General features: G+C 62.6%; 41 protein-coding genes. 13 read left to right on the forward strand and 28 right to left on the reverse strand.

The window, feature by feature from the left end; translation table 11 throughout:
• Positions 1-113: 113 nt before the first annotated feature.
• The 3 genes from H0W47_RS07160 (at position 114) to H0W47_RS07170 (ending at position 3,131) form a co-directional block, all read left to right on the forward strand.
• Positions 114-1,097, forward strand: a complete 984-nt coding sequence (locus H0W47_RS07160) for a 50S ribosomal protein L11 methyltransferase (RefSeq protein WP_296922378.1) — start codon at positions 114-116, stop codon at positions 1,095-1,097.
• A 65-nt stretch (positions 1,098-1,162) separates the two neighbouring features.
• Entirely contained in the window at positions 1,163-2,212 is a 1,050-nt protein-coding gene (locus H0W47_RS07165) for a DUF3426 domain-containing protein (RefSeq protein ID WP_296922381.1), read from the forward strand.
• Positions 2,213-2,228: 16 nt separating this feature from the next.
• Positions 2,229-3,131, forward strand: a complete 903-nt coding sequence (locus H0W47_RS07170) for a carbohydrate kinase family protein (protein WP_296922385.1) — start codon at positions 2,229-2,231, stop codon at positions 3,129-3,131.
• A 126-nt stretch (positions 3,132-3,257) separates the two neighbouring features.
• On the opposite strand, the gene H0W47_RS07175 is transcribed toward H0W47_RS07170, so the two are convergent.
• From H0W47_RS07175 to H0W47_RS07210, 8 genes are all read right to left on the reverse strand, one after another.
• The gene (locus H0W47_RS07175; protein ID WP_296922388.1) at positions 3,258-3,725 is read right to left on the reverse strand and encodes a histone H1-like DNA-binding protein; all 468 of its coding nucleotides are present in this window, start codon (positions 3,723-3,725) and stop codon (positions 3,258-3,260) included.
• A gap of 182 nt (positions 3,726-3,907) precedes the next feature.
• Positions 3,908-5,125 carry a ribonucleotide-diphosphate reductase subunit beta gene (locus tag H0W47_RS07180; RefSeq protein WP_296922391.1) on the reverse strand — a complete coding sequence of 406 codons (1,218 nt, stop codon included), beginning with the start codon at positions 5,123-5,125 and terminating at the stop codon, positions 3,908-3,910.
• Between the two features lie 133 nt (positions 5,126-5,258).
• A complete protein-coding gene (locus H0W47_RS07185) occupies positions 5,259-8,114 on the reverse strand; it encodes a ribonucleoside-diphosphate reductase subunit alpha (protein WP_296922493.1) in 2,856 nt (951 codons plus the stop codon).
• A 475-nt stretch (positions 8,115-8,589) separates the two neighbouring features.
• Positions 8,590-9,171: a 1,6-anhydro-N-acetylmuramyl-L-alanine amidase AmpD gene (gene ampD, locus H0W47_RS07190; protein ID WP_296922394.1), complete on the reverse strand. Its 582-nt coding sequence runs from the start codon at positions 9,169-9,171 to the stop codon at positions 8,590-8,592.
• Positions 9,172-9,259: 88 nt separating this feature from the next.
• Positions 9,260-10,666: a sigma-54 dependent transcriptional regulator gene (locus tag H0W47_RS07195; RefSeq protein WP_296922397.1), complete on the reverse strand. Its 1,407-nt coding sequence runs from the start codon at positions 10,664-10,666 to the stop codon at positions 9,260-9,262.
• A 31-nt stretch (positions 10,667-10,697) separates the two neighbouring features.
• The gene (locus H0W47_RS07200; protein WP_296922401.1) at positions 10,698-12,413 is read right to left on the reverse strand and encodes an ATP-binding protein; all 1,716 of its coding nucleotides are present in this window, start codon (positions 12,411-12,413) and stop codon (positions 10,698-10,700) included.
• Complete coding sequence (locus tag H0W47_RS07205; RefSeq protein ID WP_296922403.1) at positions 12,414-12,653, reverse strand: PP0621 family protein; 240 nt, start codon at positions 12,651-12,653, stop codon at positions 12,414-12,416.
• Positions 12,650-13,450: an inner membrane protein YpjD gene (locus tag H0W47_RS07210; RefSeq protein WP_296922406.1), complete on the reverse strand. Its 801-nt coding sequence runs from the start codon at positions 13,448-13,450 to the stop codon at positions 12,650-12,652. The genes H0W47_RS07205 and H0W47_RS07210 overlap by 4 nt, the downstream gene beginning before the upstream one ends.
• 84 nt (positions 13,451-13,534) lie before the next feature.
• Between H0W47_RS07210 and ffh the strand changes: the two genes are divergently transcribed.
• From ffh to ruvC, 9 genes are all read left to right on the forward strand, one after another.
• Positions 13,535-14,893 carry a signal recognition particle protein gene (ffh, locus tag H0W47_RS07215; RefSeq protein WP_296922409.1) on the forward strand — a complete coding sequence of 453 codons (1,359 nt, stop codon included), beginning with the start codon at positions 13,535-13,537 and terminating at the stop codon, positions 14,891-14,893.
• Between the two features lie 151 nt (positions 14,894-15,044).
• The gene (locus tag H0W47_RS07220) at positions 15,045-15,629 is read left to right on the forward strand and encodes a YqiA/YcfP family alpha/beta fold hydrolase (RefSeq protein WP_296922412.1); all 585 of its coding nucleotides are present in this window, start codon (positions 15,045-15,047) and stop codon (positions 15,627-15,629) included.
• 54 nt (positions 15,630-15,683) lie between these two features.
• The gene (locus H0W47_RS07225) at positions 15,684-17,756 is read left to right on the forward strand and encodes an RNB domain-containing ribonuclease (protein WP_296922415.1); all 2,073 of its coding nucleotides are present in this window, start codon (positions 15,684-15,686) and stop codon (positions 17,754-17,756) included.
• 18 nt (positions 17,757-17,774) lie between these two features.
• Positions 17,775-18,623, forward strand: a complete 849-nt coding sequence (locus H0W47_RS07230; protein ID WP_296922418.1) for an energy transducer TonB — start codon at positions 17,775-17,777, stop codon at positions 18,621-18,623.
• Positions 18,624-18,626: 3 nt separating this feature from the next.
• Positions 18,627-19,484 (forward strand): shikimate dehydrogenase, encoded by an 858-nt coding sequence (aroE, locus tag H0W47_RS07235; protein WP_296922495.1) that lies wholly within the window; start codon positions 18,627-18,629, stop codon positions 19,482-19,484.
• The gene (locus H0W47_RS07240) at positions 19,481-20,239 is read left to right on the forward strand and encodes a transglycosylase domain-containing protein (RefSeq protein WP_296922422.1); all 759 of its coding nucleotides are present in this window, start codon (positions 19,481-19,483) and stop codon (positions 20,237-20,239) included. Before aroE ends, H0W47_RS07240 begins: the two co-directional genes overlap by 4 nt.
• The gene (locus H0W47_RS07245; protein WP_296922423.1) at positions 20,236-20,853 is read left to right on the forward strand and encodes a 1-acyl-sn-glycerol-3-phosphate acyltransferase; all 618 of its coding nucleotides are present in this window, start codon (positions 20,236-20,238) and stop codon (positions 20,851-20,853) included. Before H0W47_RS07240 ends, H0W47_RS07245 begins: the two co-directional genes overlap by 4 nt.
• Complete coding sequence (locus H0W47_RS07250) at positions 20,853-21,833, forward strand: phosphatidate cytidylyltransferase (protein ID WP_296922426.1); 981 nt, start codon at positions 20,853-20,855, stop codon at positions 21,831-21,833. Before H0W47_RS07245 ends, H0W47_RS07250 begins: the two co-directional genes overlap by 1 nt.
• A gap of 42 nt (positions 21,834-21,875) precedes the next feature.
• The gene (gene ruvC / locus H0W47_RS07255) at positions 21,876-22,424 is read left to right on the forward strand and encodes a crossover junction endodeoxyribonuclease RuvC (RefSeq protein WP_296922429.1); all 549 of its coding nucleotides are present in this window, start codon (positions 21,876-21,878) and stop codon (positions 22,422-22,424) included.
• A 21-nt stretch (positions 22,425-22,445) separates the two neighbouring features.
• Here ruvC and H0W47_RS07260 read toward each other — a convergent pair whose 3' ends face one another.
• The 20 genes from H0W47_RS07260 to H0W47_RS07355 form a co-directional block, all read right to left on the reverse strand.
• Positions 22,446-22,628 (reverse strand): hypothetical protein, encoded by a 183-nt coding sequence (locus H0W47_RS07260; protein ID WP_296922432.1) that lies wholly within the window; start codon positions 22,626-22,628, stop codon positions 22,446-22,448.
• Between the two features lie 4 nt (positions 22,629-22,632).
• Positions 22,633-23,556 carry a UDP-3-O-acyl-N-acetylglucosamine deacetylase gene (lpxC, locus tag H0W47_RS07265; protein WP_296922435.1) on the reverse strand — a complete coding sequence of 308 codons (924 nt, stop codon included), beginning with the start codon at positions 23,554-23,556 and terminating at the stop codon, positions 22,633-22,635.
• 456 nt (positions 23,557-24,012) lie between these two features.
• Positions 24,013-25,242: a cell division protein FtsZ gene (gene ftsZ / locus H0W47_RS07270; protein ID WP_296922438.1), complete on the reverse strand. Its 1,230-nt coding sequence runs from the start codon at positions 25,240-25,242 to the stop codon at positions 24,013-24,015.
• Between the two features lie 144 nt (positions 25,243-25,386).
• Positions 25,387-26,616, reverse strand: coding sequence for a cell division protein FtsA (gene ftsA, locus H0W47_RS07275; protein ID WP_296922441.1), 1,230 nt, complete (start codon positions 26,614-26,616; stop codon positions 25,387-25,389).
• Between the two features lie 4 nt (positions 26,617-26,620).
• Positions 26,621-27,412, reverse strand: coding sequence for a cell division protein FtsQ/DivIB (locus H0W47_RS07280; RefSeq protein WP_296922444.1), 792 nt, complete (start codon positions 27,410-27,412; stop codon positions 26,621-26,623).
• A complete protein-coding gene (locus tag H0W47_RS07285; protein WP_296922447.1) occupies positions 27,409-28,383 on the reverse strand; it encodes a D-alanine--D-alanine ligase in 975 nt (324 codons plus the stop codon). Before H0W47_RS07285 ends, H0W47_RS07280 begins: the two co-directional genes overlap by 4 nt.
• Complete coding sequence (gene murC, locus H0W47_RS07290; RefSeq protein ID WP_296922450.1) at positions 28,380-29,813, reverse strand: UDP-N-acetylmuramate--L-alanine ligase; 1,434 nt, start codon at positions 29,811-29,813, stop codon at positions 28,380-28,382. The genes H0W47_RS07285 and murC overlap by 4 nt, the downstream gene beginning before the upstream one ends.
• Positions 29,810-30,886 carry an undecaprenyldiphospho-muramoylpentapeptide beta-N-acetylglucosaminyltransferase gene (gene murG, locus H0W47_RS07295; RefSeq protein ID WP_296922453.1) on the reverse strand — a complete coding sequence of 359 codons (1,077 nt, stop codon included), beginning with the start codon at positions 30,884-30,886 and terminating at the stop codon, positions 29,810-29,812. Before murG ends, murC begins: the two co-directional genes overlap by 4 nt.
• Positions 30,887-31,046: 160 nt before the next feature.
• Positions 31,047-32,300 carry a putative lipid II flippase FtsW gene (gene ftsW / locus H0W47_RS07300; protein WP_296922456.1) on the reverse strand — a complete coding sequence of 418 codons (1,254 nt, stop codon included), beginning with the start codon at positions 32,298-32,300 and terminating at the stop codon, positions 31,047-31,049.
• On the reverse strand, positions 32,297-34,156 hold the full coding sequence (murD, locus tag H0W47_RS07305) for a UDP-N-acetylmuramoyl-L-alanine--D-glutamate ligase (RefSeq protein WP_296922459.1): 1,860 nt from the start codon (positions 34,154-34,156) through the stop codon (positions 32,297-32,299). Before murD ends, ftsW begins: the two co-directional genes overlap by 4 nt.
• Positions 34,153-35,331: a phospho-N-acetylmuramoyl-pentapeptide-transferase gene (gene mraY, locus H0W47_RS07310; protein ID WP_296922462.1), complete on the reverse strand. Its 1,179-nt coding sequence runs from the start codon at positions 35,329-35,331 to the stop codon at positions 34,153-34,155. The genes murD and mraY overlap by 4 nt, the downstream gene beginning before the upstream one ends.
• Complete coding sequence (gene murF, locus H0W47_RS07315) at positions 35,321-36,712, reverse strand: UDP-N-acetylmuramoyl-tripeptide--D-alanyl-D-alanine ligase (protein WP_296922465.1); 1,392 nt, start codon at positions 36,710-36,712, stop codon at positions 35,321-35,323. Before murF ends, mraY begins: the two co-directional genes overlap by 11 nt.
• Complete coding sequence (locus H0W47_RS07320; RefSeq protein WP_296922467.1) at positions 36,709-38,205, reverse strand: UDP-N-acetylmuramoyl-L-alanyl-D-glutamate--2,6-diaminopimelate ligase; 1,497 nt, start codon at positions 38,203-38,205, stop codon at positions 36,709-36,711. The genes murF and H0W47_RS07320 overlap by 4 nt, the downstream gene beginning before the upstream one ends.
• Positions 38,205-39,938, reverse strand: a complete 1,734-nt coding sequence (locus H0W47_RS07325; RefSeq protein ID WP_296922470.1) for a penicillin-binding protein 2 — start codon at positions 39,936-39,938, stop codon at positions 38,205-38,207. Before H0W47_RS07325 ends, H0W47_RS07320 begins: the two co-directional genes overlap by 1 nt.
• On the reverse strand, positions 39,935-40,225 hold the full coding sequence (ftsL, locus tag H0W47_RS07330) for a cell division protein FtsL (protein ID WP_296922473.1): 291 nt from the start codon (positions 40,223-40,225) through the stop codon (positions 39,935-39,937). The genes H0W47_RS07325 and ftsL overlap by 4 nt, the downstream gene beginning before the upstream one ends.
• Before the next feature lie 37 nt (positions 40,226-40,262).
• Positions 40,263-41,186, reverse strand: a complete 924-nt coding sequence (rsmH, locus tag H0W47_RS07335) for a 16S rRNA (cytosine(1402)-N(4))-methyltransferase RsmH (RefSeq protein ID WP_296922476.1) — start codon at positions 41,184-41,186, stop codon at positions 40,263-40,265.
• 3 nt (positions 41,187-41,189) lie between these two features.
• A complete protein-coding gene (mraZ, locus tag H0W47_RS07340) occupies positions 41,190-41,618 on the reverse strand; it encodes a division/cell wall cluster transcriptional repressor MraZ (protein WP_296922479.1) in 429 nt (142 codons plus the stop codon).
• Between the two features lie 400 nt (positions 41,619-42,018).
• Entirely contained in the window at positions 42,019-43,851 is a 1,833-nt protein-coding gene (locus tag H0W47_RS07345; protein WP_296922483.1) for an STAS domain-containing protein, read from the reverse strand.
• Positions 43,852-43,885: 34 nt separating this feature from the next.
• Complete coding sequence (gene dksA / locus H0W47_RS07350; protein ID WP_296922486.1) at positions 43,886-44,947, reverse strand: RNA polymerase-binding protein DksA; 1,062 nt, start codon at positions 44,945-44,947, stop codon at positions 43,886-43,888.
• A 311-nt stretch (positions 44,948-45,258) separates the two neighbouring features.
• Positions 45,259-46,314, reverse strand: coding sequence for a GTP-binding protein (locus H0W47_RS07355; protein WP_296922488.1), 1,056 nt, complete (start codon positions 46,312-46,314; stop codon positions 45,259-45,261).
• Positions 46,315-46,532: 218 nt separating this feature from the next.
• On the opposite strand from H0W47_RS07355, the gene H0W47_RS07360 reads away from it, so the two are divergent.
• A complete protein-coding gene (locus H0W47_RS07360; RefSeq protein WP_296922490.1) occupies positions 46,533-47,399 on the forward strand; it encodes a fumarylacetoacetate hydrolase in 867 nt (288 codons plus the stop codon).
• Positions 47,400-47,565 lie beyond the last annotated feature (166 nt).

A 47,565-nucleotide genomic window follows, 5' to 3' on the forward strand; every position in this document is an offset into this window, starting at 1 on the left:
CCCCCCCCCCCGAGGGGCCGCTGCGCCTGCGGACTGGCAACGCCAGATCCGCGGCCCTGGCTTGATTGATACCCCTGATCGTCAGCGTACAGAATCTCGTGAGGCGATAAACCATGTTTGAACTGATTTTGCTGGCGCCGGTGGCGCAGGTCGAGGCGCTCAGCGATGCGCTTGACGCCCTTGACGCGCTCAGTGTGTCGGTGGAAGACGCCGACGCGCAGACGCCGGCCGAGCAGGCGCTGTTTGGCGAGCCGGGCATGCCACCGCCCCAAGCCGGCTGGGAACACTCCCGGGTGGTGGCACTGTTCGAAACCGAGGTGCTGGCGCGTGATGCGGCGAAGCTGCTGTCCGTCCAGGATTTTTTCGAGGGCTGCCAGGTGGTGGCTATCCAGCCGGTACCCGACCAGGACTGGGTACGGCTGACACAGTCACAGTTTTCACCGGTCGAGATCACGCCCGCCTTCTGGATCGTGCCGACCTGGCATGAACCGCCCGCGCAAGCCACACAGGTGATCCGGCTCGACCCGGGCCTGGCCTTTGGAACCGGTACCCATCCGACCACCCGCATGTGCCTGCGGTGGATAGCTGGTGCCCCCACGCTCGGCACCGGCGTGTCCTCGCTGCCCCCCGAGGGGGCCAATCTTCCTGGGGCCGGCCCGTCGGCAAATTCCGTCACACCGGATGTGGCTTCCCGGCGCATGCCTCTGGGCCGGGTGCTCGACTATGGTTGCGGCTCCGGCATTCTTGCGATTGGTGCAGCCAAATTCGGCGCCGTGGACATCGATGCGGTGGACATCGACGAAGCTGCCGTTCAGTCCACGCTTGCCAATGCGGAGACCAACCACGTGACACTGAACGCCGGCCTGCCGGACAAGGTCGACGGCGTGTATCAGACGGTGCTGGCCAACATCCTGGCGACGCCGCTCAAAGTGCTGGCGCCGCTGCTGTGTTCGCGTGTGGCGCCCGGTGGGTCGTTGGTGCTGGCCGGCATCCTGGATCGGCAGGCCGAAGAGCTCAAGGCGGCTTACGCGCCGCATGCGCAGTTGCACGTGACCGACCAGGAAGACGGCTGGATATTGATGACGGCCCGGCTCTGAGCCTGCGGCGGTTCTCGCGCAGGGCGTGAGGTTCGGGCATATCGGCCCCTTACAATACGGCCCACATGAGTCTGATTACGCGCTGTCCCGCTTGCGGCACGATGTTCAAAGTCGTGGCCGACCAACTGAAAATTTCCCAGGGATGGGTACGTTGTGGTCAGTGTTCAGAGGTATTTGACGCTGCAGCGTATCTGCAGCCGCGCGCCGAGCTCGCCCTTGCCCCGGCGGCTGCGTCAACCCCGGAGGCTGGCGACCGCGCTGTGGTGACCGGATGGGATGGTCCCGAAGCGCCGGTCGCACCCCTGGCAACCATGCTGGTGGCGCCCGAAGCTGCCGAAATCTCACCCCCTGTGCAGCCCGAAACACCGGTGGTGCCGCTGCCCAAGCCCGAAGTCCAGGTGTCCCTGCCGCCCGATCTGGCGGCCGAGGTATTTGCGTCTTCGGTCAGCCCCGACAGCTATGAGTTGCCTGATGCGCCTGCGCGTGAAATGCCGGAAGACAGCAGCTTCAACGATTCCGCTGCACTGCCAGAGGCCCCGCAGGATGTTTCTTTTGTGCGTGATGCCAGGCGCCAGGCCTTCTGGCGCCGGCCTGTCGTGCGCTGGTCGCTCGCCGGAGCAGCACTGCTGCTGATGACAGGCTTGATGCTGCAAGTGGCACTGTTCCAGAGAAACGCGTTGGCCCTGCGTCAGCCCGGCCTGCATGTCGGACTTGAGACGCTGTGCGGCTATCTGGGTTGCGAAATTGGGGCGCTGCGACAGATCGAGTCCATCGTGATTGACAGTTCGTCGTTCAGCAAGATCGCACCCGACATCTACCGCCTCAAGGTGGTGATCAAGAATACCGGCAGCCTTGCGCTGGCCATGCCATCGCTGGAACTCACTCTGACCGACAGCCAGGACCAGGCCCTGCTGCGCCGCGTATTGGCGCCGGGCGAGCTGGGCGCCGAGGCCGGCACATTGGCCGCCGGCGCCGAGTTTTCGGGTCTGCTGACGATTTCTGTTTCCACCGCTGCGGCGGCCCCGTTAACCGCCTCCAGCAGGCCAGCGATTTTGCCCAGACCTTCCGCGCCGCTGCGGATTGTCGGCTACCGCGTCCTTGCTTTTTATCCCTGACTGAATCGAGTCCTTCATGCCTGCTGTAATTTGTGGTTCCCTGGCCTTTGACACCATCATGAGCTTCGAGGGCCGGTTTGCCGAGCAGATCCTGCCCGACCAGCTGCACATCCTCAATGTGTCTTTCCTGGTGCCTGCCCTGCGCCGCGAGTTCGGCGGCTGCGCCGGCAACATTGCCTACAGCCTCAAGCAACTCGGCGGCACGCCCCTGCCCATGGCGACGGTCGGCAGCGACGGCGCCGAGTATGTGGCGCGCCTGGACACGCTGGGCATCAGCACCGAGTTTGTGCGCGAAGTGGCCGATGCCTACACGGCGCAGGCCATGATCATGACGGACCGCGACAACAACCAGATCACGGCTTTTCACCCGGGCGCCATGGGCCAGGCGCACACGACAAAAATCGCGGCACGCACCGACATCCGCATCGGCATCATTTCGCCGGACGGGCGGGACGCCATGCTGCAACACGCCGAGCAGTTCAAGGCGGCCGGCATTCCCTTTGTGTTCGATCCGGGCCAGGGCCTGCCAATGTTTGATGGCAAGGAACTGGCGCACTTCGTCGAGCTGGCGACCTGGGTCACGGTCAACGACTACGAAGCCAAGCTGCTCAGTGACCGGACCGGCCTGTCGATCGCGGAGCTGTCACAAGGTGTCGAAGGCCTCATCGTCACCCTTGGGGCGCAGGGCTGTGAGGTCTGGGTGGCGGGCGAAAAAACGTTGGTGCCGCCGGTCAAGGCTGTGGAGGTGGTGGACCCTACCGGTTGCGGCGATGCATTTCGCGGCGCACTGCTGTTTGGCCTTGAACAGGGCTGGCCGCTGGCACGTTGTGCAGAACTGGGCAACCGTGTCGGCGCGCACAAGATCGCCTTCCGGGGCGGCCAGAACTACACGCTGGATCTCAATCAAATCAGCCACTAGCCCATGATTGACGGGCGCCGCCAGCTATCAAATCACTAGCATGCCGCATTTGCTGTCGCATTAATTTCCCAAAGAAAAAGCCCGGCATCTTGCGATGCCGGGCTTCAAGCAAAAGTACCTTGTTGCTTACGGCTTGCTGGCTGTCGGAAACGGCCAGGCAGCCTGCGGGTTCAGAGTAGTCTGAGCCGCAGGGGCAGCCGGAGCAGCGGGTGCTTTGGCAGCGGGTTTTTTCGCGGCTTTCTTCGCAGCGGGCTTTTTCGCTGCTTTCTTGGCGGCAGGCTTTTTGGCAGCGGGTTTCTTGGCAGCAGCTTTCTTCGCTGGTGCTTTCTTCGCTACTTTTTTCGCCGCAGGCTTTTTAGCTGCTGCTTTTTTCGCAGCTGGCTTTTTGGCCGCTACTTTCTTGGCCGGGGCTTTTTTCGCTGGCGCTTTTTTCGCAGGAGCTTTTTTAGCTGCTACTTTTTTCGCTGGCGCTTTTTTGGCCGGGGCTTTTTTCGCTGCTACTTTTTTAGCAGGCGCTTTTTTAGCCGCTACTTTTTTCGCAGGGGCTTTCTTCGGAGCAGCTTTTTTAGCCGCAGATTTTTTCGCAGTTGCCATAGTTTTCTCCTTGATCACATTGCAAAGAGCACTTCACGTTTGGAGTACGCGAAGCGATTCACGGCGTTGGGCCAACGGATAAACCGTGCCCAGCGCCGCGAACACAGGAGCAAAGCCCAACGCGCACTCTTCGGTAGCGTCACTGGTCATTGCAATTCTTGAAATCATTGGGTTTTGCAGCTTCAATCCCAGGAAAGAGCGCCACCGGACTGGTACTCGATCACACGGGTTTCAAAAAAGTTGCGTTCTTTCTTCAGATCGATCATCTCGCTCATCCATGGGAACGGATTTTCCTCGTTCGGAAACAGCGTCTCCAGGCCGATTTGCGTGGCCCGACGGTTGGCGATGTAGCGAAGGTAACCTTTGAACATGGAGGCGTTCAGGCCCAGCACGCCCCGCGGCATGGTGTCTTCGGCGTAGCGGTATTCGAGCTCGACTGCTTTGAGGAACAGGGCTTTGATCTCAGCTTTGAAGTCTGCAGTCCACAGTAGCGGGTTTTCCAGCTTGAGCTGGTTGATCAGGTCGATGCCAAAGTTGCAGTGCATGGACTCGTCGCGCAGGATGTACTGGTACTGCTCGGCCGCGCCGGTCATTTTGTTCTGACGGCCCAACGCGAGGATCTGGGTGAAGCCAACGTAGAAGAACAGGCCTTCCATCAGGCAGGCAAACACGATCAGCGACTTGAGCAGGGTCTGGTCGGACTCTTGGGTGCCGGTCTTGAAGTTGGGATCAGAGATGGCGTCAATGAAAGGAATCAGGAACTGGTCTTTGTCCCTGATCGACTGCACCTCGTTGTAGGCGTTGAAAATTTCGCTTTCATCCAGACCCAGCGACTCGGTGATGTACTGGTAAGCGTGGGTGTGGATGGCTTCTTCAAACGCCTGGCGCAGCAGGAACTGGCGGCACTCCGGTGCCGTGATGTGGCGGTAGGTGCCCAGCACGATGTTGTTGGCAGCCAGCGAATCGGCGGTGACGAAAAAGCCGAGGTTGCGCTTGACCAGACGGCGTTCATCTTCAGTCAGGCCGTTCGGGTCTTTCCACAGCGCAATGTCTCGCGTCATGTTGACTTCCTGCGGCATCCAGTGGTTGGCGCAGCTGGCGAGGTATTTTTCCCAAGCCCATTTGTACTTGAACGGAACCAGCTGGTTCACGTCGGTCTGGCCGTTAATGATGCGTTTGTCAGCGGCCTTGACGCGGTGTCCGGTGGGCGCAGCGGCAGCGGCAGGCGTTGCTGCTGCGCGTGTCTGCGTGGAGATCAGTGCGCTGTCGTCAAGCATGCGGGTCGCGGCTTGAGGCTGCACGGCGGAAAGAGGCGGAAGCTCCATCAAGCGGCCTTCAGGCAAGCCGCTGGTCAAAGATTTTTGCAACGATGGTTTAGCTTCTTCGTCCCAGGTCAACATAGATGTTTCCAATAAGTTGGATTATGAAAGCAGCGATACAAAATGAAAAGTGTTCATTCACATCGCGATAAATTAGTGTTGCTCAATTACATCGAATCGGGCGCCGGATTTTTCGGTGCAGCGATGCGTTTTGTTATTGGCAAGCTTCGCACCCTGGATCATCAATCGCGCAGAATTTGATGTCGGTCGCAGGTGATGCATCCATCTGCGCCTGCGCCGTGGCCGCTGCTGCATCGAGAGCATTCATGCTGCCAGTGTCGTCGGTGTTGCCCGAGGCGACCGCGTTCATCTTGCCGGCTTTCACGGTAGATTTTTCCGCGTGCGTGGCGCTCATGGTGCGCAGGTAATAAGTGGTCTTCAGCCCACGCAGCCAAGCCAGCTTGTAGGTGTCGTCGAGCTTCTTGCCCGATGCGCCGGCCATGTAGATGTTCAGCGACTGCGCTTGGTCGATCCACTTCTGGCGACGCGACGCGGCCTCGACCAGCCAGGTCGCATCAACCTCGAAGGCGGTGGCATACAGCGCCTTGATGTCCTGCGGTACGCGGTCGACGGGGCGCAGCGATCCGTCGAAGTGCTTGAGGTCCACCACCATCACGTCGTCCCACAGGCCCAGGCGCTTGAGGTCGCGCACCAGGTAGTGGTTGATCACCGTGAATTCACCAGACAGATTTGACTTGACCGAGAGGTTGCCGAAACAGGGCTCGATGCAGGCGTCGACGCCGATGATGTTGGAGATGGTGGCGGTCGGGGCGATGGCCACGCAGTTGGAGTTGCGCATGCCGTCCTTGGCGATCTTCTTGCGCAGGGCGTCCCAGTCCAGCGTGGCCGAGCGGTCCACTTCCAGGTAGCCGCCGCGCTGCTCGGCCAGCAGGTCCAGCGTGTCCAGCGGCAGGATGCCCTGGTCCCACAGCGAGCCCTTGTAGCTGGTGTATTTGCCGCGCTCTCTGGCCAGTTCGGTCGAAGCCCAGTAGGCGTGATAACACACCGCTTCCATGGACTTGTCGGCAAACTCGACGGCGGCATCAGACGCGTACGGGATGCGCAACTCGTACAGGCAATCCTGGAAGCCCATTAGCCCCAAGCCCACCGGGCGATGGCGCATGTTGGAGTCACGGGCCTTCTTGACCGCGTAGTAGTTGATGTCGATCACGTTGTCCAGCATGCGCATGGCCGTGGTGATGGTTTTCTTGAGTTTTTCGTGATCGACGGCACCGTCCTTCAGATGCTGGACCAGGTTGACCGAGCCGAGGTTGCAGACCGCAGTTTCGGTGTCGCTGGTGTTGAGCGTGATCTCGGTGCACAGGTTGGACGAGTGCACCACACCGACGTGCTGCTGGGGCGAGCGCACATTGCAGGCGTCCTTGAAGGTGATCCAGGGATGGCCGGTCTCGAACAGCATCGAGAGCATCTTGCGCCACATGTCGACGGCCTGCAGTTTGCGTGCCGGCTTGATCTCGCCGCGCTCGGCCCGGGCTTCGTAGGCGACATAGGCTTTTTCGAACTCGATGCCGAACTTGTCGTGCAGGTCGGGTGTGTCCGATGGCGAGAACAGTGTCCAGCTGCCCTTCTCCATCACGCGGCGCATGAACAGGTCGGGGATCCAGTTGGCGGTGTTCATGTCGTGCGTGCGGCGGCGGTCGTCGCCGGTGTTCTTGCGCAGCTCCAGGAATTCCTCGATGTCCAAGTGCCAGGTTTCCAGGTAGGCGCAGACCGCTCCCTTGCGTTTGCCGCCCTGGTTGACCGCCACGGCAGTGTCGTTGACCACCTTGAGGAAAGGCACGACGCCCTGGGACTCGCCATTGGTGCCCTTAATGTGGGCGCCGAGCGCGCGCACCGGTGTCCAGTCGTTGCCCAGGCCGCCGGCGAACTTCGACAGCAGCGCGTTTTCCTTGATGGCATCGTAAATGCCACCCAGGTCGTCGGCCACCGTCGTGAGGTAGCAGGACGACAGCTGTGAGCGCAGCGTGCCGGCATTGAACAGCGTGGGTGTGCTCGACATGAAGTCGAACGAGGACATGATTTCGTAGAACTCGATGGCGCGCGCTTCACGGTCGATCTCGTCGAGCGACAGGCCCATGGCCACGCGCATGAAGAAAGCCTGCGGCAGCTCGATGCGCTGCTTGCGTACGTGCAGGAAGTAGCGATCAAACAGGGTCTGCAGGCCCAGGTAGTCGAACTTCAGGTCGCGCTCGGGCTTGAGCGCGGCGCCCAGGCGCTCCAGGTCGAACTGCATCAGCTTTTCGTCCAGCAGCTCGTTCTGCACGCCCTTGGCGATGAACTGGGGGAAGTACTCGGCGTAACGTGTGCCCATGTCTTCCTGGGCCACTTCCTCACCCAGCACCTCGCGACGGATGGTGTGCAGCAACAGGCGCGCGGTGGCGTAGGTGTAGTCGGGATCTTTTTCGATCAGGGTGCGGGCCGCCAGGATGGACGCCTTGTAGACCTCGTCGATGGGCACACCGTCGTACAGGTTGCGCATGGTTTCCTGCACGATGGGGTCGGGTTTGACCTCCGCACCCAGGCCGGCGCAGGACGCCTCAATCAGGGCCTGCAGCCTGCCGATGTCCAGCGTGACTTTTTTTCCACCGTCCAGCACATGCAGCTGCGGCGCCTGGGCGACCGGCGCCTGTGGCTGACGCGCGCGTTCCTGCGTGCGCTTTTCGCGGTACAGCACATAGGCGCGGGCAATTTCGTGGTGGCCACCGCGCATCAGGCCGAGTTCGACCTGGTCCTGCACGTCTTCAATATGGAAGGTGCCGCCGCCCGGGCGCGAACGCATCAGTGCGCGCATCACGGCCTGGGTCAGGCCATCCACGGTTTCACGCACGCTGGCCGACGCTGCGCCCTGGGTGCCATGCACCGCCAGAAAGGCCTTCATCATCGCCACCGCGATCTTGTTCGGCTCAAACGGAACCACCGCGCCGTTGCGGCGAATGATCTGGTAGTGGTTCAGGGGATGGGGGCTGTGGCCGCCGGTCTGGGGGGCCATCGGCACGCCGGTGGCGGCAGGTGCATGTTGGGTTGTTTGCATGGTTCCTCGTTGTGTCGTTGTTGTTGGGAAAGCGGGCGGATTCAGGGCAAAGGGAAAGGGCTGACGGTTGCCGGCGGCGGACACGTTTGGCTGCTGTTCCCTGGGTCGCGGTGCCCCGAATGCATCGAATTGAATAGAGGGCTCAGACACTATACCTAGGGTCTGGAGTGATTTCAAGCACTACAGGTAGTGTATCGCGTGCTTTTGGCAGTGTTACGTTATGTAGCGTTTTCCGCGTGTGAAAAATGCACCAATTTTTGTCGTCGCCCGGATGTATTGATGCTTCGTGCGGCATGTCGGCCAAGTGGCCTCACGTGGCTGGAAGCCGTAGCAGCATTGGTGTCTGGGGCGGCGTGCGCACGCTGCATCAACGCGTATGCATGCGCCGCTTTTTTTCACGCACCCTGCTGGTGTTTTTTTTGGAGCCGCCGATTCAATCGCGTTCGGGAAAACACTTAGCCGGCAAGCCCAGCGAGTCCTGCAGTTGCGGCCAGTCAAAGCCCGGGCCGGGGTCCTGCTTGCGACCGCTGGCGATATGTTGATGACCGGCAATGTGCTGCACCGGGTAGTGGCACATCAGCGCAGCGCAGATGCTGGACAGCGTTTCGTACTGAAGATCTTCGAACAACCCGCCTTCCAGGCCTTCGAGTTCGATGCCAATCGAGTCGTCGTTGCAGTTGCTGCGGCCGCGGTAGCTGGAGGGGCCCGCGTGCCACGCGCGATCGTCGCAACTGACGAATTGCCACAGCCTGCCGTCGCGGGTGATAAAGAAGTGAGCCGAGACCTGCATCCCGCGTATGCCCTGGAAGTAGGGGTGCGCGTCCCAGTCGAGCTCGTTCAGGAACAGCTTTTGCACCTCGCCAGTTCCATACTCGCCGGGCGGCAAGCTGATGGAGTGAAGCACGATCAGGTCGATGGCCACGCGCTCCGGGCGGGGTCCGAAGTTCGGCGAAGCCAGTGCACGGGCATAGCGGTACCAACCCTGGTCCCACAGCGACGGCGCACCAGCCCCCACGCTTGCCACTGCGTGTGCTTCGCTGCCCTCCGAGGGGGCTGGTCCGCCTGCGGGCGACCCGCCGGCAGAACACGCATCTGACAAAAGGCTAGGGTTCATCGGGCGAGTCATCACTGTTCGGCGTGACGATGTTCAGCCGGGCGATGCGATAACGCATCTGGCGCAGGCTGATACCCAGTTTGGCGGCGGCGGCGGTCCGGTTGAACCCGGTTTCCTGCAGCACCTTGGTCAGGATGCCGCGCTCCTGGCTGTCCAGAAAGTCCTGCAGGTTCTCTGGGACCGTGACCGCTTCCGCGGCGGGTTGGGTGTCCACCTGCAGGTCATTGTTTTCGCCAAGGGCAACCGCGCGGTGCAGCATGTTCTCCAGTTCACGCACATTGCCGTTGAAGGGGTGGGCTTGCAATCGGGCCACCACCTGCTCCGACAGCACAGGCACTGGAAGGCCGGACTCGCGGCAGATGCGGCCCAGCAGGTCCTGGCACAACATCGGCAGGTCTTCGCGCCGTTCGCGCAGCGCCGGCACATGAATTTCGATGACGTTGAGCCGGTAATACAAATCCTGACGGAAATGCGCGGACGCCACCGCCGCGCCCAAGTCCTTGTGGGTGGCGCTGACGATGCGCACGTCCACCGTGTCCTCCTGCGCGGAGCCGAGTGGCCGCACCACCCGCTCCTGGATGGAGCGCAGCAGCTTGGACTGCATGGCCAGCGGCAGATCGCCGATTTCGTCGAGGAACAGCGTCCCGCCCTTGGCCGCCTGGAAGTAGCCCTGGCGGTCGTGGGTCGAGCCGGTGTAAGCGCCCTTGCGCGCGCCGAAAAACTCCGCTTCCAGCAGGTTCTCGGGAATGGCGCCGCAATTGACCGCGACAAACGGCCCGGCGGCGCGATGGCTGCAGTCATGCACCGCACGCGCGACGAGTTCCTTGCCGGTGCCGGACTCGCCCTGGATCAGCACCGGCGCCATGCTGCCTGCAACCTTGATGATGCGCGCCTTGACGCTGTGCATGACGGCCGACTCGCCGACCAGACGCTGCAGTGTCTGCGCGCCCTCCTGCGATTTGCCGGACCGCGAGACAGCGGGGCCGGGTTCGATGTCGGCCCTGGTTTTCTCCGCGCCCACCGGGCTCTGGATCGCCGAAGCCACCACGTTGCGGAATTGCTTGAGATCGACCGGCTTGGTCAGGTAGTCGAACGCGCCCGCCTTCAGCGCCTCCACCGCATTTTCGGCAGAGCCATGCGCGGTGATGACGACGCAGCGCTCGGGCCGGTGCTGGCTGACCATCTCACGCAGCAGCTCCAGCCCCAGGCCGTCAGGCAGCCGCATGTCGGTGATCACCGCGTCAAAGCGCCGCTCCTGCAGTTGCACACGCGCCTGCGCCAGGTCAGCAGCGGCTTCCACCCGGTAACCTTCGCGCAGCAGTGTCAGCTCGTAAAGGGTGCGCAGGTCCGGTTCATCGTCGATGACCAGGATGTGGGCCTGATTCGGAGTACTCATGGATATCGTGTTGTATCAGGAAAGCGGTGTGTCAGAACATGGTGTCGATGTCGGAGTGCGGCAGCACCATCTCGGCGGACGCTGGTCTGAAGGTGACGAAAAATTCATTGCCTTCGACATTCCGGCGGGCCGCCCGCCGGTAACCCACCAGCGCGCCGTGGCGCTCGCACAGCTCCCGGCAGATATACAGGCCCAGCCCGCTGGAGCGGCTTTCCGACGAAAAAAATGGTTCGAACAGATGCGACTGCACGGTTTTTTCCAGCGGCTGCCCGTCGCTCCAGACTAGCAGGCGCACCTGGTTCGCAGCTACATCGGTGGAGACCTGAATCGCGGCAGCTGCGGAGCTGGCATAACGCAGCGCGTTGTCCAGCAGGTTGATCATCAGCCGGCGCAGGTGGTCGGCCTCAAACAGGACCGCGGTCTGGCCCGTCCCCGTCTGCACGCTGAGCCGGGCACCGGCCGCATTCTGCTGCGCCCAGTCCGCGCAGATGCGCTGCGTCACGTCGTCCAACCGCAGGGCGCGCGTCTGCACCTGGGGCGCCTGCTCCTGGACACGCGACAGGTTGAGGATTTCCTCGACGATGCGCGCCAGGCGCTGGGCGTTCTGCGCCACCATGCCCGTCAGCTGCCGGTGCCCTGGGTCCTGCAGGTCTTCTTCCAGCAGGGCATTGGCTTGTGTGATGGCTGCCAGGGGGTTCCGGATCTCATGGGCCACAGCAGCAGACATGCGGCCCATGGCGGCCATTTTTTCGGTGCGAACCCTGGCCTCCATTTCCCGCAGGTCTTCCAGGAACATCACGCACAGGCTTTCGTCCGAGCCGTCACGTGACGCAGCCAGCCGGGTGTGTGCCTGCAGGCGTCGGGCGTGGCGCAAAGCGTGCTCCAGACCCACATCAGCCTGCTGCGGCTGTTGCCGTTCAAAAGTCAGGTGCGCCAGTTCAGCCAGCGATCGCCAGGCGGGTTCGCTGGCGAGCACAAAGGGGGCGACGCGCTCCCCACCCTGAGCTGCCAACAGGCGACGCGACGCCGGATTGGCCGCGCGCACGATGCCGTGGGTGTCTATCACCAACACCCCATCGACCAGCGTGTCGATCACCAGTTCATTGACCTGGGCCTGCATGCGCGCGGCGGACTGGCTGCTGTAAGCGCGGTGCTCTTCGCGCGACAGGCGCAGCGCGAGCTGGTTGGCCAGCAGGGCCACGGCGAAAAAGCCGGACCCGCTCAGAGCCGCCTGTAAAAACCGTGCGGTGGCGTCGGCTTGTGTCTGCAGCGACAGCCACCAAGCGTCGGTCAACAGCAGCAGGGTCACGCTGGCGGCCGTCCCGAGCGCCAGCAGGATGGGCCCGAGGATGGACGCCAGCAACACCGGCAAGGCAAACAGGGCGGTGTAGTTGAGCGATCCGAGTTGAAGGAAATTCAGCGCCGAAAAAGCCAGCACATCGATGCCCACGGTGTACAGCCACTGGGTGTCGAAGGTGCTGCCCGGCCGCTTTGGCCGGGCCCAGGTCCACACCACCAGCGTGGCGGCGAAGTAGACCACACACAGCAGGATCATCCCCTCGTGCACCGGCTGACCCAGGGCATAGATGAAGGCCTGCAGGGCGAGCAGTACGCTGGCAATCGTGACGCGCGCCGTCATGAAGGCGCGCCACAGGCGGGCGAAAGATTCGCCGCTAGCGCCAGCGCTCCAGGCGCCGGCGTCGGGTGGACCGAACCAGGAGTTGCCCGAGCCGGTGATGCGGGGCATTCAGGCGTCGCCCTGTCGTCGATGGGCGTCGCTGCAGTACAAGCCTTGTTTGCCCGGCACTGCGTCAGGCCGTGGCAGATGCACCGCGCAGACCGCGCAGGCCACCACCTCGGTGGCTTGTTTCGGGCCGCTGACCGGGCGGGGCGGTGTCTGGTTTTTGTCGCGCAATTCGACACGCCGGTTGTTGCGCCAGAGCCAGATGCCCACCAGCACCACGAGGAAAACGATCAGGTATTTCATACACGCTTCAAAACGACTTCGAGCACAAAACGAGACCCTGCATAACCCAGCAGCAGCAGGCCAGAACCGAGGTAGAGCAGGCGTACCGCCTGAAGGCCGCGCCATCCCAGGCGCGCGCGGCCTGCCAGCAGCCCGGCAAAAGTCAGCCAGGCCAGCACCGAAAATACCGTCTTGTGGTTCCACTGCCAGGCCAATCCCGGTCCGTACAGGGTTTCGGCAAACAGCCAGCCCACTGCCAGCGTGGCGGTGAGCAGTACAAAACCGGCCTGCACAAAACGGAAGGTCAGCCGCTCCAGGGTCAACAGGGGGACGCCGGTGTCCGGTTGCGTTGCCGAACGGATGGACCGCTCCGACCGGTTCATCAGCCAGCCGTGCACCACGGCGGCGGCAAACAGGCCATAGGAGGCAATGCCCAGCGCCCAGTGCAGCGGCAGCCAAGGCGAGGCGATCAGGTGGTAGCTGGAACCGGGAAACACCAGCGCCAGCAATACTGCAGCCGTGCCGAGGCCGGCCAGCGCCCAGCGGGCCTTCAGTTGCGGGAAAAGGCGGCTTTCCACCGCATAGACACTGAGCACCAGCCAGACGGTCATGGACAGGGCTGGCGCAAAGCCGAAGCGGGGCGGATTGCCGAGCAGGCCGTCAGCCAGTGCCAGCGCATGCAGCAGCCAGGCCACGAACAGCACCATGCGGGTGCTTGATTCACTCAGGCGCCGGGCGGCCAGCGCCAGCACGGCGTAGGCCAGCGCGGCGCCGATGGCCGTCGCCAGACCCCACGCAGCGCTCAAAGTTAAAATCATGGCTACAGTTTAGCTGTAGCAGCCTGTTTCGCAGGCCGGTTTTCTTCTTCCACTTCCTTTTTGCTCCAGCTGTGGAGCCTGTTCATGGCCTCTGCCCTTACTGACAAACTTTCCCGCCTCGTCAAGGAGATGCGTGGCCAGGCCCGCATCACCGAGTCCAATGTGCAGGACATGCTGCGCGAGGTGCGCATGGCGCTGCTCGAGGCCGACGTGGCACTGCCCGTCGTGCGCGACTTTATCGCCCGCGTCAAGGAAAAAGCGCTCGGCCAGGAGGTCATGAGCTCGCTGTCGCCGGGTCAGGTGCTGGTCAGCATCGTCAATCGCGAGCTGGCTGCGACCATGGGCGAGGGTGTCAGCGACATCAACCTGGCGGCCCAGCCACCGGCGGTGATCCTGATGGCCGGTCTGCAAGGCGCAGGCAAAACCACGACTACGGCAAAACTCGCCAAACACCTGATCGAAAAGCGCAAGAAGAAGGTGCTGACCGTCTCGGGTGACGTGTACCGCCCAGCGGCGATTGAACAACTCAAAACCGTGACCAAGCAGGCCGGCGCCGAATGGTTTCCGAGTACTGCCGAGCAAAAGCCGGTGGACATCGCGCTGGCTGCGCTTGATTACGCGCGCAAGCACTTCTTCGACGTGCTGCTGGTCGACACCGCCGGCCGTCTGGCGATCGACGAGGCCCTGATGGCCGAGATCAAGGCCTTGCATGCGGTGCTCAAGCCGGTCGAAACCCTGTTTGTGGTGGACGCCATGCAGGGCCAGGATGCAATCAACACGGCGAAAGCCTTCAAGGAAGCGCTGCCACTGACCGGCATCATCCTGACAAAGACGGATGGCGACTCACGCGGCGGCGCCGCGCTTAGCGTGCGGCAGATCACCGGTGCGCCCATCAAGTTTTCCGGCACCAGCGAGAAGATTGACGGGCTTGAGGTATTCGACGCCCAGCGCCATGCCGGCCGCATCCTGGGCATGGGCGACATCGTGGCCCTGGTCGAGCAGGTGACGGCTGGCGTCGACATGGCGGCGGCGCAAAAACTCGCCGCAAAGATGAAGTCCGGCAGCGGCTTTGACCTTGAAGATTTTTTAAGCCAGCTACAGCAGATGAAAAGCATGGGCGGCCTGTCCAGCCTGCTTGACAAGCTGCCCGCGCAGATGGCGGCCAAGGCCGGTCAGGTCGATATGGGCAAGGCCGAAAAAGATATCAAACGCAAAGAAGGCATCATCCAGAGCATGACGCCGCTGGAGCGTCGCAAACCCGAACTGATTAAAGCCACACGCAAGCGACGCATCGCAGCGGGCTCTGGCGTACAGGTTCAGGACGTGAACCGCCTGCTCAACGAGTTTGAGCAGATGCAGAGCATGATGAAAAAGATGAAGGGCGGCGGCATGATGAAGATGATGAAACGCATGGGCGGAATGAAGGGCATGCCCAAGTTTTGAACAAGTTCCGAGATTTTTGAATCAAATAGGCCTCCAGCCCTTATGCGGCGGGCGCAATCAGCTATTAATTCAATAGCAACTCAATAACACCCACCTGCCCGGCAAGGGGCGAGTCACTTTTTTTCGACTTGTGCTGCGAGTAGAACGCCCCATGCCCACCACCCACCTCCTCTACCTCCACGGCTTCCGGTCTTCCCCACAATCGACCAAGGCGCGCCAGGTCGCCGCCTGGGTGCAAAACCGGCATCCGGATGTCACCTGGTGGTGCCCGCAGTTGCCTCCCTCGCCGCGTGAAGCGATGGAGATGCTGAGCCAGGGCATCGCTGGCTGGCCGCGTGACACCATGGCGGTGATAGGTTCCTCGCTGGGCGGCTTTTACGCGACCCATGTGGCCGAGACCTGTGGCTGCAAGGCGGTATTACTCAATCCGGCGGTGAATCCGGCGCGCGATCTGGCGAAGTACATCGGTGAGCAGACGTTCTGGAACAACCCGAATGAACGCTTTTTCTTCGAACCGCGTTTTATCGACGAACTGCACGCGCTCGCCCTGGGGTCGGTGGGCCGTCCTGAGAAATATTCCGCAGTGATTGCCAAGGGCGACGAGGTGCTGGAGTGGCGTGAAATGATTGGCCGTTATCCCGGCGTGCGCATCAAGCTGCTCGAAGGCGGCGACCACGCCATCAGCGACTTCGATTCGCACCTGCCTGAAGTGATGGAATTCCTGGGTCTGTCCTGAGGCCGCGCGCGGGGCGGCTGATTACACTAGGCGGAGTAACCAAAGGATGCTGTTTTGTTTGTATTGTTTGAAGAAGCCGGCAAGTTTCTGGCCGGACGTATTCTGTCCGAGGCGGACAGCTCGCTGCAGGTCGAGCTGGACTCGGGCAAACGGGTCAAGCTCAAGGCCGTCAACGCGCTGCTGAAGTTTGAGAAACCCGCGCCGGCCGAGCTGCTTGCGACGGGGCAAAAAATCAGCGAAGAGATCGACCTGGATCTGGCCTGGGAATTCGCCAGCGAGGAAGAATTCAGCTTTGCCGACCTGGCGCGTGACTACTTCAGCGCCGACCCCTCGAAACCCGCATCCACCGGGCAGCAAGCCGCAGCCCTGTTCCGGCTGTTCGAGGCGCCGCATTATTTCCGCCGCGCCGGCAAAGGCCGTTTCCGTAAGGCACCAGCCGAGATCCTCCAGCAGGCGCTGGCCGCCATCGAGAAGAAAAAACAGGTGGTCGCGCAAATCACCGCCTGGGCCGAAGAACTTGCGCAAGGCAGTTGCCCGGCGCCAGTGCGCGAGCAGCTCTACAAAATCCTGTTCAAGCCCGACAAGAACAGCCCCGAATACAAGGCCGTGGTCGAGGCCTCGCGCGCTGCGCACAAGGCGCCACTGGATTTGCTGCAGCAGGCCGGCGCCATCGCCTCGCCCTACCAGTTTCACTGGAAACGTTTCCTGTTCGAGAACTTCCCAAAAGGTACGGCCTTCCCCGCCGTGCAGGCGCCGCCTGTCAAGCACGCATTGCCACTGGCCGCTGTGCAGGCTTTTTCCATCGACGACTCCAACACCACCGAGATTGACGACGCGATCTCGGTCCAGGGCCTGGGCAGCGGGACCGTCACCTTGGGCATCCATATCGCCGCGCCCGGCCTGGCGGTGTTGCCGGGCAGCCCGATTGATCTGCTGGGCCGTGCGCGCCTGTCCACCGTCTACATGCCGGGCTACAAGCTGACGATGCTGCCCGACGAGGTGGTGCAGAGCTATACCCTGCAGGAAGGGCGCAACTGTCCTGCCCTGTCGCTGTATGTCACGCTGGACGAAGCCACATTGGCCATCGGTGAAACGGCGACGAAGCTGGAGCAAGTACCGATTGCGGCCAACCTGCGCCACGACAAGCTGGATGCGGTGTTCACGGAAGCGTTTTTTGAAACGGCAACAGCGACAGGCGCGCCGCCGGCGGATGTGCCTTGGGGCATCGAGCTGTCCTTTTTGCACCGCTTGGCGCGCCACCTGAAAGCCCAGCGCGAAATCGTGCGCGGCAAACCCGAAAACTTCAACCGGCCCGACTACAACTTCAGCCTGGACAACCCGACCAGCCAGGAGCCCGAGGGCAACGAAAAAGTCAGCATCAGCATCCGCAAGCGCGGCGCACCGCTCGACCTCATCGTCGCCGAAGCCATGATCCTGGCCAACAGCAGTTGGGGCGAGTGGCTGGCCGAACATGGCGTGCCCGGCATCTACCGCAGCCAGGCCAGTCTGGCCCCGGGTGTCAAGGTGCGCATGGGAACCAAGGCCTTGCCACACGCCGGCATCGGTGTCAAAAGTTACGCCTGGGCGACGTCACCGCTACGCCGCTACACCGACCTGGTGAATCAGTGGCAGATCATTGCCTGCGTCACACATGGCCGCACCGCCGCACTCGCCGCGCCCTTCAAGCCCAAGGATGCGGAGCTGTTTTCCATCATCTCGGGGTTCGACGGGGCCTACAGCGCTTACAACGGTTTCCAGGCAGGCATCGAGCGTTACTGGACGCTCAAATACCTGCAGCAAAACGGCATCAGCGAGCTGACTGCCACTGCCTTCAAGGAGAACCTGGTGCGGGCCGACGACCTGCCGCTGGTGCTGCCGGCCATGGGTGCACAAGGCCTGCCCCGCGGCGCGAAGCTGCGCATCCGCCTGGGCGAGATCGACGAAATCACGCTGGATGTCAGCGCAACGGTGATCGAGCGGCTCGACCTTGTGGTTGACGAAGCTTCTGCCGAGCAGGTGGACGAGGAAGACAACGAATCGGAAATTGCCGCCGGACCGATCTCGATTGCCGTCGATCTGAACGAAGCACCGGCCGATGCGGCGGGCATGCCGGCCCAGGCGGCCTAACCCCGATAATTCTGTCCTGTGAAGTCACCCAGCACCCTGCACATCGCCCTGGGCTTTTCTGTTGCCCTGCACGCGGTGCTGCTGACAGTGCGTTTTGTCGACCCGGAACGGTTCAACCGCGTGTTCCAGGACACGCCGCTGGAAGTCATCCTGGTCAACGCCAAATCCAACGAGCGCCCGGACGCCGCCAAAGCCATCGCCCAGGCTTCTCTGGCCGGCGGCGGTGATGCCGAGCGGGGCCGCGCCACCAGTCCGCTGCCGCCATCAGCGCTGACCGAGGTTGGTGACGCGAGCGAAGATGCGCAGCGCAAGATCGAGGCCATGCAGGAGCAGCAGACGCTGCTGCTGGCCCAGATCAAGAAAGAGCTCGCATCCATGCCGCCGCCCGATCCCAAGGTGACAGCCCGCGATGCGGCGCAGGCCGAGCGCGAGGAAAAACGCAAACAGCTCATCAAGATCCTGGCCGAAATCGAGCGGCGCATCAATGAAGAAAATGCGCGGCCGAAAAAGCGCTACATCAGCCCGGCGACGCGTGAAGAGGTCTACGCGATCTATTACGACGCGCTGCGCCGCAAGATCGAGGAGCGTGGCACGGTCAACTTCCCCGAGCTGGCCGGCAAGAAGCTGTACGGTGAACTGACCATGGTGCTGACCATCAATTTTGACGGCCGCGTGTTGTCCACCGAGGTGGCCGAGACTTCGGGCAACCTCACGCTGGACCGGCGCGCGCAAAGCATTGCGCGCAGTACCGGACCCTTCGGTACTTTCAGCGAAGCGATGCGCCGCAAGGCCGACCAGATCGTGGTGGTCTCGCGTTTCAAGTTCACGCGCGACGAAACGCTTGAAACCAAACAACTCGAGCGTTAAGGCATCACCCTCACCATGGATCACTACTGCGTCCTCGGCAACCCGGTTGCCCACAGCAAGTCGCCGACCATCCACGCGCGCTTCGCCGAGCTGACCGGTCAGGCCTTGAACTACGGCAGGCAGCTCGCGCCACTCGACGGCTTTACCGCCACCTTGCTGGCGTGGATCGCGGGCGGTGGCCGCGGCTGCAATGTGACGGTGCCCTTCAAGTTCGAGGCCTTCCGCCTGGCAGGCACCGCCAGTGAACGCGCCACGCTGGCGCAGGCTGCCAACACGCTGAAGTTCAGCGGCGCCGGAATGATCGAAGCAGACAACACGGACGGTGTTGGCCTGGTCAATGACATCCAGCTCAACGCAGGCATCAGCCTGGCCGGGCGCGACATCCTGCTGTTGGGCGCCGGCGGCGCAGCCGCCGGTGTGCTGGGCCCGCTGCTGGCGGCCGGGCCGCGCCGGCTGGTGGTCACCAATCGCACCCACGCCAAAGCGCTGGACCTGGTGGCACGCCATGACAGCCACCCGTCGCTGCGCACCTTGCTACAAAAAACAGAGCTGCTTGCGCAGGAACAGCAAGGGCTGGAGGTCGATTTTGATGTGATTGTCAATGCCACGGCGAGCAGCCTGGGCGGCGGTGAGGCGGTTCCGGTGAGTGCGCGCGTGCTCAAGCCCGGAGCGCTGGCCTACGACATGATGTACGGCGCGGCGGCGCAAAGGTTTGGCGACTGGGCGTTGGCGCATGGCGCGGTGCCGCGCGATGGCCTGGGCATGCTGGTCGAACAGGCGGCCGAATCCTTTGCCTTCTGGCGCGGCGTGCGGCCGCCCTCGGCCCAGGTGCTGCAGGAAATGCGCGAGGCAAACGCATGAAGGCGCTGCTGCGCTGGATGCTTCTGGTGCTGATCGCCGGCCTGGGGGTACAACTTTATTTTGTCAGTCGCATCGCGCTGATGGCGGTTGTCGACCCGCAGTCGACGGCCTTCCAGCGCTCTGAGATTTATCGGCTGGCGACTGAACAAGGCAGTCTGAAGTGGCGCCAGCAATGGGTCCCTTATTCAGAACTGTCCGACAAGCTCAAACGCGCGGTGATCGCGTCCGAGGATGCGACCTTTATCGAACACGAAGGCGTGGACGTGGAAGCGCTGGAAAAAGCCTGGGAGAAAAATACCCAAGCCGAGCAGCGCGCTGAAAAATCAGCCAGCCGGCTCGGCAGCAAAGCAGCGCCGACCGGCAGCAGCAAAGCGTCCAGACCACCCAAAGTTGTGGGCGGCTCCACCATCACCCAGCAACTTGCCAAAAACCTGTTCCTGTCGGGTGAGCGCACGTTGATGCGCAAGGGCGAAGAGCTGGTGCTGACGTTGTTGCTCGAGGCACTGCTGGACAAGCAGCGCATCCTGGAGATCTACCTCAACAATGTCGAATGGGGCGAAGGCGTGTTTGGCGCCGAAGCTGCGGCGCAGCATTATTTCCGCAAACCCGCTGCCAAACTCAGCGCCTACGAAGCAGCCCGCCTGGCGGTGATGCTGCCGCGCCCCAAGTATTTTGAAACCCGGCCTGGTTCGGGTTATCTTGCCTCGCGCGCGTCCACCATCGCTGCGCGCATGGGCGGGGTGGAGGTGCCATGAATCTACGGGCAAAAGCCATGAGCCTGTTTTTGCTGGGTCTGATCCGCGCGCTGACCGGCGCGCAGGCGCGGTGGCAGGGCTGCCCACCCAAGGCCGAGCAGCGGATCTATTTTGCGAACCATCAAAGCCATGCCGACCTGGTGCTGATGTGGGCCGCGCTGCCCAGCGAACTGCGCAGCATCACGCGGCCGATCGCGGCAAAGGATTATTGGACCAAAACGCCGTTCAAGCGGTGGATCACCACGGCGGTGTTCAACGCCATTTATGTGGACCGTGCCAAAACCACCGACCAGGACCCGCTGGAGCCGCTGATCGATGCGCTGGAAAGCGGCGACTCCATCATCCTGTTCCCGGAAGGGACACGCGGCAACCAGGAAGAGCCGCAGGCCTTCAAGTCAGGCCTGTACAACCTCGCGCAGAAGTTTCCCCAGGTGGTGCTGGTGCCAGCCTGGATCAACAACGTGCAGCGGGTGATGCCCAAGGGTGAAGTGGTGCCAGTTCCCATCCTGTGCTCGGTAACCTTCGGCGCGCCGCTGGCACTTGAGGCCGGCGAAGACCGCAGCAGCTTCCTGACACGTGCGCGGCAGGCCGTCATGGCGCTGAAAGATACCTGATGAGCAGCTTCCTGCGCAACCTCACGCCCTCGCAGCAGGTCGGCCTGCTGTTCGTGATGGTGTTTGGCCTGCTGATTGCCGCCAGCATCTGGGCGCTGGTGATCTCTTTGCGCGATGACGGCGAGAATGAAATTCGGACCCAGGACATCCGGGAGATGACCAGCCTGCTCAACACCTCTTGGGTGATGTGTACCGTGTTCTGGCTGGCGTGGGCCTCGGGCGAAACGATGGCGACGCTGCTATTTGCCATCATCGCTTTTTTTGCATTGCGCGAATTCATCACGCTTTCCCCGACGCGCCGCGGCGACCACCGCAGCCTGGTGCTGGCCTTTTTTGTGGTGCTCCCGGTGCAGTTCTGGCTGGTGATCACCAAACGCTTCGACCTGGTGACAGTGTTCATCCCGGTCTATGTCTTCCTGCTGATCCCCGTCGTCAGCGCGCTGGCCAACGACCCGCAGCGTTTCCTGGAACGCAACGCCAAGCTGCAATGGGGCATCATGGTCTGCGTCTACGGCATCAGCCATGTGCCGGCGCTGTTGCAGTTGGGCTTTCCCAGCTACAGCGGTAAAAACGCCTTCCTCGTCTTCTTCCTGGTATTTGTGGTGCAGACCGGCATGCTGGTGCAACACCTGGCCAGCCGCAGGTGGCCGCGCAAGGCGACGGCGCCGCAGGTCAGTCAGAGCTTCAACTGGACCAGCTGGCTGATCGGGCTCGCAGTCGGCGGTTTTATCGGCGGCCTGATGTCCGGCCTGACGCCCTTCAAGCCAGCACAGGCGGTGGCCATGGCGCTGATTGCGTGTATCGCCGGCTCGCTGGGCCATCTGGTGATGAAGGCGCTCAAGCGCGATCGCGGCATCACCAACTGGGGCAGCGAAGGCAAGTCGGTCACCGGCGCCAGCGGCCTGCTGGATCGGGTCGATGCCCTGTGTTTTGCAGCGCCCGTGTTTTTTCACTCGGTTCGATGGTATTTTGGCCTCTAGCCCCCGTCCAGCAAGCGCGAGCAGCTATCAAAAGAAGAGCATATGAGGATTCTGGGAATCGACCCCGGCCTGCAGATTACCGGCTTCGGCGTGATCGACGTGGACGGGCCGTCGCTGACCTATGTGGCCAGCGGCACCATCAAGACCACCCACCTGGACCGGGGTAACCTGCCGGCACGGCTCAAGGTGCTATTCGACGGCATCTGCGAAATCACCGCCCGCTACAGCCCGGACAGCTCGGCCTGCGAGATCGTGTTTGTCAACGTGAACCCGCAGGCCACGCTGATGCTGGGCCAGGCACGCGGCGCCTGCGTCACGGCACTGGTCAGCTGCAACATCGAGGTTGCCGAATACACGCCGCTGCAGATGAAAAAGGCTGTGGCCGGTTATGGCAAGGCCGGCAAGCCCGAGGTGCAGGAGATGGTCAAACGTCTGCTCAAACTGCCGGGGCTGCCCGGCAAGGACGCCGCCGATGCGCTGGCGCTGGCGATCACCCATGCCCATGTGGGCGCTTCCGCGGCGATCCTGGCACGCGCCACAACGCTGGGCCGCACATCCACCGCCTCATTCAAGGACGGGCGGCATCACTGAACCAGCGCTGCCTGACTTCTGTTAATCCCAAGCCAACTGGTCGGCGATCAGGATGGCGAAAAAGATGAAGGCGGCGACCAGGGTGCCGCCGAGTATCCGGAGGCCGGTGCGTTTGTAGCGGACGTTGGATGTGATCGCGAACAGCGCGAACGAGATGCCGGCAGCCACCAGCAGCAAAACAATGATGACGCGAAAAACAGCCATGCAGCTACCACGCCCGCGCCAGCTGCGCAAAACCCTGAGGGGCTTTCTTCTCGTCCTCGAACGTCACCAGCTCGTAGGCATCAGCATGTGACAGCAACTCACGCAGCAGCTTGTTGTTCAGCGCGTGGCCGGAGCGGAAGGCGCTGTAAGCCGCCAGCAAGGGCTTGCCGAGCAGGTAGAGGTCGCCCATGGCGTCCAGAATCTTGTGTTTGACGAACTCGTCGTTGTAACGCAGGCCATCGGTGTTGAGCACTTTGTAGTCGTCCATGACGACGGCATTGTCGAGGCCGCCGCCGAGCGCCAGCCCGTTGGCCCGCAGCATCTCCACTTCCTTGGTGAATCCGAAGGTCCGAGCCCGGGCGATGTCGCGAGTGTAGGAGCCCGAGCCAATGTCAAACTCGACGCGCTGGCCGGTGGAGTCCACGGCAGGATGGTCAAATTCAATTTCAAAACTGAGCTTGTAGCCTTCGTAGGGACTCAGGCGCGCCCACTTGACATTAGCGCCGTCGCCCTCGCGCACTTCCACCGGCTTGAGCACCCTGATGAAACGCTTAGGTGCTGCCTGCAGCGCAATGCCGGCGGATTGCAGCAAGAACACAAAGGAAGAGGCCGAGCCATCCAGAATCGGCACCTCTTCGGCGGTGATGTCGATATACAGGTTGTCGATGCCCAGACCGGCGCAGGCCGACATCACGTGTTCAACAGTGCGCACCTTAGCGCTACCGCCGGAAATGGTGGACGCCAGGCGTGTGTCCGACACCGCCTGCGCGGAGATGGGAATATCTACCGGCTGCGGCAGATCCACGCGCCTGAACACAATGCCGGTGTCCGGCGCTGCCGGCCGCAAGGTCAGCTCGACCCGCTGCCCGCTGTGCAGGCCCACACCGACGGCCTTGGTCAGGGATTTGAGGGTTCTTTGGGCGAGCATGGGTTTATTTTAATTGGGGTGGGTTAAGCGGGGGTAAAGCATGGATATGTCGATTCTCGCCATCCCCGTGGTCTTCGGACTCTATGGCGCGCCAGCTAGCCGGGTCTCGCCCCGGCAGGCGAGTTACCTTTCTTTGTCTCGCCAAAAAAACCGAACGGAAAGCAAGGCGACCCGATGGTCTGGGTCCCCTGCGCTGCGCTCCTCGGCCCAGCCCGACGGGTGGGGGATGGGAAGCGGACACTGGGGACAAAATCCGGAGCAGAAGAAGCGCGCAGCGCTTCTTCTGCGGGAATCCCAACAGGCTGCCATGCTTGCAAGCGAGCGCAGCTCACGCGGCCAAATGAGGCTCTCTTCCATCGCCCAGCGGGGGCGAGGGAAGGGCGGGGGGTTGGGAGTGGGGAGTTACGCCTACTGTCCCCAACGAACCGGGAACAGGGTGTGATGCCTCACACCAAACTAGTCGGCCTGCTTACGCAAAAACGCAGGAATTTCGAAATCGTCCATGCCGCCGGACGCCAACGCATCGACCTTGGCTGCCGCTTGCGTGCGGTTGGTACGCCACACGCTGGGAACCGCCATGTTGCCGTAGTCGGGTTGGGCCGAACCCATGCTGCCGCCGGGATGCGCGCTGTTGACCGACCCGCTGCCTACCGACATATTGAGCACAGGCATGTTGTCAGTCCCGGTGCGCAGCACCTGCAGCGGCGGCGCCGTGCGGCGCGCGCCCTGGCGGCTCAGGCCGGTGGCCACCACCGTGACGCGGATGTCATCGCCAAGCTCGTCGTCGTAGGCCGTGCCATAGATCACATGCGCGTCGGGCGAGGCATAGGCGCGGATAGTGTTCATCGCCAGCTTGGACTCGTTGAGCTTGAGCGAACCCTTTGCGGCGCTGATCAGCACCAGCACGCCCTTGGCGCCCGAGAGGTCGATGCCTTCGAGCAGCGGGCAGGCCACCGCCTGTTCGGCAGCGATGCGCGCGCGGTCCGGGCCGTTGGCGCGGGCCGTGCCCATCATGGCTTTGCCGGGCTCGCCCATCACGGTGCGCACGTCTTCGAAGTCGACGTTCACGTGGCCGGGAACGTTGATGATCTCGGCAATGCCGCCGACGGCGTTTTTCAGCACGTCGTTGGCGTGCGCAAAGGCCTCGTCCTGCGTCACCTCATCACCCAGCACTTCGAGCAGCTTCTCGTTGAGGACCACGATCAGCGAATCGACGTTGGCTTCCAGCTCGGCCAGGCCGAGGTCGGCGTTGGTCATCCGGCGACCACCTTCGAACTCGAATGGCTTGGTCACCACCCCGACGGTCAAAATCCCCATCTCCTTGGCGATGCGCGCGATGACGGGCGCGGCGCCGGTCCCGGTGCCGCCGCCCATGCCGGCGGTGATGAACAACATGTGTGCGCCGGCAATCGCCTCGCGGATGTCTTCCACCGCCATCTCTGCCGAGTCGCGGCCCTTCTCGGGCTTGCTGCCCGCGCCCAGGCCGCTGCCGCCCAGCTGGATCTGCTTGTGCGCGCTGCCGCGGCCCAGGGCCTGGGCATCGGTGTTGGCGCAGATGAACTCCACGCCCTGCACGTTGCGTTCAATCATGTGTTCGACCGCGTTGCCGCCGCCGCCGCCCACGCCAATCACCTTGATTTGCGTGCCCTGGTTGAACTCTTCGATTTCAATCATTTCGATGCTCATGTGAGCCTCCTATCGGTATGTTTGCAGTTGCCAAAAATTTTGTTGTGAAAGTAAAAGCGGTGATCAGTCCTCATGCAGGGGGATCGGCGCCTCCCGAATGTTTGCAACGCGGGCTCCGCCAGGCAAAAGCATGGAATTTTTTCATCAGAAGTTCCCCACCAGCCAGTCCTTGACCTTGCCAAAAGCGTTGTGCACGCTGCCTGCCTTTTGCGCGACGCGGTGGCCGCGCATCCGCGCCAGCCTGGCCTCTTCGAGCAGCCCCATCACGGTGGCGGCGCGCGGCTGGGCCACCATGTCGGCCAGCGCGCTGGAATAACGCGGGATGCCGCGGCGCACCGGCTTGAGGAAGATGTCCTCGCCAAGCTCGACCATGCCGGGCATCACCGCGCTGCCGCCGGTGATCACGATGCCCGAGGACAAGACTTCCTCATAGCCTGACTCGCGAATCACCTGCTGCACCAAAGAGAAAATTTCCTCGATGCGTGGCTCGATCACGCCAGCCAGCGCCTGGCGCGACAACATGCGCGGGCCCCGGTCGCCCAGCCCCGGCACCTCGACCTGGGTGTCCGGGTCAGCCAGCAACTGCTTGGCGAAACCGTTTTCGACCTTGATGTCCTCGGCATCCTTGGTCGGGGTGCGCAGCGCCATCGCGATGTCGCTGGTGATGAGATCGCCGGCAATCGGGATCACTGCCGTGTGCCGGATCGCACCGCCTGTGAAAATTGCCACGTCGGTGGTTCCCGCGCCGATGTCGACCAGAGCCACGCCGAGCTCCTGCTCATCGCGGCTGAGCACCGACAGGCTGGATGCCAGCGGGTTGAGCATCAACTGGTCCACTTCCAGGCCACAACGGCGGACGCACTTGATGATGTTTTCCGCTGCACTTTGCGCCCCAGTCACGATGTGCACCTTGGCCTCCAGCCGTATGCCGCTCATGCCGATGGGCTCGCGCACGTCCTGGCCGTCAATGACAAACTCCTGTGGCTCGACCAGCAGCAAGCGCTGGTCGGTGGAGATGTTGATGGCCTTGGCGGTCTCGATCACGCGGGCCACGTCAGCCTGCGTGACTTCCTTGTCCTTGACTGCCACCATGCCGCTGGAGTTGATGCCGCGGATATGGCTGCCGGTGATGCCGGTGTAAACCCGGGCGATCTTGCAGTCAGCCATCAGCTCCGCTTCTTTCAGCGCCTGCTGGATGCTTTGCACCGTGGCGTCGATGTTGACCACCACGCCACGCTTGAGGCCGTTGCTGTAGGCGATGCCCAGGCCGGCCAGCTTGAGCTCGCCGCCCGGCAGCACCTCGGCCACCACAGCCATGACCTTGCTGGTCCCGATGTCCAGCCCCACAACAAGATCCTTGTATTCCTTGGCCATATCTTTACCTTTTTGCTTTCGCGTTGTCCTTGTCAGCCAGCACGGTGGTGGTGACCCCCCTCAGCTTGATCGCGTAGCCGTTGCTGTACCGCAAATCAGCCGACTCCAGTGGTTTGCCAAATTTGCCAGCCACCTGCGTGAGCGTGGCGGCAAAACGCGCCACGCGGCTTTCAATCTCTTCCATGGCGCCGTGGCCCAGCTCCAGCGTGGCCCCGTCGTCCAGCCGGGTGCGCCAGCTGCCCCGGCTGGTCAGCTCCAGCAGCTCGATCTGCGCATCCAATTTTTCGAACAGGGGCAACAAGCGGCGGTACGCGTCCAGCACCAGCGCGGCCTGACCCTCGGGGCCGCTGAGCAGCGGCAGGTCATCGGCTTCGACATCGCCCGGGTTGGCTTCAAACACCTCGCCGTAGGTATTGACGAGCTGGGCGTCGGCTTCCCGGCCCCAGTAGGCGACCGCCCTGTGTTCCTGCAGCACGACGCTCAGGCGGTTGGGAAACTCGCGCTGCACCTGGGCCCGTCGCACCCAGGGCACCGACTCGAAGGCCGCTTGTGCGCGGTCCAGGTCTGCCGTGAAAAAATTGCCATTCAGCCGGGGCACCACATTGGCCCGCAAGGTGACTGCGTTGTTGTGGCTCAGGTCGCCGCGCACCTTGATGGCCGTGAGCCGGAACAGGTTCTGCTGAACCAGCCACCCGATGCCAAGAGCCGCCAGCATGCCGAAAAACGCCAGCCCCAGCAGCAGGGAGACGATGTTCATCAGCCGGACGTCCATCGGTGCGGGCAGGCTCTGGTTCATGGAGCGCTCCCCTCCGGCGGGTGATCGAGGCTGGCGCTGCGCAGCACTTCCAGGCAGAGGTCCTCGTAACTGATGCCGGCAGCACGCGCCGACATCGGTACCAGCGAGTGGCTGGTCATGCCAGGGGAGGTGTTGATCTCCAGCAGGTAGGGCTTGCGCGTCTTTGCATCAATCATCACGTCGAGCCGGCCCCAGCCGCGGCAACCCAGCACACGGTAAGCCTGCAGCACCATGGCCTGGATGGCCGCTTCCTCGCCCGCAGGCAGGCCACAGGGCACCAGATACTGGGTGGTGTCGGTGAAATACTTGTTCTGGTAGTCGTAGTTGCCTTCGGGCGCCACGATGCGGATCACTGGCAGCGCCCGGGCATCGTCACCACTGCCCAGCACCGGGCAGGTCACCTCATCGCCACTGATGAACTGTTCACAGAGCACGTCAGCATCGAGCTGCGCAGCCTGTTCCACCGCTCCCACCATGCCGGAGTAGCCCTCGACCTTGACCACGCCGATCGACGAGCCCTCGCGCGCCGGCTTGACGATCAGCGGCAGGCCCAGTTCATCGGGCACGGCCACCACCTGCTTGCGCTCAAACGCGCCGCGTCGCAGCAGCATGTATTTCGGCGTCGCCAGACCATCGGCCAGCCAGATGCGCTTGGTGGTGACCTTATCGATGGAAATACTGGAAGCCATCACGCCGGAACCGGTGTACGGAATGCCCATCAGCTCGAGCGCCCCTTGCACCGTGCCGTCTTCGCCAAAGCGGCCGTGCAGCGCGATGAAGCAGCGCTGGAAGCCTTCACGCTTGAGCTCGCCGATGTCGCGCCCGGCAGGATCAAAAGCATGGGCATCCACACCGCGTGACCGCAGCGCATCGAGCACACCCCGACCCGACATCAGCGAGACCTCGCGTTCGGCCGAGCGCCCACCCAGCAGCACCGCCACCTTCCCGAAATTTGATGCTTTCAGGCTCACAGCCCTTGTCCTTCCTGCGTAGTACGCTCTGTTTTTTGTAGCAACTCCAGCAATCGTGCGGGAACGCCGCCAATCGTGCCGGCGCCCATGCACACCACCACATCGCCGTCGAGTGCGTTGTCGGCAATCGCCTGCGGCATGGCCTCGATGTCATCGACAAACACCGGCTCGACCTTGCCGGCCACACGCAGCGCACGCGCCAGCGACCGGCCGTCGGCCGCCACAATCGGCGCCTCGCCTGCGGCATACACCTCGGACAGCAGCACGCTGTCGGCCTGGCCGATAACCTTGACGAAGTCGTCGAAGCAGTCGCGCGTGCGGGTGAAGCGGTGCGGCTGGAAAGCCAGCACTAGGCGCCGACCCGGAAAGGCGCCGCGCGCGGCGCCCAGGGTTGCGGCCATTTCCACAGGGTGGTGGCCATAGTCGTCCACCACCGTGAAGCTGCCGCCCGAAGGCGCGGCCACTTCGCCATAACGCTGAAAGCGCCGGCCTACGCCCTTGAACTCGGCCAGGGCTTTCTGCACCGCCACATCGGGGATGTTGAGTTCCGCCGCGACCGCTATCGCCGACAAAGCATTGAGTACGTTGTGGTCGCCGGGCAGGTTCAGCACCACCGGCATATCCGGCAGGGTCACGCCATTGCGCCGCTGCACCGTGAAAAACATCTGACCGTCCACCGCCTTTACATCCACCGCACGCACCTGCGCGTCCTCATTAAAGCCATAGCTGGTGACCGGGCACGACACCTGCGGCACGATGTCGCGTACGGCTGCATCGTCGGTACACAGAATGGCGGTTCCGTAAAACGGCATGCGGTGCAGGAAATCGACAAAAGCCTTCTTCAGATTGCCGAAGTCGTGGCCATAAGTCTCCATGTGGTCGGCGTCGATGTTGGTGACCACCGCCATGACCGGCAACAGGTTCAGGAAGGAGGCATCGGACTCGTCGGCCTCGACCACAATGTAGTCGCCCGAGCCCAGCTTGGCGTTGGCGCCAGCGCTGTTTAACCGGCCGCCGATCACAAAGGTAGGGTCCAGCCCCCCCTCGGCCAGCAGGCTGGCGACCAGGCTGGTGGTTGTCGTCTTGCCATGCGTGCCGGCAATCGCGATGCCCTGCTTCAGGCGCATCAGTTCGGCCAGCATCAGCGCGCGCGGCACCACCGGGATGCGTTTTTCGCGCGCCGCCAACACCTCTGGATTGTCGGCCTGCACCGCTGTGGAGGTGACCACGGCATCAACGTTGGCCAGGTTGTCCGCTGCGTGGCCGACAAAGGTCTTGATGCCCAGACTGGCCAGCCGGCGCAGGGTGGCACTGTTGGAAAGGTCGGAGCCTGATATCACATAGCCAAGGTTATGCAGCACCTCGGCGATGCCGGACATGCCGGAACCGCCCAGGCCGATGAAGTGAATGTGTTTGATCGCGTGTTTCATGACGCCAGTTCCTCGCAAGCGGCCACCACTTCGGCGGTGGCATTTGTTTTTTGCATCTTTTTGGCCTGTAGCCCACGCTCTACAAGCGTAGAGCGCTCTGTTTTTTGTAGCATATCGGCCAGGTATTGCGGGGTCAGCGCCTGCTGCGCCACCAGCCAGCCGCCGCCCTGGTCCACCAGGAAGGCTGCATTGCGGGTCTGGTGATCGTCCACCGCCGCCGGGAAGGGCACGAACAGCGCGGCAGCACCGACGGCAGCAATTTCAGTCACGGTGCTGGCGCCCGCGCGGCACACCACCAGGTCGGCCTCCGCGAAGGCACCCGCGGTGTCCTCGATGAAGGGGGTCAGTTCGGCCTGTACGCCGGCGGCGCGGTAGTTCTCGCGCAACTCGTCGATCTGGCTGGCGCCGCTCTGGTGCAATACATGGGGTCGCCGATCCGGCGGGATCAGCGCGAGGGCCTGCGGCACAATGCGGTTGAGCGCCTGCGCCCCCAGACTGCCGCCGACCACCAGCAGCTTCAGGGGACCACTGCGACCGGCAAAGCGGCTCGCCGGATCCGGCTGCTGCGTGAAGGCAGGCCGCAGTGGGTTGCCCACCCACAGGGCGTTTTTCAGCACCCCCGGAAAAGCCGTGAACACCCGGTCGGCGACACCGCTCAGTACCTTGTTGACCATGCCGGCCACCGAATTTTGCTCATGCAACACCAGCGGTTTGCCCAGCAACACACTCATCATGCCGGCCGGAAAAGCGATGTAACCGCCCAGGCCCACCACCACATCGGGGTGGACCCGCCGCACCACGACGATGCTTTGCCAGAAGGCCTTGAGCAGGCGCAGGGGCAGCAAGGCCAGCGTGACGGGGCCCTTGCCGCGCACGCCGGAAAAATCTATGGTTTCAAAGGCAAAACCGCGCGGCGGCACCAGCTGGCTTTCCATGCTGGGGCGTTCAGCTGTGCCTTTGCTGCCCAGCCAGTGCACGCGCCAGCCGCGCTCGCGCAAAGCCTCGGCCACGGCCAGACCCGGGAATATGTGGCCGCCGGTGCCACCGGCCATGATGAGCGCGCATTTGGTCAACTGCGCCCTCCCCTCATCAACGGCGCTGACGCGCCGCAGCGCTGCGCGCTCAATCGATTGTGGTGAAACAGGCTTTTCAAGCGTGCCCCCCGCGCATCAACCAAGCCGCTTTGCGCCTTGGGGCGCTGCGCGCCAAGCCAGTTTTGGTGAAACAGGCTTTTCATGCGCGCCCCCCGCGCATCAAAAGCCTGTTTTCATAGTCAATACGCAGCACCACCGCCAGCGAGATCAGATTCATCAGGATCGCCGAGCCCCCGTAACTCATGAGTGGCAGGGTCAGGCCCTTGGTTGGCAGTGCGCCCAGGTTCACGCCCATGTTGATGAAGGCCTGGAAGCCGATCCAGATACCCACACCCTGCGCCACCAGGCCGGCAAACAGGCGGTCCAGCGCAATCGACTGGCGGCCGATATGCATGATGCGGCGTGTCATCCACATGAAGGCGCCGATCACACACAGCACACCCAGAAAGCCGAACTCCTCCCCAATCACCGCGAGGAGAAAGTCGGTGTGCGCCTCTGGCAGCCAGTGCAGCTTCTCGACACTGCCGCCCAAGCCCACCCCAAAAATTTCGCCACGACCAAAGGCGATCAGCGAGTGCGAGAGCTGGTAACCCTTGCCCATCGAGTACTTGTCGCTCCAAGGATCAAGGTAGGCAAAAATCCGCTCGCGGCGCCAATCGCTAAGCATCACCATCAACGCGAACGCGATTACCACCACAGTGACGATGACAAAAAACATGCGGGCATTGACGCCGCCAAGAAAGAGAATGCCCATGGCGATCACCGAAATCACCATGAAGGCGCCCATGTCCGGCTCGGCCAGCAGCAGCAGGCCCACGATGCCAATGGCCACAGCCATGGGCATGACCGCACGGAAGAAGCGTTCCTTGACTTCCATCTTGCGCACCATGTAATCGGCGGCATACAGCAACACCGCAAACTTGGCGAGTTCGGAAGGCTGGAAGTTCATGAAACCCAGCGCGATCCAGCGGCGAGCGCCGTTGACTCCTTTTCCTATGAAGGGAACCAGCACCAGCATCAGCAGCACCAGTGAGGCCACAAACAGCCAGGGCGCGAGTTTTTCCCAGGTCGCCACCGGCACCTGAAAGGCAAGCAGGGCCACGGCAAAAGCTACGCCCAGCGACAGCGCGTGGCGCAGCAGAAAGTGGGTGTGCGCGTAACGCGCAAACTTCGGGTTGTCCGGCATGGCGACAGACGCGGAATAGACCATCACCAAGCCCCAGACCAACAAGGCCAACGTGACCCAGATCAGCGACTGGTCCACACCTGACATGCGTACCGGCGCAGAGGCTGTACGCGATCTCCCCTGGCCGCCCAGACGCACCGGCAGCCCGTCCGTGGCCGAGCCTCCCAGCCCCGAGAACCAGCTGGCAATACGTGTGGCGACGGTCAAGACACCACCCCTGCATCGTGCGCCAGCGCCTGGACCGCGTCGCAAAACACCTGAGCGCGGTGCCCATAGTTGTCGAACATGTCAAAACTTGCGCAAGCCGGCGACATCAGCACGGCGTCGCCGGTTTGGGCCTGAGCTGCGGCCAGTTCAACCGCAGCTTGCATGGAATCGGCGCCCAGCAGGCTCACGCCTGTGCCCTCAAGCGCCGCACGGATTTGTGGCGCATCCCGTCCGATCAGCACCACAGCACGCGCGTACCGGCGCACCGGGTCTGCGAGGGGCGAAAAATCCTGACCCTTGCCGTCCCCGCCCGCAATCAGCACCAGCTTGCGTTCAGTGCCCAAGCCGGTCAGCGCTGCCACTGTGGCACCCACATTGGTGCCCTTGCTGTCGTCAAAATATTCGACGTCTTTGACCACCGCCACCGGCGTAACGCGGTGCGGCTCGCCGGCGTAGTCGCGCAGGCCGTGCAGCATGGCGGCCATGGTTCCCCCTGCTGCGCCGGCCAGTGCGAGCGCGGCGAGCGCGTTGGTCGCGTTGTGGCGGCCGCGCAGGCGCATCGCCTCCACAGGCATCAGGCGCTGGATGTGCAGCACCACTTCTTCGTCTTTGCGGCGCTTGACGGTTTCATCGGCCTCTGCGGCACGCACCAGCCAGGCCATGCCATTGACGGTTTCGATACCGAAGTCACCCGGGCGTTGCGGCATGCCTAGGCCGAAGGTCAGATACTCACGCCATCGCGGCTTCTGCAGCTTCACACGCACAGGCTCGGGAAGCATGGCCATCACCGCCGGATCATCGCGGTTGAGCACCAGCAAGGCCTTGCTGCCGAAGACACGCGCCTTGGCCGCCCCGTAAGCTGCCATGTTGCCGTGCCAGTCCAGGTGGTCCTGACTCAGGTTCAGCACGGTGGCGGCGGTGGGTTCGAAGCCCTGTACACCGTCGAGCTGAAAGCTGGACAGCTCCAGCACCCAGACCTCGGGCAAGCTCCCGGCGTCAATGTGCCCGGCCAGCGTATCCAGCAGGCTGGGGCCTATGTTGCCGGCCACCGCCACCGTCTTGCCTGCTTGGGCCACCAGCTGACCGGTCAGCGCCGTGGTGGTGGTCTTGCCATTGGTACCGGTAATCGCCAGCACTTTCGGTGCATAGCCGCGTTCGGCCCGCAATTGTTCCAGCGCGCGCGCGAACAGATCCAGCTCGCCGCCCACCGGCAAGCCCATCCCTTGTGCCGCCTGCCAGACCGGCGCGACCATCTCTGGCGACAGGCCCGGGCTGCGAAAAACGGCGCGGATGTCCTGACCGTCGATCAGGCCAGCGTCGAAGGCCCCCACACGAAGCTCCACCTGCGATAACTCTTGCTGCAGCCGGGTCAGCTGCGGCGGTGCCTCGCGGGTATCGGCCACCGTCACACGGGCGCCCTGCCGCACGCACCAGCGCGTCATGGCAAGGCCCGAAGCCCCAAGGCCCAGCACGAGCACGTGTTGGCCCTGGAGCGAGAGCGTCGCCGCCGCGCCAGCCACTGCAGCCTCGCGCAGCCCGTGCACATCGTCGGCCGGCAAAGCCGCATCAGCCGCTGGTAACAGTTCGAGTGTGGGAAGCAGCGGTGCAGCCTCCGGCGTGCTCACCTCGGCAAACAACTGGGCCACAAAGGCTGCGGCATCACGCGCGGCAGTCAGGCTTTCGGGCAGGGGCCGCACAACGGTTCTGCCGCCCGCTGCGGGGGCTACCCGCGCGGCATCTGCTGCAGTCTGTTCTTCTGCCGGCCCGGACTCGGGAGCAGGCATGGGTGCCTGCTCCACGACCTCAGGGGGGAGTTCTGGCAGGTCGCCGGGCTGGATGGGTTCTTCGGGGTTCATCGCAGTTTCAGCGTAGACAGGCCGACCAGGCACAGCAGCATGGTGATGATCCAGAAACGCACAACAACCTGCGTTTCCTTCCAGCCGTTCTTTTCAAAATGGTGATGCAGCGGCGCCATCTTGAACAGGCGCCGGCCAGCGCCGTAACGCGCGCGGGTGTACTTGTAATACATCACCTGCAGCATGACCGACACCGCCTCCGCGACAAAAATGCCGCCCATGATGGCGAGCACGATTTCCTGGCGAACGATGACTGCAATTGTTCCCAGTGCAGCACCCAGGGCCAGTGCGCCGACGTCGCCCATGAAGACCTGCGCAGGGTGAGTGTTGAACCACAGAAAGGCCAGACCGGCACCGGCCATGGCCGAGCAGAAAATCAGTAATTCGCCAGAGCCGGGGATGTGCGGAAAGAACAGGTATTTCGAATACACCGCGCTGCCTGTGACATAAGCAAACACGCCGAGAGCCGAGCCCACCATGACCACGGGCATGATGGCCAGACCGTCGAGCCCATCGGTCAGGTTGACTGCGTTGCTGGAGCCAACGATGACCAGGTAGGTCAGCAGTACAAAGCCGAACACCCCCAGCGGATAACTTATTTCCTTGAAGAAAGGCAATTGCAAGCCGGCCTTGGGCGGGAGGTTCACGTCAAAGCCGGACTGCACCCAGCTGAAAAACAGCTCGAGTACCCGCAGGTTCGAACTTTCCGAAATGCTGAACACCAGATAAAGCGCCGCCAGCAATCCGATCACTGACTGCCACAGGTATTTTTCCCGCGAGCGCATGCCCTCCGGGTCCTTGTGCACGACCTTGCGCCAGTCATCGGCCCAGCCAATGGCGCCAAAACCCAGAGTGACGATCAACACGATCCAGACAAAGCGGTTGCTCAGGTCAAACCACAGCAGGGTCGAGATGCCGATGGACAGAAGAATCAGCACACCACCCATGGTCGGCGTGCCGCTTTTGCTCAAATGGGTCTGCATCGCGTACTCACGGATGGGCTGCCCGATTTTCAGGTGCGTGAGGCGGCGGATCACAAACGGGCCGGCAATCAGGCCGATCAGCAGAGCCGTCAGCGCGGCCATCACGGCGCGAAAAGTCAGGTACTGGAACACCCGGAAGTAGCCGAATTCCGGTGACATGGCTTGCAGCCATTGGGCAAGGCTAAGCAGCATTCTTGTTTTCCTCTTGTCGTTCTTGTCCGCTGGCGGCAATCGCCTCCACGACGCGCTCCATCTTCATGAAACGCGAACCCTTGACCAGCACGCTGCCCAGATCCGGCAACGCCGCCGCGACTGCCGCCTGCAGCGCCGCCAGGTCGGCACCAAAATGCCGGCCAGCACCAAAGCTTGTGGCGGCCCCACCGGACTGGTCGCCCAGGGTGAACAGCTGTTCAATGCCTCGCTCCCGCGCGTGCAGACCCACTTCGGCATGGAAGGCCGGGCCCTGATCGCCGACCTCTCCCATGTCGCCCAGCACCAGCAGACGTGGGCCAGGCAGTTCGGCCAGCACATCGACTGCTGCACGGACAGAATCCGGGTTCGCGTTGTAACTGTCATCAATCAAGGTAATCATGCGGCCGGCCAGCGTGAGCTGCAGGGCGCGCGAGCGACCTTTGACGGGGGAAAAGGCGGACAAGCCGACGGAGATGGCGGCCAGAGGTACCCCCGCGGCCAGCGCACACGCAATGGCGGCAAGGGCGTTCTTGACGTTGTGACGGCCCGCCACCTGCAGCGAGAAATCCAGCGCACCCTGCGGCGTGGTGGCGTGCACCTGCCAGGCGCTGCCGCTCCAGCGCGCTGCTCCCGTCACATCGGCCTCACCCGTTTCGGCAAAAGTGAGCACTGTGCGCGACGCTGCAGCGGCTTGCCAAAGCGGCGTATAGGGCTCATCGGCCGGAAACACCGCGATCCCCGAGTCGGGCAGCGCTTCGATCACGCTACCATTTTCACGGGCCACGGCGTCAACGGTGGCCATGAATTCAAGATGTTCGCGCTGGGCGTTGTTGACCAGCGCCACCGTGGGCCGGGCCAATGCGGCCAGATATGCGATCTCACCGGGATGGTTCATGCCCAGCTCGACCACTCCGGCTGCATGGCCTGCACGCAAACGCAGCAGGGTCAGCGGCAGGCCGATGTCGTTGTTGAAGTTGCCTTCAGTCGCAAAGGCCGCGTCGCCTTTCCAGGCGCGCAGAATGGACGCGATCATTTGCGTCACCGTGGTTTTCCCATTGCTGCCGGTTACTGCAATCAGCGGCAGCCTGAACTGCGAACGCCAGCCCGCCGCCAGTTGACCCAGCGCCTTGAGGGAATCCTCAACCAGCAGGCCCGGCTGGCTTGCAGACAGGCCGCGCTCAGCCAGCGCCGCCACGGCCCCCTGCGCGCTTGCCTGCGCCAGAAAATCGTGCGCATCAAAACGCTCCCCTTTGAGCGCCACGAACAGGTCGCCCGGGCGCAGGCTGCGCGTATCGCTGTGAACCCGGTCAAAGGGCAACGCGCCATCGCCCACCAGACGCGCCGAAGGCAGCCATTGCATGGCCTGTTGCAGGGTCATCATGCAAGGCCTCCCATGGCACCCTGGGCGCTGGCACCCTGACCCAAGGCCGCTTCGGCTTGCGCCTTGTCAGAAAACGGCAACTTGATGCCGGCACTTTCCTGGTAGTTCTCATGCCCTTTCCCGGCGATCAGGATCACGTCGCCGGCGCTCGCGCGGGCGACCGTCTGCAAAATCGCCAAGGCGCGGTCCGGTTGCACCTCGACCCCCTCGCTGCGGTTGAAGCCTTTCAGGACTTGGTGGATGATGTCCGCCGGGTCTTCGCTGCGCGGGTTGTCACTGGTGACCACCACACGCTCAGCGCCTTTTTCAGCGGCGGCAGCCATCAACGGTCGCTTGCCGGCATCGCGCTCACCGCCACAACCGAAGACACACCACAGCCGACCGGCACGCCCGTCGGCCAGCGGCCGAAGAGCGCCCAGCACCTTCTCGAGTGCATCCGGCGTGTGCGCGTAGTCGACCACCACCAGCGGCCTGCCTGGCACCGATATCGCATCCATGCGCCCGGGCACTGGGGACAGGTTGGTGCAAGCCTGCACAACGTCGACCAAGGGAAGGCCCAAAGCCCGCAGTGCCGCCATCACACCCAGCAGATTGGACACGTTGTACAGCCCGACCAGGCCCGTGGACAGACGATGGCAGGACCCGTCTTCCAGCACGTCGAAGCTCATGCCGCCCTCGCCCTGGTGGACGGCATGAGCCCTCAAACGGGCCGGTGCAGCGCAGGACACCGTCCAGACATCAAGGTCCGAGCCGCCCAGAGTCGAGGCCAATGTTTCACCTTTAATGTCATCAATGTTGACCACCGCAGCCTTCAAGCCAGGCCAGCCAAACAGGCCTGCCTTCGCCGCCCAGTAAGAGCCCATGTCCCCGTGGTAGTCGAGATGATCCTGGGTGAAGTTGGTAAAAATGGCCACGCGTATCGCTGTCGCGTCGAGGCGGTGTTCGGCAATGCCGATGGACGATGCCTCCAGCGCGCATGCTGCAAAGCCTGCATCGACCCAACGCCGCAACTGCTGCTGCAGCAGCACCGGATCGGGCGTTGTCAGCCCGTTGAACACCATCGCGTTCGGCTGGCCCATGCCCAGGGTACCCACCACACCGCAAGGCCGTTTAAGCCGCTCCAGGGCTTGCGCCAACCACCAGGCGGTGGAGGTCTTGCCGTTGGTCCCGGTCACTGCGAGGAGGTCCAGCTGACGGCTGGGGTGGCCGAAAAATTCAGCAGCAATTGGCGCCGTAGCCAGCTTCAGCCCGGGGTAAGCCGCTACGCGGCTATCCGAGAAACCGTAATGTTCAACACCGTCCCGCTCGACCAGACAGGCTTGGGCACCGGCATCCAGCACACCCGCCACATAGCGGCGCGCATCAGTGGCCGTACCCGGCCAGGCGATGAAGCCGTCGCCCGCCCCCACCTTGCGGCTGTCGGACCAGAGGCTGCCGCTGACGCGCTGGCGCAGCCACTGCGCCGCCAGCTCGGGGGTCTGCAATTGTTCCATCAGAAGGATTCCTCGACGGGGCTCAAGACAATTTGTGGCTTCACACTCATGTCCGGCTGCACACCCATCATGCGCAAAGTCTGCTGCACCACTTCGCTGAAAACAGGCGCGGCGGCCACGCCGCCAAAATACTTGCCGTCGCTGGGCTCGTCGATCATCACCGCGACGATGATGCGCGGGTTTTCGATGGGCGCCATGCCGGTGAACCACGCGCGGTATTTGTTGCTGGCGTAACCCTTGCCAACCTGCTTGTGTGCAGTGCCCGACTTGCCGCCGACGGAGTACCCAACGGTCTGCGCGAGGGGGCCGGTACCGCCCGGCGCTGCCGCCATCTGCAGCATTTTGCGGATGGCGCGCGCGTTGTCGGCGGAAAACACCTTGATGCCCACCGCCGGCTCGTTGCTTTTGAGCATGGTGACCGGAATGATCTGCCCGTCATGGGCAAAGGGGGTATAGGACTGCGCCATTTGAAACAATGAGGCGGACATGCCGTAGCCATAGGACATGGTCGCCTGCTCCACCGGCCGCCAGCTTTTCCAGGGCCTGAGTCGCCCGGTGACCGCACCGGGAAACTGGATCTGCGGCTTCTGGCCGTAACCGAGTGCGGTGTAGGTGTCCCACATCTCGTGCGGGCTCATCTTCTGCGCGATCTTGAGAGCGCCGACGTTGCTTGACTTCTGGATCACGCCTTCCACCGTCAGCGTGCCGTAGTTGTGGGTGTCGCTGATGGTGAAGCCGCCTATGCTGTAACGGCCGGGGCCGGTATCCACCAGGGTTCGCGGTTTAATGCGGCCGGCTTCCAGCGCCATGGCAACAGTGATCGGCTTCATGGTTGAACCCGGCTCAAAAGTATCGGTGATCGCGCGGTTGCGCAGCTGTTCGCCGGTCAGGTTCTGCCGCTTGTTCGGCACATAACTCGGGTAATTGGCCAGCGCCAGAACTTCGCCGGTGACAGTGTCGAGCACCACCACGCTGCCCGCCTTGGCCTTGCGTGCAATAACCGCATCGCGCAACTTCTGATAGGCAAAAAACTGGACCTTGCTGTCCAGGCTGAGCTGAATGTCCTTGCCTTCAAGCGGCGGGACCTGCTCGCCGACGTCCTCGACCACGCGGCCCAGCCTGTCCTTGATCACCTTGCGCGACCCGGCCTTGCCCGCGAGCTCCTTGTTGAAAGCCAGCTCGATCCCTTCCTGACCCCGGTCTTCCACGTTGGTGAAGCCGACCACATGCGCAGCGGTTTCGCCTTCAGGGTACTGGCGTTTGTACTCCTTGCGCTGGTAAATTCCCTTGAGGCCCAGGGCATGGATTTTCTGGGCAATGGGTTCGTCTACCTGCCGCTTGATCCAGACAAAAGTCTTGTCCTCATCTGCCAGTTTTTTATTCAGTTCGCCAACCGGCATCTCCAGCAGACGCGCAAGTTCACCGAGTTGCGCACGGTTGGCATCCACATCTTCAGGAATCGCCCAGATGCTGGGGGCGACCACACTGGTGGCCAACAGTAGGCCGTTGCGGTCCAGAATGCGCCCGCGGTTGGCCGGCAACTCCAGGGTGCGCGCGAAGCGCACCTGGCCCTGGCGCTGGAAGAAGTCGTTGCCGATGACCTGCACATAGGCCGCGCGGCCGGCCAGACCGGCAAAGGCCAGCGCGATGCCCGCCACGATCAGCTTGCTGCGCCAGACCGGTGTCTTGCTCGCTAGCAGCGGGCTGGAAGAGTAGAGAACGCTCCTGCTCACGGACGCACCTCGCCCGCAGGTACCTGTTTGTAGCGGACGTACTCGGTGATGGCCGGGGTGGCCGTGCGCATCTGCAGGCGCTCCTTGGAAATCTGCTCCACACGCAGGGGCGTGGCCTGGCCACGCTTTTCAACCTGCAGGCGCTCCCTGTCGGCCTCAAGCTTGCGGCTCAACGCTGCCGTCTTTTCCAATTCCACATACAGACGGCGCGACTCGTACTGCGTATGTACCACGTACAAAGCGCTGAACAACACAGCAATCAACAGCACTAGGTTCAGCCGTGTCATAAGGCCCCCACGCCTGTCGCTTTGGATACCACAGTGCTCATGCAGCCACCTCAGTGCGTTCCGCCACGCGCATGACCGCGCTGCGCGAACGCGGGTTGGCGGCAACTTCATCGTCGCCGGGCTTGATGCGCTCGAGGGCCTTCAGCCGCATTGGCTTGGGCGCTGCAAAAGGGGCACGGCGGTCATAAACCTCGCGCGAATGTCCGGCGATGAATTGCTTGACGATGCGGTCTTCCAGCGAATGAAAACTAATCACCACCAAACGTCCTCCCGGTTGCAGCACTTTCAGAGAAGCCTCTAGCGCCTGTTGCAGCTCTTCAAGCTCGGCGTTGATGAAAATCCGAAAAGCCTGAAATGTGCGCGTTGCAGGGTCCTTGCCCGGCTCGCGGGTTTTGACCGCGCCAGCCACGACTTCGGCCAGCTCAGCGGTGGTTCCAAAAGGGCCCCGTTCCTGTCGGCGACGATCAATCGCCTTTGCAATCTGCCCAGCAAACCGTTCTTCGCCATATTCACGAATCACCTCCGCAATGGTCTCAGTCTCTGCATCGGCCAGCCACTCCGCCACGCTCTGGCCGCGCGTCGTGTCCATGCGCATGTCCAGCGGGCCGTCGCCGCGGAACGAAAATCCGCGCGCCGGGTTGTCGATCTGCGGCGAGCTGATGCCCAGGTCCATCAGGACACCGGCCGCGCAGCCGACAGGCAGCTCGGCCAGGTGCAGGAAACCTTCGTGGCGGATGACGAAGCGCGCATCGTTCAGGGTCTTCGCTTCGGCAACCGCCTCCAGATCCTTGTCGAAGGCGGTCAGCCGGCCCTGCGACGAGAGCTGCGAAAGAATCAGACGGGAATGTCCGCCTCGACCAAAAGTCGCGTCGATGTAATGGCCGTCCGGTTGGATGTGAAGCGCAGTGACTGCTTCGTTCAACAAGACGGTGCGATGTGTCCATGTTTCTTGCACCGCCATCTTTCAGAATGAAAAGTCTCTGAAGACATCGGGCATGGGGCCTTTCATCTGTTCGGTCTCCTGGGCCGCGTAGGTCGCCGCGTCCCAGAGCTCGAAGAAGCTGCCCATGCCGAGCAGCACCGTGTCCTTGCTGATTCCCGCAGCAGAGCGCAATTCGGGCGACACCAGCACGCGGCCGCTGGCATCCATTTCGACGTCCATCGCGTTGCCGAGAAAAATCCGCTTCCACCACTGTGCTTCCATGGGCAGGGCAGCGATGCGTTCGCGAAATTTTTCCCACTCGTTGCGCGGGAATATCATCAGGCAACCGTGGGGGTGTTTGGTAATGGTGAGCTGGCTGGCAGCAGTGGCGCTGAGAACGTCACGGTACCGGGTCGGCACAGAAAGCCGACCCTTGGTATCGAGAGCCACAGAAGACGCGCCTTGAAACACTGTTAAAAACCTTTGAGAAACACTTTTCACCACTAAATTGCACTTTTTCCCACTTTATCAGGAAAGTTTTGAGGTGCAAGGGCTTTGCAACAAATTTTTTCAATGAAATCAAGCACTTAGAATGCAATTTCAAAGCGCGAAAAATCAAAACACGTTCTAAATTAAGCACTTAGATGACGTAATGAAAGTGTTGTCTCAAGCCAGCCCCTGAGGGCAAGGATCATCGAGGGCAGACAGAAAGACGCTGGGAAGTGAGACCCGCAAGGGATTGCAGCAAAAGCGCGCGTAGCGCCGGCAGCATAAAACCGCGAGGGTGTTGGGGGGAGTGTTGGCGGGACAGAGCCCGTGCCCGCTTCAGGTTATCAGCGGCGACAGGCGAGGCCCAAGACGACACAGCGGGTCAGTCGATGCGTGTCAACACCCGGGCATGTTCGGAGATACCGATCACATGGAAAAATGCCGCTACCAGCCGGTGCACTTCGGTGAACTGCACAGCGCGATTTTCCGACTCTCGCGCCGAGACCCAGTTGAGCAGGGTTCCTGCGGCCGAGAAATCAACGCGGATCAGCTTGGCGCATGAGATGACCATGATGTCGGCGCCCATCAGCTTTGCCTCCAGCTTGTCCAGCACATCGATGGCATCGCCTTCGATCTGTCCGGACAACTCCACCGCGAACAGGTTGTGCATCTGCGAATTTCCGTCCATCTGGGTATCGCCATCCATGGCGCTGCTGATGCTGGAGGGCGCGGAATCACGGTAGACATCACCAATGATGGCTTGCCCGCTGACTGCGGCGCCGTGCGGGTCCAGCGGTTTGTACTCGCAGCGCGCACTGTCCCAGGCCGGTGGGGACACCTCGTAAGTCACGCAAAAATCCAGCGCGGTCAACTCAAACTCGTCGGGCTGGTGCGTCACGCGCAAGGCTTCCATCCGCAGTTGCCACCATGACTGGGCGGTTTCACGCACACCCGAGGGTGTTGCGCTCTGCAGTACCTGCTGCAACTGCGCGGCGCCAATGAATCGCAGTTGTACCGGCTGCGCGGCCCAGCCGCTGAAGACCTTGCCAAGCGGCTCCACGGCGCCGGGATCGATGCTCTTGAGGTTGTGCCAGTCCAGACGCCAGGGCATGGGCGCACGGGCCAGGGCGGCGGTCAACGCGGCAACCGTCTGGATACCGAGCCCGGACGGGCAGATCCAATCGGCGGCTGGGCCATTGCCCGGCAACGGGGCAGTCGGGCTGGTCAGCTGCTTGACCATGTCGGGCATGGAATACCACTGCGGCGCGGAACGGTCAAACCGCCCAACGAACTCTATGGCCTGATGTTCGAATTTATCCTGCTGGCCAGTGGCCCGGTACAGATCGAACAGGGCCAACCAGGTGTCAGCGTGTTGTGCACGGCTGCCCTGGGGGCCTAGGGTTTCGAGCAGACCGGACTCTGCGCCTGCGTCATCGCCGTTGGCAAAACGGATCGAGGCTTCTTCCAGCTCCGGATCGTGCGCCACTTCCGCGCCGTCCACTACGGAAAACTTGGAAGCGGAAAAGCCTGAGGGGGTGTCATCTCGCGACAGCGCCGAAATAGGCTGGGAACTGGTCGGCCGGGGCTGTGACGCTGCTGCGGGGGCGGCAGCTGGCGCGGGCGGCAGGCTCACCCTCTCAGTCGTCACAGGCGGCGTCGCCGCACCGGGGCTGGCCCCGCCGCCCTTGACCTTGGCCAGCGCTGCGGTCAGTTCGCTCGGGGCAGTCTGTGCATAGTTGGCCGGAAGCGCGTTGTCCAGCAGGGGCGCATGGACGCTGAGATTGCCCGGCGCCGCAGGCGCGGGCGCTGCCGGCACCGGCGAAGCTGTCATGGCGCTCAGGGTCGAGGCAGTGCCATGTTTGGTCTTCCACCACTGCATCGACATCTGCGCTTCGATTTCGTCGATTTTCTTCAGGGTCACTGCACGGTCGTCAGGCTTGGACGGCATGCTGCTCTGGAAGAAGGACGGCCGGGCGCCTGGATCCTGGCCGGTCATGGCTTCACGCTTGCGCATCTTGCGCAGCATGTCGAATTCGCGCTTGCGCACAAAGTCATTGCGGCGTTTGCGCTCGATCATTTCCTTGAGCAACTGCTTGCTCACCGCATCGTCACGGCCGGATTCCCGGTTGTCCAGATCAGACCAGTTCGTTGCCGGATTACGGACGAACTTCACGACTTTTGACAACAAGCCGGGGGTGGTGTCTTCTTTGGCCATGAATGACGGTCAGATGGGGTGAAAGGAAAAGAACTCAGTCACCGAACATTTTTTGCTTGAGCTCGCGGCGCTGCTGCGCCTCCAGCGACAGGTTGGCCGTAGGACGGGCAATCAGCCGCCCCACGCCAATGGCCTCACCCGTTTCGTCACAGTAGCCGTAGTCGCCGGAATCGATGCGGGCGATGGACTGCTCGATCTTCTTGAGCAGCTTGCGCTCGCGGTCGCGCGTACGCAGCTCCAGTGCATGTTCTTCCTCGATGGTGGCGCGGTCGGCCGGATCCGGCACCACCACCGTGTCTTCGCGCAGGTGCTCGGTGGTTTCACCGGCACTGTTGTGGATGTCCTGCTTGAGCAGGGACAGCTTGTAGCGGAAGAAGGCGAGCTGCTTCTCGTTCATGTACTCGGAGTCGGGCATGGCCTTTACTTCCTCATCCGTCAACTGGTCGGCAGGCTTGATTTTCCAGTTGTTGGCGAGCTTGGGATCTTTCTTGGCCGCCACATGGGGAGGCGGCGCGATCACACGCTCGGCAATGGCCGAATAACTGGCCTTGGCAGCGTCAGGCGAATGAGTGGGGACCATGGGCGCAGGTGGAGGGGCGAACGACGAGCTGCGAACGGAGGCGCGGCGTCCAGGCTTCAGAGCCGGTGTCTGCAGCGGCGCAGGCGCCGCAGCGATGGAGGACGGGCTGGGCGCGGCCTTGCCGGCTGGGGCCGCAGCCGTTTTGGGAATCGTTTTGATGATGACTTTTTCTTCAGGTTTGGCGGTGGCCTTGCCGGCCGCAGCTGGCTTGGATGCCGGCTTGGTGACAGGTTTGGCCGGTTTGACCGCGGGTTTGACAACAGGCGTGGCGGCCTTTTTAGGGGGCGCCGGTTTTTTGGCGGCGACCGGTGCTTTCTTGGCGGGTACGGGCTTGGCGGCAGGCTGGGCCTTCACCGCAATTTTTTTGGCGACCGGTTTGGCTGCTTTTTTGGCTGGCACGGCCTTGGTGGGCGCAGCTTTGGCCTTGCTCGCTGGATTGGCAGCAGCTTTGGGTTTGCCGGCAGATTTTGCAGCAGCCTTGGCAGGCGGTTTGGACTTTTTCGCTAGAGCTTTCACAACGTGTCTCCTCGGGGAAGCAGCTTCGGGATAGCCCGCATGCTGATTCCGGGCGGGACCGGTTGGGCCGGTCCCTGCCTGTCTTTTACCTGATTGTCTGGTTTGTCTGCCGCCGTCCCCGCAGTTTTCAGGCCAGTACTTACCCTGACTGTTTCCCCGGACCGTCCTGATTGCGACGCCCGGGTACTGAAGTCGGCGCGCGATTGTAGCGGCTCGCCGGGATGGCCGGACTTTCCTGAACCTGAACGTTGGAGAATGGAGACAAACATGGGGCCCTCCCGCCTTCAAAGGCAATGTGTGGACAGCCTACCTCAAACCAGGCACTGCTCCAGGCCCTGCAAAAAAATATCCTTGGGCAAATCGATGCCGATGAACACCATCTTGCTGTTCTTCTGCTCGCCCTCCGCCCAGACCGGCCCGAGGTCGCTGCCCATGAGCTGGTGCACCCCCTGGAAAATTACCTTGCGCTCGGTGCCTTCCATGTGCAGCACACCCTTGTAACGAAGCATGCGCGGGCCGTAGATGTTGACGATGGCGCCGAGGAAATCTTCGAGTTTGGCCGGGTCGAACGCACGCTCCGAGCGGAACACAAAACTCTTGACGTCGTCATCGTGGTGGTGGTGATGGCCATGCCCGTGGTCGTGCGCATGTGAAGGGTGGTCGCAGTGGTCGCCCTCGGCGTGGTCATGGTGCGCATGGTCGTGTTCGTCGGTCTTTAGGAAGTCCGGATCGATGTCGAGCTTGGCGTTCAGGTTGAAGCCGCGCAGGTCGAACACGTCGGCAATCGCCACCTCGCCGAAATGCACGGCCTTTTGCGGCGCGCGCGGGTTCATGTGTTTGAGGCGGTGCATCAGCGCCTGCACTTCATCGGCGGCCACCAAGTCGGACTTGCTGATGAAGATCTGGTCGGCAAAACCGACCTGGCGGCGCGCCTCCTGGCGATCGTTGAGCTGGGTCGCCGCGTGTTTGGCATCCACCAGCGTCAGGATGGAGTCCAGCAAGTACTGCTCGGCTATTTCTTCATCCATGAAGAAGGTCTGCGCCACCGGGCCCGGATCGGCCAGCCCGGTAGTTTCGATCACCACACGCTCGAAATCCAGCAGGCCCTTGCGCTTTTTCTCGGCCAGCAGTTGCAGTGTCTCTCGCAGGTCCTCGCGGATCGAGCAGCAGATGCAGCCGTTGTTCATCTGGATGATGTTTTCCTCGGTATCGTTGACCAGGATCTCGTTGTCAATGTTCTCCTCGCCGAATTCGTTTTCAATGACGGCGATCTTCTGGCCGTGGGCCTCGGTCAGGATGCGTTTGAGCAGCGTGGTTTTGCCCGAGCCCAGAAAGCCGGTCAGGATGGTCACAGGAATCAAACTCATGGTGCGCCTAAAAAGCAGATCAGATGGGAAGAGAAGATGGTGGTGTAGCCAAGGTGGGGAGTTTAGCGGTCAAGTCAAGGGCGAAAGTCCTGCGCCCGGCATTCCCGCAGGTCAGTGGGGCTGAATGCTTACTACTATTTCCCCGTCCGCGCAGGTCTATGATGGAATGACTACAGCTGCTGGCGGCAGCGTTTCTGCCGCGATATCGGGGGATATTCATGAAGAAATACATCGCAACGTTTTTGCTGCTTTGGACGGCGGCAGCCATGTCCCAGCCGGCTTGCTTTAGCGCCGAGCAGGCCGCAGAACTGGTGTCCCATTTCTACGCGCGAACGGCGGCACCTGACTTGCCGCTCATGGATGCAGCCACCGGCGAATGCAGCCGGCTGCAATACCAGAAGGCCCTTTCCCAGCGGCATGGCGCGGTCATTGGCTACAAGGTGGGCCTGACCAATGCCGCCATTCGCAGGGCGTTTCGGGCCGATACCCCGCAGTGGGGAACCCTCTACGAGGGCATGCTGCTGCCCAATGGATCCGCGGTCAGTGCGTCGTTTGGTGCCCAGCCCACCGTAGAGGCAGACCTCCTGGTTCGCGTGGGCAGCGCTGAAATCAACACGGCCCAGACAATTGATGATGTCCTAAAGGCACTTGACCAAGTCATTCCCTTCATCGAGTTGCCCGACATGCTCGTGAAGACCCCTCTCAAGCTGAACGCCCATTCTCTTGGCGCGATCAACTTGGCGGCGCGCCTGGGCGTCATGGGTGTTCCGGTTGCTGTACCGCAAGAACCCGAGCAACGTGCAAGTCTGCAAGAGTCACTGGTCAAGATGAAGTTGGTCATGGCCGACGGCGCCGGCGTGACGCTTGGCGAAAGTGTCGGCTCCGACCTGCTGGACCATCCTCTGAACGCCGCGCTCTGGCTGGTGCGAGAGCTCAACCGCCAGGGGATTCGCGTGCAACCGGGGCAGTTTCTTTCGCTTGGCACTTTCCCTCCTGTGAGGCCGCCCAAAGCAGGCACACGATTCGTCGTGGACTACAAGGGCTTGGAAGGCTCCGCGCCGGTCTGGGTGCAATTTCGCCAATAGTCCGCCTTAGCTTGGGGCCATCGGCTTTCGCAAAGCCAGGTTGAATCGCCCCGGGTTTCATGGAGGCTGTTTGGTTTAAGTCATGCCTCCACCGTGGAGGCTTGACTGGCGAGTTGCCGGTAGTAGTTTGCCTCAGCTTCTGCCGGAGGTATATATCCGATAGGGC

The organism is Polaromonas sp., assembly GCF_013817205.1.
GTDB lineage: Bacteria > Pseudomonadota > Gammaproteobacteria > Burkholderiales > Burkholderiaceae_C > Polaromonas.

What these genes read in the sequence shown, in the direction of transcription:
- H0W47_RS07160 (WP_296922378.1), top strand. Translation starts at nt 114, where the DNA reads ATGTTTGAACTGATTTTGCTGGCGCCGGTGGCGCAGGTCGAGGCGCTC.
- H0W47_RS07165 (WP_296922381.1), top strand. Translation starts at nt 1,163, where the DNA reads ATGAGTCTGATTACGCGCTGTCCCGCTTGCGGCACGATGTTCAAAGTC.
- H0W47_RS07170 (WP_296922385.1), top strand. Translation starts at nt 2,229, where the DNA reads ATGCCTGCTGTAATTTGTGGTTCCCTGGCCTTTGACACCATCATGAGC.
- H0W47_RS07175 (WP_296922388.1), bottom strand. Translation starts at nt 3,725, where the DNA reads ATGGCAACTGCGAAAAAATCTGCGGCTAAAAAAGCTGCTCCGAAGAAA.
- H0W47_RS07180 (WP_296922391.1), bottom strand. Translation starts at nt 5,125, where the DNA reads ATGTTGACCTGGGACGAAGAAGCTAAACCATCGTTGCAAAAATCTTTG.
- H0W47_RS07185 (WP_296922493.1), bottom strand. Translation starts at nt 8,114, where the DNA reads ATGGCCCCCCAGACCGGCGGCCACAGCCCCCATCCCCTGAACCACTAC.
- H0W47_RS07195 (WP_296922397.1), bottom strand. Translation starts at nt 10,666, where the DNA reads ATGAGTACTCCGAATCAGGCCCACATCCTGGTCATCGACGATGAACCG.
- H0W47_RS07200 (WP_296922401.1), bottom strand. Translation starts at nt 12,413, where the DNA reads ATGCCCCGCATCACCGGCTCGGGCAACTCCTGGTTCGGTCCACCCGAC.
- H0W47_RS07205 (WP_296922403.1), bottom strand. Translation starts at nt 12,653, where the DNA reads ATGAAATACCTGATCGTTTTCCTCGTGGTGCTGGTGGGCATCTGGCTC.
- H0W47_RS07210 (WP_296922406.1), bottom strand. Translation starts at nt 13,450, where the DNA reads ATGATTTTAACTTTGAGCGCTGCGTGGGGTCTGGCGACGGCCATCGGC.
- ffh (WP_296922409.1), top strand. Translation starts at nt 13,535, where the DNA reads ATGGCCTCTGCCCTTACTGACAAACTTTCCCGCCTCGTCAAGGAGATG.
- H0W47_RS07220 (WP_296922412.1), top strand. Translation starts at nt 15,045, where the DNA reads ATGCCCACCACCCACCTCCTCTACCTCCACGGCTTCCGGTCTTCCCCA.
- H0W47_RS07240 (WP_296922422.1), top strand. Translation starts at nt 19,481, where the DNA reads ATGAAGGCGCTGCTGCGCTGGATGCTTCTGGTGCTGATCGCCGGCCTG.
- H0W47_RS07245 (WP_296922423.1), top strand. Translation starts at nt 20,236, where the DNA reads ATGAATCTACGGGCAAAAGCCATGAGCCTGTTTTTGCTGGGTCTGATC.
- H0W47_RS07250 (WP_296922426.1), top strand. Translation starts at nt 20,853, where the DNA reads ATGAGCAGCTTCCTGCGCAACCTCACGCCCTCGCAGCAGGTCGGCCTG.
- ruvC (WP_296922429.1), top strand. Translation starts at nt 21,876, where the DNA reads ATGAGGATTCTGGGAATCGACCCCGGCCTGCAGATTACCGGCTTCGGC.
- H0W47_RS07260 (WP_296922432.1), bottom strand. Translation starts at nt 22,628, where the DNA reads ATGGCTGTTTTTCGCGTCATCATTGTTTTGCTGCTGGTGGCTGCCGGC.
- lpxC (WP_296922435.1), bottom strand. Translation starts at nt 23,556, where the DNA reads ATGCTCGCCCAAAGAACCCTCAAATCCCTGACCAAGGCCGTCGGTGTG.
- ftsZ (WP_296922438.1), bottom strand. Translation starts at nt 25,242, where the DNA reads ATGAGCATCGAAATGATTGAAATCGAAGAGTTCAACCAGGGCACGCAA.
- ftsA (WP_296922441.1), bottom strand. Translation starts at nt 26,616, where the DNA reads ATGGCCAAGGAATACAAGGATCTTGTTGTGGGGCTGGACATCGGGACC.
- H0W47_RS07280 (WP_296922444.1), bottom strand. Translation starts at nt 27,412, where the DNA reads ATGAACCAGAGCCTGCCCGCACCGATGGACGTCCGGCTGATGAACATC.
- murC (WP_296922450.1), bottom strand. Translation starts at nt 29,813, where the DNA reads ATGAAACACGCGATCAAACACATTCACTTCATCGGCCTGGGCGGTTCC.
- murD (WP_296922459.1), bottom strand. Translation starts at nt 34,156, where the DNA reads ATGAACCCCGAAGAACCCATCCAGCCCGGCGACCTGCCAGAACTCCCC.
- mraY (WP_296922462.1), bottom strand. Translation starts at nt 35,331, where the DNA reads ATGCTGCTTAGCCTTGCCCAATGGCTGCAAGCCATGTCACCGGAATTC.
- murF (WP_296922465.1), bottom strand. Translation starts at nt 36,712, where the DNA reads ATGATGACCCTGCAACAGGCCATGCAATGGCTGCCTTCGGCGCGTCTG.
- H0W47_RS07320 (WP_296922467.1), bottom strand. Translation starts at nt 38,205, where the DNA reads ATGGAACAATTGCAGACCCCCGAGCTGGCGGCGCAGTGGCTGCGCCAG.
- ftsL (WP_296922473.1), bottom strand. Translation starts at nt 40,225, where the DNA reads ATGACACGGCTGAACCTAGTGCTGTTGATTGCTGTGTTGTTCAGCGCT.
- rsmH (WP_296922476.1), bottom strand. Translation starts at nt 41,186, where the DNA reads ATGGCGGTGCAAGAAACATGGACACATCGCACCGTCTTGTTGAACGAA.
- H0W47_RS07345 (WP_296922483.1), bottom strand. Translation starts at nt 43,851, where the DNA reads ATGGCCAAAGAAGACACCACCCCCGGCTTGTTGTCAAAAGTCGTGAAG.
- H0W47_RS07355 (WP_296922488.1), bottom strand. Translation starts at nt 46,314, where the DNA reads ATGAGTTTGATTCCTGTGACCATCCTGACCGGCTTTCTGGGCTCGGGC.
- H0W47_RS07360 (WP_296922490.1), top strand. Translation starts at nt 46,533, where the DNA reads ATGAAGAAATACATCGCAACGTTTTTGCTGCTTTGGACGGCGGCAGCC.